Source organism: Novosphingobium sp. (genome assembly GCF_030696665.1).
In the GTDB taxonomy this organism is placed as follows: Bacteria; Pseudomonadota; Alphaproteobacteria; order Sphingomonadales; family Sphingomonadaceae; genus Novosphingobium.
The window spans coordinates 1-54,254 of record NZ_JAUYRV010000022.1 but is presented as its reverse complement, the minus strand read 5'-3'; the positions used below and the strand labels follow the sequence as shown (position 1 = coordinate 54,254).

Sequence of the window (54,254 nt, the reverse complement as noted above, 5' to 3'; positions counted from 1 at the left end):
CCGACGCCGCCGGTGGCATGGTGGATTGCGCGGCGACAAAACTTGGTGCCGAAGCAACGGCAAGCGCCAGCACACTGGCGGCAAAAAGGTTACGCATGATGGACTCCTTCGGTCGAAATTCTGAAGCTGAAGCATCAGGACATAGGGCCAAGCCGCAGACACACGCCGGGTTCCGCCAATTGCGGCAGTCCGCCACAATTGATGCGACGAACCGACAATCTTCAAATGAAATTAACCGTGCCGCCGTAAATCTCGGGATGAATATAGGGGGCTTCGATGTCGGATCTTTTGCGTTCGGTGATGATGGGTCTTGGGTGCCTGTCACTTCTCTGGATCAGTTCATGTGCGATCATGGGGGCCACCACCGTGGCAGTGGTTGGCAAGGCCTCGGAAAAGGCTGGCAACTTCTATGAAAAGGAAGAGCTGAAATGGCATAATGACCGCGACAACAACGCGGACGCTTACCATGAGCACTCCGACTATCAAGCGGACTACTACGAGAACTACGAGGACTGAGGTCCGGACTCAGGCAGGCCACGCGCCCTTGCCGCACTGAGGAATGTTCTCTAACCGTTCCCGTGTGTCTCAAATTGCGAATCAAGAACAAAGCTGGCTCGATGGCCTGAACCCGCCCCAGCGTGAGGCGGTGTTGACCACCGAAGGTCCGGTGCTGATGCTGGCGGGCGCGGGCACCGGAAAGACTGCTGCGCTAACTGCGCGCCTCGCCAATCTGCTGCGCCAGCGGCTTGCGTGGCCAAGCGAGATCCTGTGCGTTACCTTCACCAACAAGGCCGCAAGCGAAATGCGCGAGCGGGTTGGTGCGCTGATCGGCCCGGCGGTGGAAGGGATGCCGTGGCTCGGCACATTCCATTCCATCGCGGCCAAGATGCTCCGCCGCCACGCCGAACTTGTCGGCCTGCAAAGCAACTTCACGATCATCGATACCGACGACCAATTGCGCCTGCTCAAGCAACTGATCGTGGCCGAAGGTGTGGACGACAAGCGCTGGCCAGCCAAGCTGCTTGCGGGACTGATCGACCGCTGGAAAAACCGCGGGTACAACCCGGCCGATCTCGATGCGCTGGAAAATGAGGCCTATGCCAACGGCAAAGGTCAACGCTTTTATGCGCTCTACCAGAACCGGCTGCGCGAGCTGAACGCCTGCGATTTCGGCGATCTGACGCTGCACATGCTCAATATCTTCCGCCGCGAACGTGACATTCTCGAAAGCTGGCAGCAGCGCTTCAAATACGTGATGGTGGACGAGTATCAGGACACCAACGCTGTCCAGTACCTGTGGCTGCGGCTGCTCGCCCAGAACCGCAAGAACATCTGCGTGGTGGGTGACGATGACCAGTCGATCTATTCATGGCGAGGCGCAGAGGTCGCCAATATCCTGCGGTTTGAAAAGGATTTTCCGGGCGCGAAGGTCATCAAGCTGGAGCAAAACTACCGCTCCACCCCGCACATCCTTGGCGCGGCATCCGGCCTGATCGCGGAGAATTCCGAACGCCTCGGCAAGACGTTGTGGACCGAGGTCGATGGCGGCGACAAGGTGCGCGTCATCGGCGTGTGGGACGCGCCTGAAGAAGCACGGCGGATCGGTGACGAGATCGAGCGACTGGAACGCGAAGGTGCCGCGCTTGATCGGGTGGCGATCCTTGTGCGCGCGCAGTTCCAGACCCGCGCCATCGAAGACCGCTTCATCCAGATTGGGATGGGCTATCGTATAATTGGCGGCTTCCGCTTTTACGAGCGCGCCGAAATCCGCGATGCGCTGGCCTATCTGCGGCAGATCGCCAGCCCGCAGGACGACTTGGCGTTCGAGCGCATCTATAATACCCCCAAGCGCGGCCTTGGCGACAAGACGCTGGAGAAGCTGCACCGTCACGCGAGGGCACGCGGCATTCCCTTGGCTCTGGCCTCGGTCGAAATTCTCGACACAGACGAACTTCCCGCCCGCGCACGCGGCACCCTGACCGCCCTGATGCGCGATTTTGCACGCTGGCGCGATGAGGCCAAAACGCTTGCCCCCGCCGAACTCGCCCGCACGATGCTCGACGAAAGCGGCTACACAGCCGCCTTGCAGGCCGAAAAGACCGCCGAAGCCGCCGGCCGCCTCGAAAACCTCACCGAACTCGCCCGCGCGATGGAAGAGTATGAAACGCTGGGTGATTTCCTCGAACACGTCAGCCTTGTGATGGACAACGAGGCGACTGCCGACGAGGAAAAGGTCACGATCATGACCATCCACGCAGCCAAAGGACTGGAATTCGAGAACCTGTTCCTCCCCGGTTGGGAAGAGGGCGTATTCCCCTCGCAACGCTCGCTCGACGAAGGCGGTCTTGCCTCGCTGGAGGAAGAACGCCGCCTGGCCTATGTGGCGATCACGCGTGCGCGGCGGCGCTGCACGATCCTGCACGCCGCCAATCGCCAGATCTATGGCCAGTGGACCAGTTCCATCCCCTCGCGCTTCATCGGCGAACTGCCAGCCGACCACATCGAGGAGGAAACCACGCTGTCGGGCGGGGCATCAATGTGGCGCGCCAACTGGAGCGAGCGGGACGATCCTTTCGCGCATGTGGCACAGGCCAGCGCCAATCGCGGTGCATCGCGCGGTCCGGGCTGGCAACGCGCCGCCGCCCAGCCCTTCGATCCAAAGCCGCGCCGCATCGCCGAAAGCACCCGCAGCGCCGCCAGCTTCGCTGCTAAACCACGCAACGACATCGCGGTGGGTGCGCGCGTGTTCCACGAAAAGTTCGGCTATGGCACTGTGGCTGAGCAGGAAGGCAACAAGCTTGAGATCGATTTTGACGGCACAGGCCGCAAACGCGTGATCGACAGCTTTGTGAAGCTTGCTGGATAAAAGACAGCCCCCTCAACCTGTTGTGGTTGAGGGGGCTGTCTTTTCGGCATCGGTGCTGCGTTAGAGCGCCGAAACGCCCAGAAACTCTGGCACCGGACCATTCCATTCGCCCGGCTTGCTCATCGGCTCAGCCTGATCGCGATATGTCCGCTCACCACGCGGCGGGCGGACGGGACGTGGCTCACGTGCCGGTTTTGCTTCACGCTCCACCGGAGCCGCACGCTCAGGAGTCGCCTCGCGCTCTGGCTGAACCTCACGCTCGGCACGCGGCTTGCGCTCTTCACGCGCTGGACGTTCGCTGCGGCGCCCGCGCTTTGGTTCTTCCGAAGCTTCGACCTCGGTCTTAACTGCGCGCGGCTTGCGCTCTGCTTTCTCGGCGACCTCAATCTTGAATTCAGGGATCTTGGTGCCCTGCAACTTCTCGACGTTCTCGATCGATTCCAGGTCTTCGTCCGCAACCAGCGTAAATGCCCGCCCCGTTGCCCCGCCGCGACCGGTGCGGCCGATGCGATGGACGTAGTCATCCGGGTGCCACGGCGTGTCAAAGTTGAAGACGTGACTCACACCCTTCACGTCAAGCCCGCGCGCGGCGACGTCGGACGCGCACAGGATCGTGATGTCGCCGTCCTTGAACTTCTGCAATTCGGCATTGCGCGAGTTCTGATCCATGTCACCGTGGATTTCACCGGCGGCAAAACCGTGGCTCTGCAAAGACTTGGCCAGTTCACGCACGGTCGTCTTGCGATTGGCAAAGATGATCGCGGTGGTGACGTTATCGGTTTTCAGCAGATGACGCAGCACTTCACGCTTTTGGCGCGTGGTGCAGCGGACCTTGTGCTGAACAATGCTGGTGTTGGTCGAAGCCGGACGCGCCACTTCGATCATCTTCGGGTTCGACAGGAACTTGTCGGCCAGCTTCTTGATCGGCGGCGGCATCGTGGCCGAGAACAGCAAAGTCTGGCGCTGGGCCGGAAGCTTGGTGCAGATATTCTCGATATCGGGGATGAACCCCATGTCGAGCATGCGATCAGCCTCGTCGATCACCAGCAGGTCGCAGCCCGTCAGCAGAATTTTGCCGCGTTCGAACAAGTCCATCAACCGGCCCGGCGTGGCGATCAGCACGTCAACGCCGTCCTGCAGCGCCTTGATCTGGTCACCCATCTGCACGCCGCCAATCAGCAGCGCCATCTTCAGGTCGTGATTCTTGCCGTACTTCTCGAAGTTTTCGGCAACCTGTGCGGCCAGTTCACGCGTCGGCTCAAGAATCAGCGAGCGTGGCATCAGTGCACGGCGACGGCCATGGGCCAGAATATCGATCATCGGCAGCACGAACCCGGCGGTCTTTCCGGTACCCGTCTGGGCAATACCGATGATGTCCTTCATCATGAGGACGGCGGGGATAGCCTGCGCCTGAATCGGGGTCGGCTCATCGTAGCCGGCATCAAGCACCGACTTGAGCAATTCATCCGAGAGGCCGAGGTCGGCAAACTTCATGCAGGCTATTTTCCGAAAACAAGAGACGGCGCATCATCTGCGCCAGCTGGACGGCAAGCTCTTGGCTAAGCTGCCAGCACTACCGGGGCGCTATGACGACATGCGCCGAAAAGTCAAGAATTCCACACCGGTGTGGCAGTTTCAGTCATCATCGGGCACGAGTTCGCGCATTTTGGTGATGGCGCAATTGGCCCCGGCGCGCGAATGGATCGTATCGCGGCCAGCACAAAGCCGCCCGTCTTCGCTGCGATCCACGTAAAAGCCCGAATAGAAGTCCCGCGCCCGGCACGATTTATCGAGGCTCGCGCCGATCATCTTGCGGTTGCGGGTGATCAGCAGCAGCCGGTCCTGCGATTCGATCTGGACCCCAGCGATGCTCGCAATCGGCAGGCATTTGTCGGCCTTGCGTTCAAAAAACCGCGGCGGCTGTGGCGGTCCGGAAAAACGTGGATCGGGCGGAGGCGCGAGCATCGAACCCGGCATACGCGGGGCGATGCGCACGATCATGCGCTGTTCGATGCGCACCTGATCCCAGGTCTGATCGCCCAGTCCTTCAGCAATGAATGCGTCAAACGCACCGGATGCCGGAGATTTTTCAAACAGTGGCGACCCGATGGGAGTGCTCGCCGCCGCCCACGCCTTGTCTACGTCCAGGCCCACGTCCACCTGCGCCGCCGGTTCACTCGCGCCGAACGAAAGCAGCATCCCGAGCGGGACCAGAAGATTGGCAAGACTGGACATTTGTGTAGCGAGAACTCTCGTTGACCCCTCTTGAGCGGTGCGGCCCTGTGCCGCCACCGTCCTGCCAGCACCCCTAGCCGGAACGCTTGAACCTTTGCTTAACCCGTCAGCAATCAAAAATGAATTGCCCTCGCGCGCACCTCGCAATAGCCGGATGCAGATGAGCGACACGTTTCTGAACGAAGCGGCCCGCCTGCTCGGGCCAAAAGGGCTGACGACCGAGACAGCCGACCTCGAACCGTGGCTGACCGACTGGCGCGGCCGCTACACCGGCAAGGCGCTGGCCCTGGCGTCGCCTGCCGATACCGGCGAGCTTTCGGCACTGGTAAAGCTTTGTGCCCGGCACAGCGTGCCAATCGTGCCACAAGGTGGCAACAGCGGCATGTCAGGCGGAGCAACGCCGTTCGACAGCGGGCACGAGCTGATCATCTCGCTGCGCCGGATGAACCACATTATTGATGTCGATAGCGCAGCGCGGACCGCGACGTGCGAGGCTGGCGTCATCCTGCAGGTGCTGCACGAAGCGGCTGAGGCGCAAGACTTGCGATTCCCGCTCACATTGGGCGGCAAGGGTTCGGCGACGATCGGCGGCCTGATCGCCACCAACGCTGGCGGTACGCAAGTGCTGCGCCACGGATCGATGCGCGCGCTGGTGCTTGGCGTCGAAGCTGTGATGGCCGATGGCTCGGTGCTCGATCTGCTTACCCCGTTGAAAAAGGATAATCGCGGGTTCGACCTGAAGCAGGTGCTCATCGGATCTGAAGGCACGCTTGGCATTGTTACTGCCGCCACGCTTAAGCTCGCGCCGGCGATTGCAGGGCGCACCGTGATGTGGGCGGGCACAGCCTCACTGCATGATGCACGCAGCCTCCTGCTGCTGGCGCAGGACATGGCCGAGGACCAGTTGGAAGGCTTCGAAGTGCTGCCCCAGCACAGCCTCGAAGCCGTGCTCGATTACCTGCCTGACGCGCGCGCGCCGCTGGCCGATCCGCACGCATGGCACGCGCTGATCGAACTCGTCGCCGGAGATGCCGATACCGCTGCGCGCCTGCCCGCAATCGCCGAAAACCTGCTGTCCACCGCATTCGAACGCGGATTGATTGCCGATGCCACCATAGCCGCCAGCGAGGATCAGGCAGAGCGGCTCTGGCTGATCCGCGAGACGATCTCGCCGGCAGAGCGCGCGATTGGACCGGCGATGCAGCACGATATATCCGTGCCGGTGGAAAAGATGCCTGCCTTTGTCGAAGCGGCGGTGCCGCGCCTCGAAACCGACTGGCCCGGGACGCGCGCAGTCTGCTTCGGCCACCTTGGAGATGGCAATGTCCACTTCCACGTCATTGCGCCGCCGGGGCGCGAACGGACGGAATGGGAAGCCGCAGACGGCAAGGCCATCAGCGCGCAAGTGCATGATATGGTTGCCGCATGGGGTGGCTCGATCTCAGCCGAACATGGCATCGGGCGGCTGAAGCGCGACGAACTGGCGCGCCTGTCCGACCCGGCAACTCTGGCGGCGATGCGTGCGATCAAGCAGGCGCTTGACCCGCACGGACTGCTGAACCCGGGAAAGCTGCTGTAACGTTGCTTGCACGCTCCTGCGTCAGTCCCTAATAACCGCCGTTCCCGCGTGGTGCGGCCAGCGCCGTTATTTTGCCGTGCGTTGTGTGTTGCTTATTGGAGAGATGCAAAATGGCCAGCGCGCCGCAAGCCAACCTGCCGATGTTCTACAACGATCTGATGCCGCTCAACAGCCGTGACCACGCTACGTGGAAGGCAAAGAATGCGGATGCAGCGCCCTGGCTCATTGGCCAGCACGCTATCCCTTTGACGGCAGAAGAATTTCCGCAGGCTGCTCGCCACTACCCGATCCTCTTGGCATCGGCCGACAATCCGGTGCCGCTCGCGCTGATGGGCCTCAACGAAGGTGTGAACGTCTTTGTTGACGAGACCGGCAAGGTCACCCAGCCGATCTACATTCCTGCGTATGTGCGCCGCTATCCGTTCCTGCTCGCCAAGCTGAATCCCAGCAGCGAAGAACTGTCGCTGTGCTTCGATCCGTCGTCGGGCCTTTTGGGCGATTCGCACGAAGGGCAGGATTTGTTCACCGATGGTCAGCCGTCGGAAGCGACCAAGGCCGCGCTCGGTTTCTGCGAACAGTTCGAACAGGCCGGCCAGCGCACGCAGGCCTTTATCGACGAGCTGAAGAAGCATGACCTGCTGATGGAAGGCGAAGTGGCCATTCAGCAGGAAGGCAACGAACAGCCGTTCATCTATCGCGGCTTCCAGATGATCAATCAGGAAAAGCTGCGGGAAATCCGTGGCGATGTGTTGCGTGGCTGGGCGCAGAGCGGGCTTCTGCCGCTGCTCTATGCGCACCTGTTCTCGCTTGAACTGATCAGCCAGATTTTTGGTGCGCAAGTTCAACTGGGCAAGGGTCCGGTTCCTGCGGTGCCCGCTCCGGTGGCCTGATTCGCGCAAAAGCGCAATCAGGCAACAGTCCGAAAGAAAAACGCGGCGACCTCACGGTTCGTCGCGTTTTTTCTTGGAGTGTTGCAAAAATCCCTCGAAAACCCTTGCAGCCCCCCAACACCTCACCTATCTTGAAGATGTTGCGTTGCGGCTCCCCTCATGGCCCAGCGCAATTGGTACACTTCGGTGTACCTCCTCCCTGAACCTTGGCCACCTGGAGCTTGCTCCAGGTGGTTTTTTCTTGGGTAGTACTGATTCCGGGGTTGGTTTGCGTTATTCCGCTGCGGCGCGCCAACGGGTGCGATCGGAAGTGCGGCCAAGGTCCGCCACGTCCACCGCCAGCCGCCTGACCAGGCCAATGACAAGTTCCACCGTCGCGTCAAAACCCGGTCCTGGTTCGGCCATGCGCGAATCGAGGTAGCAGGTGCGGTCGATCTCCAATTGCAGGCAATGCAGCCCCTCATGCCTGCGCGCATGCCGTTCCAGCACGTAACCGCCCGCATAGGGCCGATTGTGCGAAACCCTGCGTGCCGCTTCGGCAAATACGCTGAAGGCCGAGGCCACAACGCCGCCGTCACAAGACGCGCCGAACCGATCACCGATCACGAATTCCGGCGCAGCCTCACCGGGCGACCGTGCAGCCAGCGGCGGCATCGAGTGCAAATCGATCAGTAGCGCCGCGCCCCAGCGATCACGGATCGTCTCCAAGGTGTCGGCCAGCGCACGATGGTATGGCTCGTGAATGGCAGAAATCCGCTCATTCAACTCTCCGTGATCCAGCCGTCTCTTCCACAGCTCTCCCAAACCCGGCAGGCGTCGCGGCACAAGGCCGAGGCCACTGCGTGCGCGCCTACCAAATCCGCTGGGCGAAGCAGACGCATCGGGAGGCCTTCCCCCCAGCATTTCCCAATCGACATCATCGCTCGCGCGGTTGAGATCGAGCATCGCACGCGGCGCACGCGCTATCAGCAGCGCCGCGCCAAGCTCCTGCGCTACCGCCTCGCCCAGCAGATCGGCGTAACGGTCCTCAAGGCGTGGTGCGGAAAAGGCGGGATGGCGCATCCGGTCCAGCAGCGATTTGGCATAGGCCCGCCCCGCATGCGGCACCGCGATCATGACCGGAATCGGCGAGGGATTCGGCAGCATGAGCGTGAACGCCGGGACGCCGGGGTTGCCTGGCACCGACCCGCCTTGGATCAGTGCCGAATCAGCAGTTTGCTCGCCGGGATGCCGCATGACACAACCGTGCAACCGATTCGTGATGAAGTCAAAATCCTGTCTGGCTCTTCCAAAGATTGTGCATGATAGTTTTTGTGCCTCATGGCGCGATTGGCAGGGTAGGCAGCGCAAGAATGTTAACCTCGCACGCCTATATGTGCTGTCCCGGCGCACCCCGTTGCGTCTCCGCCCGTACCGAAGCCCATAACAGATACAGGTTGGCCATGATCCGCATTTTGCTCGCCGAAGACGAAGAGGCGATGCGCACTTACCTCACGCGCGCACTTGAAAACGCGGGCTTTTCCGTGGCCGCTGTTGATCGCGGAACCGAAGCGATCCCGCTGCTTGAGCGTGAACACTTCGACCTTCTGCTGTCCGACATCGTCATGCCCGAAATGGACGGGATCGAACTCGCGCAGCGCTGTGCCGAGATCAGCCCTGCCACCAAAGTCATGTTCATCACCGGATTCGCCGCCGTTACGCTGAAGGCGAATCGCGAGGCCCCGCAGGCACGCGTGCTGTCCAAACCCTTTCACCTCAAGGATCTGGTGCTCGAAGTGGAGCGCGTGTTTGAAGACGCACCCTTTGCCGGAACACGCCAACCGTGAACCTTGGCGACCTAAGCAAATTCCCCCTTGCCTTGCCCATGCCCCAAGGCTAATGGGCCGCTTCCCGACAGCGCGACGGTCTATCTGAACGCTTGAAGGTTGCACGATGGTGCGGGCGTATAGCTCAGTGGTAGAGCACTATGTTGACATCGTAGGGGTCGCAAGTTCAATCCTTGCTACGCCCACCATCGCATGAAAAACCCCGCCGCTGGCGGGGTTTTTTCTTGTCCAAAGCGCAGGGTGCGGAGCGACTGAACCACCCCGCCCCCGATTGGCTTATTTGCCCTGCCAGTTCGGCTTGCGCTTCTCGGCAAAGGCCGCCGCACCTTCGCGCGCGTCGCTCGACGTGAAGACGGGCGCAATATAAGCCTGCTGCTTGCCCCACATCTCCGCTTCGGTCCATTCGTGCGAATCGCGGATGATGCCCTTCGAAGCGATCAACGCCAGCGGTCCATTCTCGGCAATGCGCGCCGCCAGCGCCTTGGCCGCATCAAGCGACGGTCCTTCAACGATCTGGTTGACGAAGCCCAACTCGTAGGCTCGCTGCGCCGTGATGAAATCGCCAGTGAGGGCAAGTTCCATCGCGATGCGCGGCGGAATCTGGCGTGGCAACTTGATCAGTCCTCCCGCCGCTGCGGCCAACCCGCGCTTGGCCTCGGGAATGCCGAACTTGGCTGATGCGCTGGCAACAATCAGATCGCACGAAAGCGCCATTTCCATGCCGCCAGCCAGAGCATAACCATCAACCGCCGCGATGATGGGCTTCTTGGGCGTCCATTGCGACAACCCGCCAAAGCCGCGCCCCGGCACTGACGGCGATTCGCCGCGCAGGAAACCTTTCAGGTCCATGCCTGAACAGAATGTCCCGCCCGCCCCGGTCAGGATCGCGCAGCGCAAGTCTGCCTCTGCATCCAGCCGGTCCATCGCCGCCGAGATACCTTCGGCCGCCGCCTTGTTCATCGCGTTCTTGGCGTCGGGCCGGTTGATCGTGACGATCAGCACATTGCCATCGACTTCGGTAAGGACTTCGGCCTCGCTCATTGCATCTCTCCGCATGAAATCTTGCCCGGCTTTAACCGGTCACTTAAAACATTGCCCGGCCATGCCTGCCATGTCCAGTGCCCCACCCTAATTATTGCGCGAATTGCCCACCTGCCTTGCGCGAAGCAAAGCCTCTGCTAAGGGAAAACGCAAATTCTCTCCCCAGCTTGAAAGACAGGATGGTTATGGCGAAGATCAAGGTGAAGAACCCGGTCGTTGAACTCGACGGCGACGAAATGACCCGGATCATCTGGGAATGGATCCGCGAACGCCTGATCCTCCCCTATCTCGACATTGATCTGAAGTACTACGATCTCTCCGTGCAAAAGCGTGACGAGACCGACGACCAAATCACCATCGATTCCGCCAATGCGATCAAGCAGTACGGCGTTGGCGTAAAGTGCGCCACGATCACGCCTGACGAGCAGCGCGTCGAGGAATTCAACCTCAAATCAATGTGGAAGTCGCCCAACGGCACGATCCGCAACATCCTTGGCGGCGTCGTGTTCCGCGAACCCATCGTGATCCAGAACGTGCCCCGCCTCGTCCCGGGCTGGACCGACCCCATCGTGGTCGGCCGTCACGCCTTTGGTGACCAGTATCGCGCCACCGATTTCCTCGTTCCCGGCCCCGGCAAGCTGCGCCTCGTCTGGGAAGGCGATAACGGCGAAACGATCGATCGCGAAGTCTTCAAGTACCCATCCGCCGGCGTCGCCATGGCGATGTACAACCTTGATGATTCGATCCGCGATTTCGCACGCGCCTCGTTCAACTATGGTCTGAACCTCGGTTGGCCGGTATATCTGTCGACCAAGAACACCATCCTCAAGGCCTATGACGGCCGCTTCAAGGATCTGTTCCAGGAAGTGTTCGACGCCGAAGGCTTCAAGGAAAAGTTCGCCGCTGCCGGCATCGTCTACGAACACCGCCTGATCGACGACATGGTCGCATCGGCGCTCAAGTGGTCGGGCAAGTTCGTCTGGGCCTGCAAGAACTATGATGGTGACGTGCAGTCCGATACGGTCGCACAGGGCTTCGGCTCGCTCGGCCTGATGACTTCGGTGCTGATGACGCCAGACGGCAAGACGGTGGAAGCCGAAGCCGCCCACGGCACGGTGACCCGTCACTATCGCCAGCACCAGCAGGGCAAGCAGACCTCGATCAACCCGATCGCCTCGATCTTCGCGTGGACGCGCGGGCTGATGTATCGCGGCAAGTTCGACGAAACGCCCGATGTTGTGCGCTTTGCCGAAACCATCGAACGCATCTGCATCGAAACCGTCGAAAGCGGCAAGATGACCAAGGATCTTGCTCTGCTCATCGGCCCCGATCAGGCATGGATGACCACCGAGAAGTTCTTCGAAGCCATCGTCGAGAACCTCGAAGCGGAAATGAAGAACTGGGCGTAAGCGCCCGGCATTCATCGCCAGAAATCAAGAGGCCCCGGTTCACGCCGGGGCCTTTTTCGTTGGCAAGCCACAATTCAACCGCAACGGTAGACGTTACCGGGTGACTTAGGCTGCCCCCTCCCCTAACCTCATGTCATGGCAGGCAATCTCGAACCGACAACCGCGTTATCCGACGTACTCGTAGTCCTTGGCGCTGCCGGGATCGTAATTCCAGCCTTTGCACGGTTGCGCATCACGCCGATTATCGGCTTCATTCTCGTCGGCCTTGCCGTTGGCCCGTTCGGCCTCGGATCGCTCGTGGGCCAGTATCCGTGGCTCTACCACATAACCATCACCGACCCGGCCGCGATCACACCCTTCGCCGAATTCGGGATCATTCTGCTGCTGTTCGAAATCGGTCTGGAACTTTCCTTCAACCGGTTGTGGGACATGCGCCGCCTCGTCTTCGGTTTGGGCGCGATGGAACTGGGCGTTTCAGCGTTCCTCCTTTCGGGCGTATTGATGGCAACAGGTTTGCCGATCAGTGGCGCCTTTGGCCTTGGCCTTGCCCTCGCACTGTCCTCCACGGCATTGGTCCTGCCCATCTCGGGCACGCAAGGCCCGGTCGGCCGCGCCGCGCTTGCCATGTTGCTGTTTGAAGATATTGCGCTGGTCCCAATCATCTTCCTGCTCGGCGCATTTGCTCCCTACGCGGCACAGGATGCTGGGCCTAGCATTGGCGAAACCCTGATCTATGGCGGCATTGTTGTTGCGGTTCTGCTGGTCGGTGGACGCCTGCTCCTGCCCCGCCTGTTCGCACAGGCAGCGCACACCAAAAGCCCGGAACTGTTCCTTGCCGCCACCATGCTGGTCGTCATTGCCTCGGCGCTTGCCACGTCGATGGTCGGCCTCTCCCCGATCATGGGCGCATTGTTGGCCGGACTTTTGATCGCCGAGACCGAATACCATTCCGAAGTGGAATCGATCACCAAGCCGTTCAAGGGCCTCGCCCTCGGCGTGTTCCTTATCACCATCGGCATGGGCATCGATTTGCGCGTCGTCTGGGCGGAAATCGGGCCACTGACGATTGCTGTGCTGGGTGTCGTCATTCTGAAGGCCGTTGTGACGGGGTTCGCCTTGCGCGCGATGGGCAAAAACCGCGCGACCGCGCTGCAGACCGGCATCCTCATGGCCAGCCCTTCGGAAACCACCTTGATCGTGCTGACCGCAGCTGCCGAAGCCTCTCTGATTGACCGCGAGACTGCGCAGTTCTGGCAAATCGTCACCGCCATCGGGCTGACAATTACGCCCATGCTGGCAAAGCTCGGAGAATACTGGGCCGGTCGACTCGACAAGGACACAGCCGACGCTGGCCAGAGCACCGCGGTAGCAGAACCTGAGGGCGAGCGCGTAGTGGTGATGGGATTTGGCCGCGTCGGCCATCTGATCGCAGATATGTTGACAGTCCACGGTGCCAAATGGCTCGGGATCGATAGCAACCCCACCATCGTAAAGGCCGCGCGCAAGGCAGGCTTGCCCGTCCTGTTCGGCAATGTCGACAGCGAGAACGCCGTTCACCGCCTTGGCCTCGACGATGCTCGCGCGATGATCCTGACAATGGACGAACCCGTGCTGATCTTGCGCATGGTCAAGCGGCTGCGCGCCATGCATGCAGACCTGCCAATCATCGTCCGCGCCCGCGATGCGGCCCATGCGGCCGAACTCTACCGGGCAGGTGCCAGCCATGCAGTGCCAGAAACGCTCGAAAGCTCGCTGCAACTGTCTGAAGCTGTACTCGTCGATCTCGGCTTCCCGATGGGACCGGTCATCGCCTCGATCCACGAAAAGCGCGACGAATTCCGCCGGAAGATCAAGGAAGAAGGCGAGCTGAATTCACTACCGAAACTGAAATCAGCCTCGTTGCGCGAACGCGGTTAACGCAGGCGCGGCTCGAACACGCTCCATCCGGTGCGCTGTACGAGCCGCTCAAGCGCCAGCGTGCCCAATTGGGAATTGCCGCTGGCATTCAGGCCTGGCGACCACACCGCGATGCTCGCCACCCCCGGCACAACTGAAAGGATGCCGCCGCCTACACCGGATTTGCCGGGCAAACCGACACGGAACGCAAAGTCTCCAGAATTGTCATAATGCCCGCACGACATCATCAGCGCATTGATGCGCCGCGCGCGGTTGGCGGTAACAATGGAATGGCCATCCACCCGGCCGCCGTCCATCAGGTATCGCCCCGCCATTGCCAGTTCGCGGCAGGTCATCGCCAAGGCGCAGAAATGGAAGTATACCCCCAGCACCCGCTCCACCGGCGCGCGGATATTGCTGAATGCGCGCATGTAATTGGCCAGCGCCATGTTGCGAAAGCCGGTGTCCTGCTCGGCCAGCGCCACCGTCTCGTCAATCTTGATCGTTCCGGCATCATCGCCCGCCAGCATCCGCACGAAGCGCAGCATCTGCCCGATTGCCTCGCGCGGTTCGCACCGCCCCAACAGCACATCGCACAGCACGATCGCCCCTGCATTGATGAACGGATTGCGCGGGATGCCCTGCTCGCTCTCAAGCTGGACGATGGAATTGAACGCGCTGCCCGAAGGTTCACGTCCCACGCGCTGCCACAACTGATCGCCCACCGCACCCAACGCCTGGGTCAACGCAAAGACCTTGGAAATCGACTGGATCGAAAACGCCGCGTCCGCATCGCCCGCCACATGGGCCGCGCCATCGGCCATGACCACGGCGATGCCGAACTTGTCCGGCGAGACTTGCGCCAGCGGCGGGATGTAGCTGGCCACCGCTCCACGGTCGGAAATGCCGCGCATCTCCTCCGCAATGTCAGATACTATTCGGGCAATATCGAGTGTTGCGATGGTGTCCATATGGCGCACCATCGCACGAAGCCGGTTACCCTGCCACTACGCCCTTTGCCGCAGCCACGGCATCGGCCGCCTTCGAACCATCCGGCCCGCCGCCCTGCGCCATGTCCGGACGGCCGCCGCCGCCCTTGCCGCCAAGCGCTTCCACGCCTGCACGCACCAGATCGACCGCGCTGACCTTGCCGACCAGATCCTCGGTCACCGCCGCCGCGATCGAGGCTTTGCCCTCGTTCACTGCCACGATCACGGCCACGCCAGAACCCATGCGCTGCTTGGCCTGATCAAGCAGGCCGCGCAGGTCTTTCGGGTCCAGCCCTTCAAGCACCTGGCCAGAGAATTTCACGCCACCAACGTCTTCGTCAGCACTTTCAGCCTTGGCCCCGCCGCCGCCAAGCGCCAGCGCCTTCTTGGCCTCGGCCAGTTCACGCTCCAGCTTTTTGCGCTCGTCCATCAGCGCCGCCACGCGCGCCTCGACGTCCTCAGGCGTCGTGCGCAGAATTGAAGCCGTGTTCTTCAGCGCATCCTCGCGCGCCACAAACCACTGCCGCGCACCTTCGCCGGTCAGCGCCTCGATGCGCCGCACGCCTGAAGACACCGCGCTCTCGCTCACAATGCGGAACACGCCGATGTCACCCAGCGCACGCACATGGGTGCCGCCGCACAGTTCAACCGAGAAATGCTTGTCCACAGCACGGCCCATGCTCAGCACGCGCACTTCGTCGCCATATTTTTCACCGAACAGCGCCATTGCGCCGGCTTCAATCGCCTCGTCCGGACTCATCAGCCTCGTCGTCACCGCCTCGTTCGCGCGGATTTCAGCGTTCACTTCCGCCTCGATCGCCGCGATATCGTCTGCCGTCAGTGCGGTCGGCTGCGAAAAGTCGAAGCGCAGACGATCTGCTGCCACGAGCGACCCCTTCTGCGTCACGTGCCCGCCCAAACGGTTGCGCAAAGCGGCGTGCAGCAAGTGCGTGGCCGAATGGTTCGCCCGGATCGCATCGCGCCGCGCCACATCGATGTCGAGCTTGACGACATCGCCTACTCTGATCGTGCCCGATTCAACTATCGCATTGTGCGCATGAAGGCGGCCGAGCGGCTTGGCCGTGTCGGCAACCGTCAGCACAAGCCCGCCGGTTCCGGTGATAGTTCCAGCATCGCCCATCTGGCCGCCGCTCTCACCATAGAACGGCGTCTGGTTGACCAGCACCGTAACGGTATCACCGGCCGCAACTGATTCGACTTCCTTGCCGTCCCTCACCAGCGCAACGACCTGCGCCTCACCGGTGGTGGACGAGTAGCCGGTAAACTCGGTCGCACCGACGCGCTCGGCAATGTCGAACCACACTTCGCCATCAGCCGCTTGGCCCGAACCCTTCCATGCCGCGCGTGCAGCCGCCTTCTGCTGCGCCATCGCGGCGTCAAAGCCCTCGCGGTCCACTGAAATGCCACGCGCGCGCAGTGCATCCTCAGTCAGGTCGTAGGGAAAACCAAACGTGTCATACAGCTTGAACGCGGTTTCACCCGGCAGCTTGTCGCCCTCGCCCAGTGCGCCGGTGGTTTCGTCCAGCAGACGAAGTCCGTTTGATAATGTACGGCGGAACTGCACTTCCTCGCGCAGCAGCGTTTCCTCGATAAGTGGCTGCGCGCGGCCCAGTTCCGGGTACGCAGCGCCCATTTCCGCAACCAGCGCAGGCACCAGACGATGCATCAACGGGTCGCGCGCACCCAACAAGTGCGCATGGCGCATCGCACGGCGCATGATCCGGCGCAGTACATAGCCGCGCCCTTCGTTCGAAGGCAGCACGCCATCGGCCAGCAGAAAGCTGGTCGAGCGCAAGTGATCGGCAATTACACGATGGCTCGCGCGCTGCTCGCCCTCAGCCTTGACCGACGTCAGGCTCTCGGACGCAGCGATCAGCGCCTTGAATGTATCGGTGTCATAGTTGTCATGCTCACCCTGCAACACCGCGGCAATGCGCTCCAGCCCCATGCCGGTGTCGATGCTGGGCTTGGGCAGGTTGCCGGTGATCTCGCCCGCAGTCTGTTCGAACTGCATGAACACGAGGTTCCAGATCTCGATGAACCGGTCCCCGTCCTCTTCCGCCGATCCCGGAGGCCCGCCCCAGATGTGATCGCCATGATCGAAGAAGATTTCCGAACACGGCCCGCACGGGCCATCATCGCCCATCGCCCAGAAATTGTCCTTCGTAGCGATGCGGATGATGCGGTCCTCGGGCAGCCCCGCAATCTTCTTCCACAGCTCGAACGCTTCGTCGTCGGTATGATAGACCGTCGCCAGCAGCTTATCCTTGGGCAGGCCCCATTCTTTCGTCAGCAGCGTCCACGCATGGGTGATCGCCTGCTCCTTGAAATAGTCACCGAACGAGAAATTGCCGAGCATCTCGAAGAACGTGTGATGCCGCGCGGTGTAACCCACGTTGTCCAGATCGTTGTGCTTGCCGCCCGCCCGCACACACTTCTGCGAAGACGTCGCACGCGGCGTCGCACGCGTTTCAAACCCGGTGAACACGTTTTTGAACGGCACCATACCCGCGTTGACGAACATCAGCGTGGGATCGTTGTAAGGCACAAGCGGCGCGGACTGCACCACATCGTGGCCTGCGGAGCCGAAGTAGTCGAGGAAGGACCGGCGGATTTCGTTCGTGGAAGTCATGACTTGCCGATTAGGCGAGCACTCGGCGCGCTACAAGCACGTTTCATCCATTACGGTGATCGGATGAAGCACTTACCAGCCACGCCGCTGCGGGAAAAGTGACGCGTCCGTCCACCAGATGCGCTTTGACCAGTTCCAGCAACCGCTCCTCGACCTCTTGCCGCTCCGCATCAACCAGGTTCCGCAACGCCGCTGCGGCAGGACCGATTCGCCGGAACAGCGCCATGGCTTCCCCGACCGGATCGTCCCCTGCCCCGGCGACATAGGCAAAATCCACCGGCGTGAAGGCAAGATCGCGCCACCCGGCCATGCACAGTCGCACATGGTCCGGATCGGCAAAGGCAAAGGGCCCCGGCGAAAATCGCTGCGGCGCTGAAGGCTCTGTCGCTGGCAGCAAGCCCGCAAGACTTGCCGCCCAGGCATTCTCTGAAGGTTTGCGGAAACAGGAGAAGACGATGCGCGCGCCCGGTGCTGCAATCTGCGCGAGATGCGCAAAGGCCTCTGGCGGATCCGGGAAGAACATCACCCCATGGCGTGAGACATAGAGATCGGGACGGCCCCCCTCAGGCTGCCAGTGTGACGCATCGGCCTCGAGAAAGCGCACGTTCGGTATGTCCGACCGCGCTGTGGCCGCTGCGACAAGGTCGCCCGAGATGTCGATACCTGTCACCGACGCGTGGAGTCGGGCCTGCCCGACCGCAATGGACAGTTGTCCCGCGCCGCACCCCACATCGACGACCGTGTCACCCGGCTCGGCCGCGATGGCGGCCAGCAGACGCGGCGTCAGCTCGCCGAAGCTGATGTCGGTGCGCATCCATTCCTGCGCCCAGCTCTTGCCGACCGTACCGCGCCAATCGCTCGCATTGGTCATCGCACCTGCTCCCTCACGTGCCGAAGTAGTCACCGCCCTTTTCGCGCGCGCGCTGCCAGGCCGGACGAGCATGGATTGCGGCCACGAATGCAGCAAGCTTGGGGAAATGTGCGCCTGCCCCCTGCATCACAGCAATCTCGGCCGGGAAGCTCATCATCACATCCGCGCCCGTCCAGTCATCACCGATGAAGTGGCCAGAAGGGCGCAGAATCTGCTCCATATAGCCGAAGTGCGACGCCAGTTGCTCATCAATGCGCGGTTTGAGCGGCGCGGCGGCGTCGCCAAGCCGCGAGGTGTAAAGCTGCATCAGGATCGGCGTCATCGCCGAACCTTCGGCAAAATGCATCAGTTCAAGATGGCGGATCGCATCGTCTGTGCCAGCGTCGGGGCACCAGGCACCATTGCCATAGCGGTCGCACAGCACTTGCACGATCGCTCCCGATTCCTCGATGATCCGCCCATCGATTTCCAGCAGGGGCGATTTGCCCAAGGGATGGACAGCCTTCAATTCCGGCGGAGCAAGATTGGTCACACCATCGCGCTGATAGTGCCGGATTTCGTAATCGACACCGAGTTCCTCCAGCAACCAGAGCACACGCTGCGAGCGGCTGTTGTTGAGATGGTGGACGACAATGCTCACAACGATTCTCCCGGTGATTTAACCGCTAGGTTAAACGCCAAGCTTCGGAACGCAAACAAAAAGCCCGCGCGATCCTGCCGGGGAACACGCGGGCCTTTTGGTATGGCGGTAAATTTCCGGTTCTGCTTTCCGGGCCTGCCGCCTTGAAAGATCAGATGTCGTCGTCCGCGTCCGGGCCAGCCATCAGTCCTTCGGCAACCTGATCGGTGCGGCCACGGATCGCGGCTTCGATGCGGTTGCAGATTTCGGGGTTCTCGCGCAGGAAATTCTTCGAGTTTTCACGCCCCTGCCCGATGCGAATGGAGTCATAACTGAACCAGGCGCCCGACTTCTCGACCACGCCGGCCTTCACGCCAAGATCAAGAATTTCGCCGATCTTGGAAATGCCCTCACCGTACATGATGTCGAATTCGACCTGCTTGAACGGCGGAGCAACCTTATTCTTGACGACCTTCACGCGCGTGGCGTTGCCGACGATTTCGTCACGGTCCTTGATCTGTCCGGTGCGGCGGATGTCGAGACGGACCGAGGCATAGAACTTGAGCGCGTTGCCGCCCGTCGTCGTCTCGGGATTGCCGTACATCACGCCGATCTTCATGCGCAGCTGGTTGATGAAGATAACCATGCAGCGCGACCGGCTGATCGAACCGGTCAACTTGCGCAGCGACTGGCTCATCAGGCGGGCTTGCAGGCCCACGTGGCTGTCGCCCATTTCGCCTTCGATTTCGGCGCGGGGCACCAGTGCGGCGACCGAATCCACCACCAGCACATCAATCGCGTTCGAGCGAACCAGCGTATCGACGATCTCCAGCGCCTGTTCACCCGTATCGGGCTGCGAGACGATCAGTTCGTCGATGTTGACCCCAAGCTTGCGGGCATAAACGGGATCGAGCGCATGCTCGGCATCGATAAACGCCGCCGTCCCACCGCCTTTCTGCGCCTCGGCAATTACGTGCAGTGCAAGTGTGGTTTTACCCGAACTTTCCGGTCCGTAAATTTCGATCACGCGTCCGCGCGGCAGGCCACCTACACCAAGAGCAATATCCAGGCCCAGCGATCCGGTGGAAATTGCCTCCACCTGCATCGTTTCCTTGGACCCCAGCTTCATCGCCGAACCCTTACCGAACGCACGGTCAATCTGTGCAAGCGCTGCGTCGAGCGCCTTCTGACGATCCAAGTCCTTGATCTTACCCTCCTCAATGAGCTTGAGCTGCGCCGCCATGGCTTCGTATCCCTTGCTAGAGTTGGCTCACATGAACCGTCAACAAGGGTTGTGTACCCCTTGTGTTCCGTTGGAACAAGTAGGGAACGAAAATATTTCTCCGTTGCGGATGCAACATCTGCCAAACGTCTATCCCGGAAAGCAATTCTCGTCACGCCAGACGCGGCCATGCCTGTGGGAAAGCCACAGATGGGGGCATTGGAGCCGCACGGAGATGCTTCGGGAATGAAAGAACCGGCCGTAGCACTGGCGCTCGATTCGCCCTGCTGCAGCCGGTCCTGATAAACCGCCGTTAAAGCGCGGTCAGACTCACACCACGCCAAACGCCAACATTGCGTCAGCCACCTTCTTGAAGCCTGCGATGTTCGCGCCCTTTACGTAGTCGATGTAACCGCCACCTTGATCTCCATAGGCAAGACACGATTTGTGAATGCCTGCCATGATGTCTTTCAACATCTGCTGCAGTTCATCTTCCCGCCATGAACGCCGCTCTGAATTCTGGCTCATCTCGAGGCCTGAAACAGCCACACCGCCCGCATTCGAGGCCTTGCCAGGCGCGTAGAGTATCTTTGCCGCCTTGAAGACGTGTACGCCGTCAAGATCGGTGGGCATGTTCGCGCCTTCCGCCACGGCCTTGCAGCCATTGGCAATCAGTGCGCGCGCGTCATCGCCCAGCAGTTCGTTCTGCGTTGCACACGGCAGCGCCACGTCGCACGGCACGTGCCACGGCGTCTTGCCCGCCACGAAAGTCGCTTTGGGGAACGCCTCGACATATTCCTCGATGCGCCCACGCCGATGTGTCTTATGGGTTTTCACCCAGTTGATCTTTTCCTGATCGATGCCGTCCGGGTCATGGATGTAACCGCCCGAATCCGAGAGCGTCAGCACCTTACCGCCCAGCTGGACGATCTTTTCGGCCGCATGTGTCGCCACGTTGCCCGAGCCTGAAATGACCGCCGTCTTGCCTACCAGATCCTCGCCCTTGTGCGCCATCATGTTGGCAAGGAAATAGACCGCGCCATAGCCGGTCGCCTCGGTGCGGATCAGCGAACCACCCCATTCGAGGCCCTTGCCCGTCAGCACGCCGGTGAAGTTGTTGGTGATGCGCTTGTACTGCCCGAACATGAAGCCGATCTCGCGCCCGCCCACGCCGATGTCTCCTGCAGGAACATCAACGTCTGCGCCAATGTGGCGGTACAGTTCGGTCATGAAGCTCTGGCAGAAGCGCATGATCTCGCGCACGCTCTTGCCCTTGGGGTTGAAGTTCGATCCACCCTTGCCGCCGCCCATCGGCAGGCCCGTCAGCGCATTTTTGAACGTTTGTTCAAACGCGAGGAACTTCAGCACCGATTCAGTTACTGACGGGTGAAAGCGAATGCCGCCCTTGTAGGGGCCGATGGCGTTGTTGTTTTGCACGCGCCAACCGCGCTGCACACGGACATTGCCGTTATCATCCTCCCAGCACACGCGAAAAGATACCACCCGGTCAGGCTCGGCAATGCGGCGCAGAATCTGCTGCGCGTGGTATTCTTCCTTGTCTTCCATGAATTCGAAGATGTCTTCGGCCACTTCCTGAACGGCCTGGACGAATTCGGGCTGGTGTGGATTGCGCTTGTTCACGCCTTCCATGAACGTTGGCAAATCGACATGATCGGATACGGCCACGGTGCTCTCCCCCTCTATGGAGTCGTGATGACTCCTGTTGCGGTATGGTGCGCCCCGTATCGAGTGACTTCGGAATGTATTCCGAGTCGCAATCTTTTGGTCGATGCAGACTAGCGTGTTTTAAGCCATGCGATAGCCGTGTCTGGCGCCCTCACCTGTCGTCGGGCGCGGCGCTACCGCTGCCTGGAAACAGTTTGTCGAGCGCTGACTTGACCGATTTACCGGCAGCTTCCTCGTCCCGCCCCGGATCGGGTGTATAGCTCGGCACTTCCTCCGCAGCCGGAGCCTCGGCGTTGACGGCTTCGGTAGCGATGACCGGTGCTGAAGCCTCCACAGGCTGAACAGGCCCCAGAAGCTTCACAAGCCCTTCAAGCTGACCGTCCAGCACCTTGTCGACCGCGCCAGCGATCGTGTCAGCCTTGTAGCGCATGTAACCACCGACGACATATTCCCACAGGATCCGAGTCCTCTTGCCACCGCTGCCATCCACTGGCTTGAACGTTACCGTCATCGTGCCGTTCACAGCCTCGGATTGCAGCGGCCCTAAGCCGCCGACCATTCGCAGCGCGCGATAAGGCTCTGCATAGACAACGCGCATGTGCATGACAGAGCCAGGTTTTTGGCCCGCTGGGGCGTCCTTTGGCACAGGAAGCTTTTCGCAGAAGCAGCCGTTCGCGTTTGGCTCAAGTGTCAGATTGGCCGCATCGCCCGAAAAGGTGTGCTGCGCGTTCCACCACAGCGACGGGCTGACCAGAGCTTTCCACGCCTCTGCTGGGCTGACCGCCACTTCACCGGCTATGCGCGATACAAAGCCCGCCTCGCTCTTCTGCGTGACTTCGGCAGACGCGGGAACGGCGGAGCCGACCAGCCCCGCCGCAAAAAGTATCGTCATGGTGCGCATTGCCGGAGCCTCCCCCTGCCCCAATCAGGCAGGCACCCCTGCCTGTTAGCGCTTGAGCAGGATCGCCTCAATGGCTGCTGTCACCTCGTCCATGTCAGCCATGCCGTTCACGCGGGCAACAATGCCTTGCGCTTCATAGATCGGCAGGATCGGCGCGGTCTTGGCCCGGTATTCGGCCATGCGCGTGCGCACGGTTTCCTCATTGTCGTCTGGACGACGCTTGAATTCGTGAGAGCCGCACTTGTCGCAAGTGCCTTCAATCGCCGGCTTCTCGAACGTGTCGTGATAGCCCTTGCCACAGCTTGCGCAGGTGTAGCGACCGGTGATGCGATCAACCAGCGCGTCTTCGTCCACCTCCAGCTCGATCACATGATCCAGGGCCTTGCCACGAGCAGCCAGAATTTCGTCAAGCGATTCAGCTTGCGGTGCCGTGCGCGGATAACCGTCGAAGATCGCACCCTGCCCCTCGGGCAGCGCATCAAGTTCATCGCCGATCAGCGCTGAAACGATCTCGTCCGAAACCAGCTCGCCTGCTTCCATCACAGCCTTGGCCTTGAGGCCTACCGGCGTCCCGGCCTTCACCGCAGCGCGCAGCATGTCGCCGGTTGAAAGCTGCTTCATGCCGTGACGTTCGACCAGACGATGTGCCTGGGTGCCCTTACCCGCGCCCGGAGGCCCCAACAGAATGATGTTCACGTAAGCTACCCCCTCTAGCGGCTGCTGCTCTCAGCGCAGCCTGCCCTTTAACTTCGCCTTCTTGATCAGGTCGCCATACTGGTGCGCCAGCAGGTGCGACTGGATCTGGGTGATTGTATCGACCGTCACGTTGACCACGATCAGCAGGCTGGTGCCACCAAAGAACACTGCCCCCATGCCGGTCTCGGCCATGATGAATTCCGGCACCACGCACACTACAGTGATATAGGCAGCGCCCAGCACGGTGATGCGGGTCAGCACATAATCGAGGTAGTTCATGGTATTCTTGCCCGGACGGATGCCCGGGATGAACCCACCGTTCTTCTTCAGGTTCTCGGCGGTTTCCTCCGGGTTGAACACCACGGCGGTATAAAAGAACGCGAAGAAGATGATCCCCAGCGCGTACAGCAGCATATACAGCGGCTTGCCGTGCCCAAGGTATTGGTTCAGCGTGACGATCGCCTGACCCATCGTGGTGTCTGGCGAGATCGAATTGCCGGCAAACTGCGTGATCGTCAGCGGCAGCAGCAACAGCGAACTGGCAAAGATCGGCGGAATGACGCCTGCGGTGTTGAGCTTCAGCGGCAGATGGCTGCTGTCAGCCTGCATCATGCCGCGCTGCGTTGCCCGCTTCGGATACTGGATCAACAATCGCCGCGTTGCGCGTTCGAAGAAACAGATCGCCAGCACCAGCGCGACGAGCATGATAACGATGCCCACGATCAGGAACGGAGAAATCGATCCGGTGCGCCCACCTTCAAACAGATTGCCGAAGAACTTGGGCAGTTGCGCCACGATCCCGGCCATGATGATCAGCGAAACGCCGTTGCCGATCCCGCGTGAAGTGATCTGTTCACCCAGCCACAGCAGGAACATCGTGCCGCCGATCAGCGAGATCACCGCACCCACGCGGAACAGCAAGCCGGGGTTGACCACCGCCTGCAGCCCGCTCGACGCGCCGTATGCTTCAAGCCCGGAGGCGAGCACCCAGCCCTGAATCGCGGTCAAAAGCACAGCGCCGTAGCGGGTGTACTGGTTGAGCTTCTTGCGCCCGCTCTCGCCTTCCTTCTTCATCGCCGCAAGGGTCGGATGAAGCGAGGCGGCCAACTGCACCACGATCGAAGCCGTGATATAGGGCATCACGCCCAGCGCGATCAGGCTCATGCGCTCCAGCGAACCGCCGGAAAACGCGTTAAAAATGTCGAGAACGCCACCCCGGGTCTGGTCGTAGAGCGTCTCCATAATCAGCGGGTTCACACCCGGCAGCGGCACAAAGCTGAGGAAACGGAAAACGATGAGCGCGCCCACCGTGAACCAGATCCGCTTTTTCAGCTCGGTCGCTTTGGAGAAGTTGGCCAGATTCAGGTTGCTGGCGATGTTATCGGCGCGTGATGCCATTTCGGGGTTCTAAGCCTTGCTGCGAAACCGGGCCATTGGCCTCAGGGATCGGACGTCTTGAGCTAGCCCATATAGTGCGGGATGACGAAAGTCGAACCCCTGCAATGCCGAAATCCCCGCCCGATGGCGGGCGGGGATCGGAAAGTGCTTACTTGGCCTGCTTGTTCGCCTCGCGGCGAGCGGTCTTCTTTTCATGCTCGCTCGGGCGGGCTTCGGGCAGTTCGACCGAACCGCCAGCCTTCTGCACAGCTTCAAGTGCGCCCTTGCTCACGCCGTCAACCTTGAAGGCGACCTTGGCAGTGAGTTCACCCTTGGCGAGCAGACGCACGCCGTCCTTGCCGCCACGGGCAAGGCCAGCAGCCTTCAGCACAGCGTGATCGACCGGAGCCGAAACATCGATCTTGCCGGCATCGATGAACTTCTGGACCATGCCCAGGTTCACTTCTGCAAAATCCTTGGCGAAGATGTTGTTGAAGCCACGCTTCGGGATGCGCATGTGAAGCGGCATCTGGCCGCCTTCGAAGCCATTGATGCTGACGCCCGAACGCGCCTTGGCGCCCTTCTGGCCACGGCCAGCGGTCTTGCCCTTGCCCGAGCCGATGCCACGGCCAACGCGCATGCGACCCTTGCGGGCACCATTGTTGTCGGAAATTTCGTTCAGTTTCATTTCGTGCACTCGCTTTCGCTTTTGTCGCGCTGAATGGAAGGGGCGCCCATAGGACAAAGCCTGCGGTCTGTCACCCCTATATGAAACGGCCAAACCATTGGATGTCCGCATCAAACGGAAAACCCCGGCACTTGGCCGGGGCGTCCCTTATTCCCACGTGGGAAGCAATGGTCAGTCGACCACGGCCACCATGTGAGGAAGCTTGGCAATGGCACCACGTACTTCGGCTGTATCTTCCAGCTCGACCACGCGGTTCATCTTGCCCAGGCCCAGGCCGATCAGAATCTTCTTCTGATGTTCCGGGCGACGGATCGGCGAACCGATCTGCTTGATCTTGATCGTAGCCATGACCGATTACTCCGTGATGGCGTCGGCAGCGGCTTCGGCTTCGACTACCGAAGCGCCACCACGGCCGAGCAGATCGGCAACCTTCTTGCCACGACGCTGAGCAACCGACTTCGGCGAAGTCTGGCTGACGAGCGCGTCGAAGGTTGCGCGGATCATGTTGTAGGGGTTCGAAGTGCCGACCGACTTGGTCACCACGTCAGCAACGCCAAGGCTTTCGAACACAGCGCGCATCGGGCCACCGGCGATGATGCCGGTACCAGCAGGTGCTGTGCGAACGTTGACCTTGCCTGCACCGAAACGGCCCTTGCCGTCGTGATGCAGCGTGCGGCCTTCCTTCAGCGGCACGCGGACCATCGCACGCTTTGCAGCGGCAGTAGCCTTGGTGATCGCTTCAGGCACTTCGCGCGCCTTGCCCTTGCCGAAGCCTGCACGGCCCTTGCCGTCACCGACCACGACCAGTGCTGCAAAGCCGAAGCGCTTGCCGCCCTTGACGGTCTTCGACACGCGGTTGATGTGAACCAGCTTTTCGATCAGCTCTTCACCACCGTCATCGTCACCGCCACGGCCACCGCCACGACGATCATCACGACGGCCACGGTTGTTTCCACCGCGATCATTGTTGCCACCGCGATCGTTGCCACCACGGCCGCGACCACGACCACGACCTTCACGCTGCTGCGGCTCGGCGCTGGTCGCTTCGACCGGTGCGACGCCTTCCAGGTTGGTTTCGTCAGCCATTGTCAGAACTCCAACCCGCCAGCGCGGGCAGCATCAGCCAACGCCTTGACGCGGCCATGAAACAGGAACCCGCCGCGATCGAACACGACAGTGGTAATACCGGCAGCCTTGGCCTTTTCGGCGATTTCGGTGCCAACCTTGACGGCAGCATCGACATTCGCGCCGATTGACTTCTCGCCCTTGACCAAGGTCGAAGCGGCAGCAAGCGTCTTGCCTTGCGCATCGTCGATGATCTGGACGTAGATGTGGCGGCCGGAGCGATGCACCGACAGACGGGGACGCCCGCCCGAACGCGCCTTCAGCGCCGTGCGGACGCGACGGCGGCGGCGTGCGAAGAGAGACAGCTTTGCCATTACTTCTTCTTCCCTTCCTTGCGGAAGATAAACTCGCCGCGGTACTTGATGCCCTTGCCCTTGTAAGGCTCGGGCTTGCGCCAGCGACGGATCTCGGCGGCGACCTGGCCAACCTTCTGCTTGTCGATACCCGAGATTTCCACCGTGGTGTTGTCCGGGGTCTTGATCTCGATGCCTTCCGGGATCGAAAAATCGACGTCATGGCTGTAGCCAAGCTGCAGCTTCAGGTTCTTGCCCTGCGAATTCGCGCGGTAACCAACACCGGTGATCTCAAGGACCTTGGTGTAGCCTTGCGTAACGCCGGTCACGAGGTTGTCGACGAGGGTGCGCTGCATGCCCCAGAAAGCGCGGGCCGACTTGGTGTCATTGGCCGGCTTTACGAGGATGGTATCGCCATCGACGATGTAGCTGATTTCGTCACGGAGCGTGAGCGTCAGGGTGCCCTTGGGCCCCTTTACGGTCAGCACGCCGTCAGCGATGTTCGCAGTGACGCCACCGGGGATCGCCACCGGCTTCTTGCCGATGCGGCTCATCAGAACACCTCCGCAAGCACTTCGCCACCGACGTTGGCAGCGCGCGCTTCGGCATCCGAAAGCACGCCGCGTGGCGTCGAGACGATGGTGATGCCAAGGCCGTTGCGGATTACCGGAAGTTCCTTGGAACCCGAATAGACGCGGCGGCCAGGCTTGGAGACACGGGCAACATGCTTGATCGCAGGCTGTCCTTCGAAATACTTGAGCTCGATGCGCAGCTGCGGGTGGGCACCGGTGGTGTCCTCCGAGAAGCCACGAATGTAACCTTCACGCTGAAGGACTTCGAGCACGTGCGCACGCAACTTGGACGCGGGCGAAAGGACGGTGTCCTTCTTTGCCTGCTGGCCGTTGCGGATGCGGGTGAGCATATCACCCAAGGGGTCGGTCATTGCCATCGGATGATCCTTACCAGCTCGACTTGGTCAGGCCGGGGATAAGGCCCTTGTTGCCTTTGTCCCGCAGCTCGATCCGGCAAAGGCCGAACTTGCGATAATAGCCACGAGGGCGGCCGGTTGTTGCACAACGGTTGCGAACCCGGGTCGGGTTTGCGTTGCGCGGAAGTTCGGCCATCTTCAGGCGGGCAATCAGACGCTCGGTTTCTTCGAGCGACTCATCGTCAGCAATGGCTTTCAGGGCGGCAAACTTTGCCGCGTACTTCACAACGAGCTTCTTGCGCTTCTCGTTCTTGTTGATGGAACTCAGTTTCGCCATGGACTTAAGCTCTCTTCTTCAATTCTGGTGAGCCAACAACGTTCAGGCAGCCTGCTGCTCTTCAGCAACTTCCTGCGGGAACGGGAAACCGAACAGGCGGAGCAGCTCGCGCGCTTCGTCGTCGGTCTTGGCGGTGGTGGTGACGATGATGTCCATGCCACGCACCTTCTCGATCTGGTCGTAGCTGATCTCTGGGAAGATGATCTGCTCTTTCAGACCCATCGCATAGTTGCCGCGGCCGTCGAACGACTTCGGGTTCAACCCACGGAAGTCGCGGATGCGGGGCATTGCGATGGTGATGAGACGGTCGAGGAATTCATACATGCGTTCACGGCGCAGGGTAACCTTGCAACCGATCGGCATGCCCTCGCGCAGCTTGAACTGCGCGATGGACTTCTTCGCCTTGGTGATGACGGGCTTCTGGCCAGCGATCAGCTCCATTTCGGCAGCTGCGATCGTGACCTTCTTCTTGTCCTGGCTCGCTTCGCCCACGCCCATGTTGAGCGTGATCTTTTCGATGCGCGGGATTTCCATTGCGTTCTTGTAGCCGAACTTGGCCTGCATCGCGGCTGCGATTTCGGCGTCATACTTCGACCGCATACGCGGGGTGTATTTGTCAGACATCGATGGCCTCCCCGGACTTGACGGCCACACGGACCTTCTTGCCGTCGCGCTCTTCGAAGCGGACGCGGGTGGGCTTGCCATCCTTGTCGGCTACCGAAACCTTCGAAATGTGCATCGCCGCTTCAAAGCGATCGATGCCACCCTGAGGGTTGGTCTGGCTGGGCTTGCGGTGACGTGCGGCGATGTTCACGCCCTGCACGATAACCTTCTCGTCCTTGGGAAGAACCTGCAGGACAGTGCCGGTACGGCCCTTGTCCTTGCCTGAACGAACGACGACAGTGTCGCCCTTCTTGATCTTAGCGGAAGCCATTACAGCACCTCCGGCGCAAGGCTGATGATCTTCATGAAGCCCTTGGCGCGCAGTTCACGCACCACAGGTCCGAAGATACGCGTGCCGATCGGCTCTTCGTTCTTGCCGACGAGCACGGCAGCATTGCCGTCAAAGCGGATGACCGAACCGTCTGCACGGCGGACATCCTTGCGGGTACGCACGATGACGGCGCGATGAACGTCGCCCTTCTTGACGCGCGCACGCGGCTGCGCTTCCTTGACCGACACCACGATGATGTCGCCGACGCTTGCGAACCGACGCTTGGAGCCACCCAGTACCTTGATGCACTGGACGCGCTTTGCGCCGCTGTTGTCCGCCACGTCGAGATTGGATTGCATCTGGATCATTGATCCGGTTCCTTCTCACTGGCTTGCCGGAACCAGTCCGGCAGTTCCAAAAACTGGTTGGGGTCCGCTATACGACTTCCGCCGCAAAGCAACCCCAAACTGCTCAGACGTCCGCTTCGAGAGCGGTGCCCTTGCCGGCTGTGACGCGGTCGATGACCTTCCACGTCTTCAGCTTCGAGATCGGCGCAGTCTCTTCGATGCGCACAGTCTCGCCGGTCTTGAAGGCATTCGCCTCGTCATGGGCGTGATACTTCTTCGAGCGGCGGATGATCTTCCCGTACAACGGGTGCTTCACCTTGCGCTCGACCTTCACGACCACGGTCTTGTCGGTCTTGTCGGAAACAATGGTTCCGACCAGAATACGCTTGGGCATAGTAGCTTCCTTACGCCTGGGCCGACTGAGAACGCTCAGTCTGCAGCGTCTTGATGCGCGCGATGTCGCGACGGACTTCCTTGATGCGCGCCGGGCGCTCAAGCTGGTTCGTCGCGCCTTGGAAACGCAGGTTGAACTGCTCGCGCTTCAGCTCGGCGAGGTCAGCTGACAGCTGGTCGTCGCTCTTGGCGCGAATGTCTTCGATCTTGGCCATCATTCGACTCCCAATCACTCGCCACCAAGGTGCGAAGTATCACCCAGGCGGGCGACGACCTTCGTCTTGATCGGCAGCTTCATCGCGGCGCGGCTGAAAGCCTCGGCTGCGAGCGGACCAGGGACGCCGTCCAGTTCGAACAGGATGCGACCCGGCTTCACGCGGGCTGCCCAGTATTCAATCGAACCCTTGCCCTTGCCCTGACGGACTTCAGCAGGCTTCTTCGAAACCGGCACGTCGGGGAAAATGCGGATCCACAGACGGCCCTGACGGCGAATGTGGCGCGTGATCGCACGACGGGCAGCTTCGATCTGACGAGCGGTAACCCGCTCCGGTTCCATGGCCTTGAGGCCGTAGGAGCCGAAGTTCAGGTCCGTACCGCCCTTGGCCAGACCGTGGATACGGCCCTTGAAGGTCTTGCGGAACTTGGTTTTCTTCGGTTGCAGCATGGTGCTTCTCTACCCTCGAGGCTCAGCGTGCCGGACGGACGCCGGAAGTCTGTGCTTCCATCATCAGTCGGTCCTGCGCCATCGGATCATGACCCAGAATCTCACCCTTGAAGATCCAGGTCTTGATGCCGATGATGCCATAGGCGGTCAGCGCTTCGGCTTCAGCATAGTCGATGTTCGCGCGCAGCGTATGTGCTGGCACGCGACCTTCGCGGTATGATTCCACGCGGGCGATTTCTGCGCCACCGAGACGGCCACCGCAGGTGATCTTGATACCCTCGGCGCCGAGACGCATGGCCGACTGCATCGCGCGCTTCATGGCACGACGGAAAGCCACGCGGCGGATCAGCTGGTCGGCAATGCCCTGAGCGACAAGCTTGCTGTCGATTTCCGGCTTGCGGATTTCGACAATGTTCAGCTTCACTTCGCTGTTGGTCATCGCGGCCAGCTTCGAGCGCAGCTTTTCAATGTCTGCACCCTTCTTGCCGATGATCACGCCAGGACGCGCCGCATAGATCGACACGCGGCACAGCTTGGCCGGGCGCTCGATCACCACCTTCGAGATCGCTGCCTGCGGCAGGGTCTCGACGATGAATTTGCGGATCGCAAGGTCTTCCTTGAGCATCTGCGCATAGTTGCGCCCTTCGGCGTACCAGCGGCTGTCCCAGGTGCGGTTGATCTGCAGGCGCAGACCGATGGGGTTTGATTTATGACCCATGATCAGGCCTCCTCAACTTCGCGAACCACAATCCGCAGCCGGCTGAACGGCTTCAGGATGCGGGTCGACTTGCCGCGACCACGGGTGTGGAAGCGCTTCATCGTGATCGACTTGCCAACCGAGGCTTCCGCCACGACCAGTGCATCGACGTCGAGGTTGTGGTTGTTTTCCGCATTGGCAATCGCCGAGGCGAGAACCTTGCGGGCATCAACCGCCATCCCCTTCTTCGAGAAGGAAAGGATGTTCATGGCCTCTTCGGCCTTCAGACCACGGATCAGCGCAGCCACGAGGTTCAGCTTCTGGGCCGAACCACGGATCTGCGTGCCAACCGACAGCGCTTCCTTGTCGCCAACGCGACGGGGTGCTTTAGGCTTGCTCATCAGCGCTTGCCCTTCTTGTCAGCAGCATGGCCGGGGAACGTGCGCGTGGGTGCAAATTCGCCGAGCTTGTGGCCGACCATCTCTTCCGAGACGGCGACCGGGATGAACTTGTGCCCGTTGTAGACGCTGAAGGTCAGCCCAACGAACTGCGGAATAATGGTCGAACGACGCGACCATGTCTTGATGGGGGCCGCGCGCGAACCAGCACCGTGAGAGGCTTCCGCCTTCTTCAGCAGGTGCAGGTCGACGAAGGGGCCCTTCCAGACGGAACGTGCCATGGTTGTTACCTCTTCTTCTTCGCGTGGCGCGAACGAATGATCATCTTGTCCGTCGACTTGTTGTGACGGGTGCGGGCGCCCTTGGTAGGCTTGCCCCACGGAGTCACAGGATGACGGCCACCCGAAGTACGGCCTTCACCACCACCATGCGGGTGATCGACCGGGTTCTTGGCGACGCCACGTGTCAGCGGACGCTTGCCCAGCCAGCGGTTACGACCGGCCTTCGCAAGGTTCTGGTTGGCGTTGTCGGGGTTCGACACGGCACCAACGGTGCCCATGCAGTCACCGCGCAGGTAACGCTGCTCGCCCGAGTTCAGGCGAACAATGACCATGCCGCGGTCACGACCGACGAGCTGGACATAGGTGCCTGCCGAACGTGCGATCTGAGCGCCCTTGCCCGGCTTCATCTCCACGTTGTGGATGATCGTGCCAACCGGCATCTGCGACAGCAGCATGGCATTGCCAGGCTTCACGTCGGTCTTTTCGCCAGCGACGACCGAGTCACCAACCGCAAGACGCTGCGGTGCGATGATGTAGGTCTGTTCGCCGTCCTCATACTTGATGAGAGCGATGAACGCCGTGCGGTTGGGGTCATATTCCAGACGCTCGACAGTTGCCGGCATGTCCCACTTGCGACGCTTGAAGTCGATGAAGCGGTACTTCTGCTTGTGACCACCGGCGATGCCGCGCGATGTCACATGACCCTTGTTGTTGCGGCCGCCGGTCTTCGACTTGCCTTCGGTCAGCGCCTTGAGCGGCTTGCCCTTCCACAGCGACGATTTGTCGACGAGGATCAGGCCGCGCCGTGCGGGGCTGGTCGGATTATAGCTCTTGAGTGCCATGGTCTAGCCTCAGATCCCGCTGGTGACGTCGATCGACTGGCCTGCGGCCAGGGTCACGACAGCCTTCTTGACGTCGGAGCGCTTGTAGGGCTTGCCCTTCCAGCGCTTGGTCTTGCCCTTCTGCGTCAGGGTGTTCACCTTGGTGACCTTGACGTTGAACAGGGCTTCGACCGCTGCCTTGATCTCCGGCTTGGTTGCCTTTTCGGCAACCTTGAAGACCACGGCGTTGTGCTCGCTGAGAAGCGTCGCCTTTTCAGTGATGTGGGGAGCCACGATCACGTCATAGTGACGCGTGTCGATTGCGTTAGCCATTGAAACGCGCCTCCAGCTGTTCGACAGCAGAGCGCGTCAGCACCAGCGTGTCATGCTTCAGGATGTCGTAAACGTTGGCACCGATCGCGGGCAGGACGTTCACGCCGATGATGTTGCGCGCAGCCTTGGCGAAGTTGTCGTTCACCGCATCGCCATCGATCACCAGAACCTTGCGGCCCCAGTTGGCCTTGCCGAGTTCTGCAACCAGAGCCTTGGTCTTGGCTTCGATGTCGAGCGAGTCGACAACCACCAGACCGGCCTTGGCCTTGGAAGACAGCGCCATCTTCAGACCGAGCGCACGAACCTTCTTGTTCAGCGAAGGGTTGAAGTCACGAACGCGAGGTCCGTGAGCCTTGCCGCCACCGATGAAGATTGGAGCTGCACGATCACCGTGACGAGCCGTACCGCCGCCCTTCTGGTTGCCGAACTTCTTGCCAGTGCGGGCAACGTCCGAACGCTCACGCGCCTTGCGGGCAGTGCCGCGACGCTTTTCGAGCTGCCAGGTGACAACGCGGTGCAGGATGTCTGCGCGGGGTTCGATGCCGAACACGTCTTCCGACAGTTCAACTTCGCCCGTGCCGACAGAGCCGTCGAGATTGAGGATCTGAACCTTCACGACTTAGCCCTCCTGACCTTCGGTGGCTTCGACAGCCGCGACGTTATCCGCCGGGGTGTCGGCAGCTGCCGAGTCATTGCTGTTGGCGGCCTGCTTGAGGCCAGCGGGATAGGGCGCTTCAGCGTGGCGCGAGACCTTGACGGCATCACGAACCAGCAGCCAGGCGTTCTTCGAACCGGGCACGGAACCCTTCACGAAAATCAACCCACGCTCATCATCCGTGCGGACGACTTCGAGGTTCTGCTGGGTGCGCTGGCGATCGCCCATGTGGCCGGCCATCTTCTTGTTCTTGAAGACGCGACCTGGATCCTGACGGTTACCGGTCGAACCGTGGGCACGGTGCGAGATCGAAACACCGTGGGTGGCGCGCATGCCTCCGAAACCCCAACGCTTCATCGCACCGGCAAAACCCTTGCCCTGCGTGTTGCCCGAGATGTCGACATACTGGCCGTTGGCGAAGTGCGAAGCAGCAATGGTCGAGCCGACTTCGAGCAGCGCGTCTTCTGCGACGCGGAACTCGGCGACTTCCATCTTCAGCGGAACTTCTGCCTTGGCAAAATGCTCGCGCTGCGGCTTGGCAACGTTCTTTTGTTTGGCTTGGCCTGCACCGAGTTGAACCGCAACGTAACCGTCACGATCTTCAGTGCGAACCGAAACCACCTGGCAATTTTCTAGCGACAGGACAGTGACCGGCACGTGCCGTCCATCTTCCTGGAAAAGGCGAGTCATCCCCACCTTCTTCGCGATCACGCCGGTGCGCATGATCCATACTCCATAACAGAGGCATGCCAGGCCCATCCCGACATGCGTGTTCAGCCCGTATGTGAAGCGCGCCCCCGACCGGGCTGAATACTTCCACTAGACGCAGAAGCAATCGGGGGACGCTTGCCCGGCTATGCTCACCCGGTTTCCCGGAAATGGCGCGGCGCCGGAGGTATCCCATTGTCAACGAGGCTTTTGTTACCCCGGAAACTCTGGCCCTTCACTCGGCATGAAACCGGGGTGAAGGTCTTGAGTTGGCTTCCACCAGCTCTTGTCTTTGCTTCCCCGCGAAGGCGGGGATTTCAGGCAGTCCGAAAACCACCTGTAAATTCCGGGACTGATACGGTCAGCCCAACCGGTCAAGACCCCCGACTACGCGGGGGTAAACTCGCTTAAGCGAGCTTGATCTCAACGTTCACGCCAGCGGCAAGGTCCAGCTTCATCAGCGCATCCACAGTGGCAGCATTGGGCTGCACAATGTCGAGGAGGCGCTTGTAGGTGCGGACTTCGAACTGCTCGCGCGACTTCTTGTCGATGTGCGGGCCACGGTTGACCGTGAACTTTTCGATGCGCGTCGGAAGCGGGATTGGACCCCGGATCAGCGCGCCGGTGCGGCGGGCGGTATCTGCAATTTCTCCAGTGGCCTGGTCGAGCACACGATGATCAAAGGCCTTAAGGCGAATGCGGATATTCTGGGCGTCCATGTCCGTTTACCGATGCGAAAGAGCGAAACAAAAAAGTCAGCTAACCTGCCCTCTACCCCACCCCATTATCTGAAGCTCGGGGAGAGCGGGCCAACTGCCAAAAAGCGATCAGTCGTAAAAAACCGACCGGCGGGAAGAGCGAATCTCCCCGCCGGTGCGCGGCCTATATTACTTCGAGATCGTGCTGACAACCCCAGAACCGACGGTACGGCCACCTTCGCGAATTGCGAAGCGCAGACCTGGATCCATCGCGATCGGAGCGATCAGCTTGACCGAGAGCGACAGGTTGTCGCCTGGCATGACCATTTCGGTGCCCTCAGGAAGGACAACTTCACCGGTCACGTCGGTGGTGCGGAAGTAGAACTGCGGGCGGTAGTTGGCGAAGAACGGCGTGTGACGGCCACCTTCATCCTTCGACAGCACGTAGACTTCTGCCGAAAACTCGGTGTGCGGCGTAACCGAACCGGGCTTGCAGAGAACCTGACCACGCTCAACGTCTTCACGCTTCACGCCGCGCACCAGTGCGCCGATGTTGTCGCCAGCTTCACCCTGATCGAGCAGCTTGCGGAACATTTCAACGCCGGTGACAACAGTCTTCTGCGTGTCCTTGAGGCCCACGATTTCGACTTCTTCACCAACCTTGACGATACCGGTCTCGACGCGACCGGTCACAACGGTGCCACGACCCGAGATCGAGAACACGTCTTCCACAGGCATCAGGAACGGCTTGTCGGTCGGACGCGGCGGCTGCGGGATCCACTCGTCAACGGCCTTCATCAGGGCGTTGATCGAATCGCGACCGATGGCATCGTCGCGGCCTTCGAGAGCGGCCAGAGCCGAACCCTTGACGAAGGGAATGTCGTCGCCTTCAAAGCCATACGAGCTGAGCAGTTCGCGCATTTCCAGCTCGACGAGCTCGAGGATTTCCTCGTCGTCGACCTGATCGACCTTGTTCATGTACACGACCAGAGCAGGCACGCCGACCTGGCGGGCAAGCAGGATGTGCTCGCGGGTCTGCGGCATCGGGCCGTCAGCCGAGTTCACGACGAGGATCGCGCCGTCCATCTGGGCAGCACCGGTGATCATGTTCTTCACATAGTCAGCGTGGCCTGGGCAGTCGACGTGTGCGTAGTGACGGTTGGCGGTTTCGTACTCGACGTGTGCGGTCGAGATGGTGATGCCGCGCTCGCGCTCTTCAGGAGCCTTGTCGATGTTCGCGTAGTCCGTGAACGTCGCGCCACCGGTCTCAGCGAGAACCTTGGTGATTGCGGCGGTCAGCGTGGTCTTGCCGTGGTCAACGTGACCGATGGTGCCGATGTTGCAGTGCGGCTTGGTCCGCTCAAACTTAGCCTTGGCCATTGTTCAAACCTTCTTTTTCAATGTGTGCAGATACTGCGGGAAATGGACGGCACCCGCTGAATCGAGCGCCGCCCCTAATGCTATCCGTGCGCTTATGCAAGCTTCGCCTTGAGCTCGGTTGCGACGTTTGCCGGAACCTCGTCGTAGTGGTCGAAGAACATGGAGTAGTTTGCACGGCCCTGGGTGAACGAGCGAAGCTGGTTCACGTAACCGAACATGTTTGCCAGCGGCACCATTGCGGTGACAGCCTGGGCGTTACCACGCGAATCGGTGCCCTGAATCTGGCCACGACGCGAGTTGATGTCACCGATAACGTCACCGAGGTATTCGTCGGGCGTTATCACTTCCACCTTCATGATCGGCTCGAGCAGCTTGATGCCGGCCTTCTGGGCGGTTTCACGCATCGCACCACGGGCGCAGATTTCGAAGGCCAGAGCCGACGAGTCGACGTCGTGATAGGCGCCGTCGTAAAGCAGCACTTCGAAGTCGATGATCGGGAAGCCGATCAGCGAACCGGTCAATGCGGTTTCACGGAAACCCTTTTCGATCGCGGGGATATATTCCTTCGGAATGTTACCGCCCTTGATTTCGTCCTTGAAGCTGAAGCCCGAACCGCGCTCGCCCGGCGTGACCTTCACCTTGATGCGGCCGAACTGGCCAGTGCCGCCCGACTGCTTCTTGTGGGTGTGGTCAAGCTCGATCGGCTTGGCCAGGTATTCGCGATAGGCCACCTGCGGCGCACCGACGTTCGCCTCGACCTTGAACTCGCGCTTCATGCGGTCGACAAGAATTTCGAGGTGAAGTTCGCCCATGCCCTTGATGATGGTCTGGCCGGATTCGTGATCGGTCGAAACGCGGAACGAAGGATCTTCGGCTGAGAGGCGATTGAGCGCAATGCCCATCTTTTCCTGGTCGGCCTTGGTCTTCGGCTCCACCGACAGTTCGATCACCGGCTCGGGGAATTCCATGCGCTCGAGGATGATCGGCTGCTTTTCCGAACACAGGGTATCACCCGTGGTCGTTTCCTTCAGACCGGCCAGCGCCACGATGTCGCCAGCGAAGGCTTCATCGATGTCTTCACGGCTGTTGGCATGCATCAGCAGCATGCGGCCAACCTTTTCCTTCTTGCCCTTCACCGAATTCAGGTAGCCGCCCTTGTTGAGCGTGCCCGAATAGATGCGGGTGAAGGTGAGCGAGCCGACAAACGGGTCGTTCATGATCTTGAACGCCAGCGCCGAGAACGGTGCATCGTCCGCCGTAGCGCGGCTGTCCGGCTCGTTCGTGTCAGGGTGGACACCCTGCACGTCCTCGATGTCGAGCGGCGAAGGCAGGTAATCCACAACGGCGTCGAGCAGGGGCTGAACGCCCTTGTTCTTGAACGCCGAGCCGCAGATCACCGGAACGAACGACTGGTTCAGCGTGCCCTTGCGGATCAACGCCTTGAGCGTCGCCACATCAGGCTCGTTGCCATCAAGGTACGCTTCCATCGCGTCATCGTCCTGCTCAACGGCAAGTTCGATCAACTGGTTGCGATAATCAGCGGCCTTGTCGGCCATGTCGGCAGGGATTTCCTCGTAGAAGAATTCAGCGCCCAGCGCCTCGTCCTTCCAGATGATCGCACGGTTCTCGACGAGATCAACGAGTCCCTTGAAATCAGCTTCCGCGCCAATCGGGAGATAAAGCACCGCTGGCTTCGCGCCGAGGCGATCGATGATCGTCTGCACGCAGTAGTAGAAGTTGGCGCCGGTGCGGTCCAACTTATTGATGAAGCACATGCGGGGGACTTTGTATTTGTCCGCCTGGCGCCATACGGTTTCCGACTGCGGTTCGACGCCGGCGACGCCATCGAAGGCGGCGACAGCGCCGTCCAACACGCGCAAGCTACGTTCGACTTCGATGGTGAAGTCCACGTGGCCGGGGGTGTCGATGATGTTGAGGCGGTGGTCGTTCCAGATGCAGGTGGTGGCGGCCGACGTGATCGTGATGCCGCGTTCCTGCTCCTGCTCCATCCAGTCCATCGTGGCGGCGCCGTCATGGACTTCGCCGATCTTGTAGGACTTGCCGGTGTAATAGAGGATGCGCTCGGTCGTCGTCGTCTTGCCGGCGTCGATGTGCGCCATGATGCCGAAGTTGCGATAACGCTCAAGCGGATGGCTGCGTGCCATGATGCTTTTCCTTGGAAATATGGGGGAGCCTGCGAGGCTCCGCCCATATGGTTACGGATGTGACCGTTTAAAGACTTACCAACGGTAATGGCTGAACGCGCGGTTCGCGTCGGCCATACGGTGGGTGTCTTCACGCTTCTTCACAGCGTTGCCACGGTTGTTCGCAGCATCGAGCAGTTCGGCCGAGAGGCGCGCGGCCATCGTGGTTTCGCTGCGGTTGCGCGCTGCGGTGATCAGCCAGCGGATGGCGAGCGCCTGGGCACGTTCGGGGCGAACTTCGACCGGAACCTGATAGGTAGCACCACCGACGCGGCGCGAGCGCACTTCGATCTGCGGGCGGACATTGTTCAGCGCATCGTGGAAGAGCTGGACCGGGTCCGCCTTCGCACGGGTCTGCATGGTTTCGAGCGCACCGTAGACGATGCTTTCTGCAACCGACTTCTTACCATCGAGCATGAGATTGTTCATGAACTTCGACAGGGTCTGATCACCGAACTTGGGATCGGGCAGGATGACCCGCTTTTCCGGACGACGACGACGTGACATACTTTTAACTCCTTCGGAGTGCGGCCCGCCCATCCGGGCGTGCCTTCCGGTTCCGGCCCGCTCCCCCACCCGGCCACCCATATTCTACCCTTGGTAGGGTAGCCGGGTGGGGGAGCGGGCCGGAACCGGACCTGACCAATTGGCTTACTTCGGGCGCTTGGCGCCGTACTTCGAGCGGGACTTCTTGCGATCCTTGACACCCTGCGTATCGAGCACGCCGCGCAGGACGTGGTAGCGAACGCCGGGAAGATCGCGGACGCGGCCGCCGCGGATGAGCACGACCGAGTGCTCCTGCAGGTTGTGGCCTTCACCCGGGATGTACGAAATGACTTCGCGGCTGTTGGTCAGGCGGATCTTGGCGACCTTGCGGAGAGCCGAGTTCGGCTTCTTCGGGGTGGTCGTGTAAACGCGCGTGCAAACACCACGCTTCTGCGGGTTCTGCTCCATCGCAGGGACCTTGGACTTGGCCTTCTGCGGTTCGCGGCCCTTGCGGACCAGCTGATTGATTGTGGGCATGAAGTACTCTTCACCTGTGTTGGTGGCGCTGGTGCCAAAGGTGAAGGATCGCGGATGCCGCAAAAGCGTGTGCGCGGGGACATAAGGCCCCGCCCTCAAGCGATCACGAACCGAAACGCTCCACCCGCAACATTCGTCGCCGGGTTACTTTGACGGATTATCTTCGGCCCTTCGACAAGCTCAGGGTGAGCGGAGACGCACCGGCAATGTTCAGCTCAAGCCACGAGGTTTGGACAAGCCGCACCTGTGGAAGGACGGGCGCTTAGGCGGGTTTGTGGGCGGGGTCAAGGGATTCGAAGTGGCCGAAGCTACTTCTGCGATGGAGTTCCGCAATCAAGCCGGTAAGTGTTTGAACATTCATGCGCACGGCGTCCGGAAACGTGGCGACCATTCCGGATGACCCTCGCATTTCCTCTCCCTGCGGCCCCTTTCCCTATATCAATGCACTGGCGACCGGCCTTCGGGGGCTTTGTCTTTGCGCTGACCCCACTGCCAAGGCCAGCAGCCTTCAATTCAGGCATCAAGGGCGAAGCTGAGAAGGTGGAGATCGGGAGGATGCGGGATGCGGGATGCGTGCGCATGGAGCTTTCCTTAAACCGGCTGAAGGCCTCACCTGCGCGGGGGTGCGGGTGGGGGTGCGGTTTGCTCCCATTTCCAGAAGCGTGAGGGCGATGGCCGTCGCATTTTTCTTGTTTTCTGCCTCTGTCGGGTTTGGCGTGGTGGCGGTTGTCGCCGAGGCGCGGGGGTTCGGTGTGCGCGAGGTCACCGCAGCGCATTGCGGGCGGCGCTATTATTGGCACTATAGTTTAAGGCTTTCGGGCGATTCGTCCGTGCAGGAAGGCGAGTGGGAGGGCATGCTCGAAATTTCCAGCGCCACCTTTGAGCGCATCGGCAAGGCTCATGGCGATGCGTTTGCCTACCATGTTGCGAAGACGTTGTGGGAAGAAATGCCGCAGGATGCGCAGGCTCTTGGGTGGGAGGGTTTGTGCGGTCTGGTGCGGCAGACGATGGCTTTGGCGCAATCGTGGGACGTCGACGATGAGGAGGCGCTCGGCCTGCTATGTGCGATGGCATTATGCTTTGGCCCTGATACGCTGACATATCCATCGGTGAGGGACTATGTGCAGGGCGGCGATGACACCGTCCAGCGCATCCACGACCTGCTCGATGCGTCAGTTGACGCGGCCTAGCGACGGATAGCCGATCATGGTCTTGCCACTTATCGTGGGCGCCGCAGCGAGGCTGGCCCTGATGTACGCTGCGAAGAAAGTGGTGCAGCATGCAGCCAAGAAGGCGGCGACCGCAGCGATCAAGAAGGTTGGCAAACAGGCCGCTACCAAAACTGCAAAGTCGATAGCCAAATGCCCGAAGGCAAAAGCTACCATTCCGAAGCCCAAGCCCGCCTCGAAGCCGGCTCCCAAGCCTGCAAGGAAAGTTCCCAAAACCTATGATCGGCCATCCGGCTTTCGCAAGGGTGTGCGCGACAAGGCCTGGGACGCAGCCAAGGGCAAGGACGGCAAGGTTCGAGATCCGAAGACCAAGCAGCCGATGAAAAAGACCGACGAATGGGACATGGGCCACAAGCCGGGTTATGAGTTCAAGAAGCACCAGCAAGATGCAATGAAGCGCGGCATCAAGCGCAAGCAGTTTCTTGACGAGCACAACAACCCCAAGCATTATCGTCCGGAGTTGCCTTCCACCAATCGCGGCCACTCGCTGGAGGCGCCAACGGGGGCATGGAAAGGCAGCAAACCGAAGTGACCACGACACCCAGCAACGACAGCCTGAAAGTCTTTGCCTATCTTGAGGCCAAGCTTGGAGAATCTTCGGAGATCATCGGGGTTGGCGACAGTAAAGAGGTAAGCAAGGTTGACATCATGGCCGTGCACGATCGGCCAGAGCAGGGCGTAAAGACATATGCTACGCTCGATTTCGCCACACATGACATCGGTCTGGAGGCGAATGGCAAGGATTTGCGGGTCGAACTGGTGATGGCTTGCGGAGCGGGCTACCAGCACGGCGCGCATATCTTGGCAAGTTGCGCTTTCGAAGCCATGAACGACGGCGCAAACATCGGTCCCGGTGAAATACTGGAAGATGTCGTGGCGCTGTATCATCCGGATTTTGTGATGCAGCACGCCATGCTGGTCGATCCATTTCTTTGGGATATGGAATCACAGCAGCTTGAAACTCGGACTGTGGCGTTTCTGCAAATTATTCCGATATCGACCGCAGAGGCAGACTATGCCGAAGCGAACGGACCCGATGCACTTCAGGACCGCTTCGTTGCTGAACAGATCGATGTCTACGATCTTGAACGCTCGTCCGTTATCTGACGATTGTTAAACATGGCTCGGCCGAACGGCGCTGATTGATGCCAGTCAGGCCTGTCGCCAAGTCACGTGCTTCAAGCGGCAGGCTCAGCCCGGGGAAGTTTTCCCTTTCCTACATTTAACCAAATAGGTTATTTGCACTGCATGGCAAGGCAGAACAGGCGGACATCGCGCGTGGTGCGTTCAGACGAGGTGGCGGCGGACGACGAGGTGCTGGATTTTGCACCCTATATCCACGCCGCTCCCCGGCGCAATTCCATCACGCCTGACAAACAGCGGCGGTTCATCGCGACATTGGCGGCTACGGGGATCGTCACTCAGGCGGCGCGGTCTATCGGGGCGTCGATGGAGGCGCTTTACAAGTTGCGGCATCGGGAGGGGGCGGAGGGCTTTGCACACGCCTGGGATGCGGCGGTGGAGCGGGGGTATTCGCGGCTGGAGGATTGTGCGCTGGAGCGGGCGATTGCGGGCGAAGAGCGACCGGTGGTCTCACGCGGGAAGGTCGTTACCCACTGGACGCACCACAATACGGCGCTGCTGATGTTCCTGCTGCGATCGCGGCGGCCGGAGAAGTATGGCGCGGTGAAGCTGGCCGATCTGCGCGAGGGGCATCCGGTGTACGAGGCTCTGAAAGCCAAGTGGGCGGCGGAGCGGGAGGCGGAGGACTTTGCGCGGGCGGAGGTGGTGCGGGAATCGCTGCATGCGCGGTTGCTGGCGATGCGGGATGAAGTGCTTCGGGGGCGGGCTTTGGATTCAGGCGACTTCCGGGATGTGGATGGGCGTGGGCGTGGCGAGGCGCAGGGCGTCGGCGATTTCAATGACGTCGGCCACGGTGCGGGCCTCGTCAGGCGTGAGGCCTTCGAAGCCGGGGAGGAAGGCGCGGCAGGCCTGGATGAGGTTGGCGGGCGAGCGTTCAAGCTCTGAACGGTACTGGCCGAGCGTCTGGCAGCCATCAATCGCGGCCCATGAGACGCCGCCGGGACCGGGCCGTTCATGATAGGCCCACAGTGCCTGGATGGCCCGCTCTACCGCTATGCGGACTTGCTCCACCACGTTCGCGCCGGAGGCCTTCGCTTTCAAGCGCTGGCGATAGCGGCGCTGGCGGTCGGCGTTGGTGAGCGGCATGACGTTGGGTTACGTCATTGCTGGGGGTGGGGAAATTCCGTTACGTTACCTATGGGGTGGTTAAGGAATGTGGCGTGCGCGACATGCCCTCCCCCAACCCCTCCCGCCTGCGGGAGGGGAGTGTGTTGAGCGCCCCTCCCGCCTGCGGGAGGGGCGCAACGGTCAGTGGTCTGCTTTGATCTGGGTCAAGGCGGGATTGTATGTGTTGCATATGAATTGTCCCCATCAGGCATTTTCGGCCAGCCTTGGGAGGGCGATTCGATGACTTTCGATCCTGTGAGCGAAGATAACGAGCGGCGGCGCGCAATTCCGCTGTTCGATGGCGGGTTGGCGACGCGCGGCTTTGCGCTGAACGCGATGTGCTTTTCGTTCAATGACAAGGCGAACCGTGAGGCTTTTGTGGCCGACGAGGAGGCCTATTGCGCGAAGTTCGGCCTGACGCCCGAGCAGCGCGATGCGGTGGCGCGGCGCGATGTGCTGGCGATGCTGGAGGCGGGCGGGAACGTCTATTACCTCGCCAAGCTGGCGGGGATCTTTGGCCTTGGCGTGCAGGATCTGGGCGCGGTGCAGACCGGCATGTCGGTTGACGAATTCAAGGCGATGCTGGTGCGCTGGGCGGACAAGGTTCCGGTGGGCGCGCATGTGAAGGAGAACGTGTGATGGCGAAGATCATCGGGGGGTATTTCACCAGCCACGTGCCGGGCATTGGCGGCGCGATTGTGCGGGGGGATCAGGAGACGCCCTATTGGAAGCCGTTCTTCGCAGGCTTTCCGCCGATCCGCGAATGGCTGGCTGAGGCGAAGCCTGACGTGGCGGTGGTGTTTTCCAACGACCACGGGCTGAACTTCTTTCTCGACACGATGCCGACCTTTGCGGTGGGTGCCGCGCCGCAGTATGACAATGCCGACGAAGGTTGGGGGCTGCCGGTCTACAAGAGCTTTGAAGGGCATCCGGCGCTATCGTGGCATGTGATCGATGCGCTGGTGCGTGACGAGTTCGACATCACGACATGCCAGAAGATGCTGGTGGACCATGCGGTGTCGATCCCGTTCGAGCTGGTCTATCCGGGGGTGGAAAGCTGGCCGATCAAGCTGGTGCCGATCTCGATAAACACGGTGCAGTACCCGCTGCCCAGCCCGAAGCGGTGTCTGGCGCTGGGGCGGGCGGTGCATCGGGCGCTGCAATCGTGGGCGGGCGATGAACGCGTGCTGATCTGCGGGACTGGGGGGCTTTCGCACCAGTTGGACGGGGCACGCGCGGGGTTCATGAACCCGGACTATGACCTGTTCTGCCTGGACAACCTTGCCGCCAATCCCGATGCGCTGACCGGGCATTCGGCCGAGCAGGTGGCCGAGCTGGCAGGGACGCAGGGGGTGGAAATCCTCAACTGGATTGCCGCGCGCGGAGCGATGGGCGATGCGGCGATGACCGAGGTGAGCCGGAACTACCACATCCCGATCAGCAATACGGCAGCGGCGAGTGTGCTGCTGGAACCGGCCTAGCGGCGCTTTTTGCGGGGTTTGGGTTTAGGCTTGGGTTTCGGTTTGGCGGGCTGGAGCTTTGGCCACTCCGCCACGATGGCGGCGCGGATGACTTCGCGGCCCTGCAGCGCGCGCTTTTCGGGGTGATCGGCGAGGTAGCGGGCAACGATGCTGCGCACCTCGCCCGCGCTGGCTTCGGGCGGGGTCACAGGCGGGCGGTCGAGATCGCGGAAACCATCGAGCACGCCCATCACGTAAGTGACGCACATGGCGCGGTCTACCGGCGTGGGTGCGGCGCAGGTTTCGTGGAGCTGTTCGCCGCTCATCCATTCAGCGTGGGCAGGCGTGGCGGCGAGCAGGAGCAGCGCGAACGGAAGAGTGCGGGCGATCATGCCGGGGCTAACGCCTGAACGGGGAGAATTGATCCCCCCTCACCCGTCCTGTTCATTCACCGCCATCAGCGCGAGTTCGGTGCGATTTTCGATGCCGAGCTTCTGGTAGATGGTGTGGAGGTAGACCTTCACCGTCCCCTCCCCGATGCCGAGTTCGGCACCGATATCGCGGTTGCGCATTCCGCGAGCGACGAGCGCGGTGATCTTGCGTTCGCGCGGGTTCAGTTTGGACAGCGGGCCCTGGATGCTGGGCTTGAGCGAGAGATCGAGCGCACGCTGCAGAAAATCGGACTGGATCGCCTTCTGACCGGAATGAACTTTTTCCAGCACGTCAATCAAGCCATCTTCGCCACCGTCTTTCGAGACGATGCCTTCGACACCTGCACGCATGACGGAAATAAGCTGCCGGTCATTGATCCCGGCAGTGAGCAGGACCACTGGCCGCTTGTCACCACGCTCACGCAGGGCTTCGAGTGCCTGAACGCCGTTCATGCCCGGCATATTGATATCGAGCAGGACAATTGCCGGGTCGTGCGTCTTGATCGCATCGAGCGTCTCCTCGCCGCTGGCAGTGGCCGCGACGATCGAGAAGCGAGTGCCCCGCAGGACGGCCTCGACACCGGCGCGGATAAAGCCGTGATCGTCGGCCACGAGGACAGGTATCATGCGAGTTCTCCGGTATTCAGAGCGATTTCGAGACGAGCACCGCCCGCGCCCGTGTGGAGTTCAAAATGTCCGCCGAGCGCTTCAACCCGCTCACTGATGGACCGTGGGCGCTGAGGCGCAACAGAAGAATCGCCAAAACCCGACCCATCATCAATGATGCTGAGCCGCAATTGCCCTTTGGTATGTGTTATCGCGACGCTCACCTTGCCGCAATTGCCGTGACGGGCGGCATTGGCAATGGCCTCGCGCACGATCTGACGGATTTCGTAGGAGAGTTCCACCGGGACGAGCAGAGGTTGTGGCGGCGCGAGCAGTTCGGTCGCGATTGACCAATGTGCCCCGGCCTCTGTCAGCAGGGCTTGAAGTTCATCGGCAATCTCGGTGCGACGATCGCCTTCCTGGCCGCGCCGCAACCGCTCTATCAGGACGCGCAGCTGGGCCTGTTCGCGGCGCAGCGCGTTCTTGATCGAGTTGATCTCTCCATCGGGATCGTTGCCTTCGTGAATCCAGCGGCGCAACGCTTCGAGCCGGAAAAGCGTACCCGCCAGAAACTGGGCGACACTGTCATGCAGATCGCGCGCCACCGCCTGCCGGACCCCGGTTTCAACCCCGACCCGCGCCAGCCGCGCCATCTCTTCCCGATCAAGCGCGCGTGCGAGTTCATCGCCAAATGCCGCGAGCAACCGAATATCGTCAAAGCTCAGGCTTTCGGCATCCCACACAAGGATCTGCCCCGAGCCGGTGGCGCACTGGACCGGCACGATCAATCCTTCATCGATGCCAAGTTGAAGCGCCAGTCGTGGACTTGCCGTACCGGCATTCGTCCCGGACTTCGCCACCAGCAGACCGCTGTCATCGGCTTCGACGAGTTCGCGTTGCCTGACCATATCGAAAAGTGCGGTGCGCTGCGGCGCAAGCAGTTCGTCGGCGAACTGCTCGGGTTCTAGCCGACGCGACGCAACGCCTTGCGGGCCAAATTCGCGCAGTTCGATCCACGGCTCTTCGCTGCTGGCAAAGGCAAAGGCAGCCCTGCGTGCGCCAAGCAATGAAGCGATAAACGCAAGCGCGCCATCAACCACGACATCGCGCCGCTCTCCTGGAATACCCTGCGGCTCTGGCATGGCGGCCATCCGCCCTCCCCCACGCGACATGCTGAGCCAGATCAGCATGGTCGACAGCAGCACGATGTAGAGGGTGCGCCGGGAGAGCCGGAGCAGATCGATGTCGAACCCGGTTTGATACATGACCAGACCGAACAGTATGTTGGTCAGCAGCAACGTGGCTGCGGTAAGGGCCGTCGCCCTCCAGTTCCAGCGGACCATCGCCGCGATCAGGAGAAAGGCCGCGAAAGCAAGAAAGGGACTCTGGAATTCGCTGTTCCGGCTTTCGGCAAGAAAAACAGCGCCGACGAACATGGCGATATCGATGCCTTGCGCGCCCGGTGCCAGCACATAATCGAACCACCAACTACGCCAGGCGACGACCATGAGGCCCGCTGCCCAGCAGAGATAGACGCTCAACAACAGCAGACTGGCACTTGATTCGCGCAGTATCGGTTGCGGCTCCAGCCCCGACGCCAGAAGAAACGCGAGCGCCAGCACGGCCCGACCAGTGGCCACCACCCGTCCAGAACTGCGACGTTGCGATTTCCCGAACTGCAAGCGCTTCCCCTAATGGTTCCTGGCCCTGATAGTTCCTGGCCCTGACGGTTCCCGGAGCTCATGCTGCGCCGAATGCCCCCTTCGAGGCGCTATCCGATTCCCTATCTTATGCAAGGTGGGAAGCGGTAGGCGATTCGCGGCCCAGCACCCGTGGGGCCACGTCATTTCGAGCCGCCTCACGCCTTGTAGACAGCGCTGAACATATTCCGGTTGGCCGACATCGGCCTGAGTGCCGCAGAAACCCGTGGTGACTCATCCAGAAGGGTTCAGTTAACGAAAGAAGCATTGGAATATCAGGGTTACTCGGGCATTATAGAATGGTTGTTCATTTACCCTTGTAAGGGTGAAGGCCTCCAAGGGTGCGATATAATGATGACAGTGGGTGGTGAGCTGTTCGAGAATCCTCTGGTCGAGTTGACTTCCAAACAGCGGGAGGTGCTTGACCTCCTGATCCAGCACAAGACTTCGAAGGAAATCTCGCGCATCCTCGGCATATCGCCGCATACGGTGGATCAGCGCATCATGTTTGCGCGTTCAAAGCTGGGTGTGGCCACCCGTGGCGAAGTGGCGCAGGCCTATCGGCGGCTCGTCGAGGTATACGAACAACCCGTATATGAACATTCCCATGTAGGCTTTCCGCCGCTTCCCGGTGCAATACCGGTTCAGGAGAACGCGACTGACGACGAGTTTCCGGCGGAGTTTCCGGTTCAGGTGCCAACAACACCCGAGACCGAGTTCGGAAACAATGTCGGCCTTATACCAGCGCTTTCAGCGACGGTTGGGGACAACGACATTGTCTATCACCGCGTTCTCCCGGAAATGTTTGAAGGGCCACACGGCACCCTCATGCGGCTGGGATTTATCGGCGGCCTGACGGTGTTCATGATCCTGATTTTGCTGGGAGGGCTGAGCATGTACGCGCAGCTTTCAACCCTGCTGGATCGCTGACTGATCGAAGTGGATCGGGCAGTTTCGCGCCGATAGGATAGACCGCCCGATGACCGGGCAGGAATATCCGCAGGCCGATTGGATAGCAGCCCTGCACGACATTTCCCTTCTGGAACCGGATGACCGGCGCGGGGGCGCTGCCATCCTTTTTTGTTAGGGACCTGACGCATCGCAAGATCGGCAGGTGGGAGCCACCATGAAAACTGTCACTGCAATCGCCGCCAACACCACATCCACCGGTACATCGCCGAGCACTCGGGCGTCCAACGCCGTTGCCATTCACGGCTTGCGCATCACCCGCGATCTGCATGAAGCGGAAGCCGCGCTGGATGAAGCCCTGATCCGTCAGGCCAACCTGCTTGCCACGATGGTGCGCGCCCGCCGCGAAACCGCCGTAGGGCCGTTTACCGGACAGGAGGCGCTGCTTCGGCTTGCAGCAAGCCAGAAGGCTATTCTCGACGCCAGCGGCGAAATGGCACGTGTTCACGGCAAGCTGCTCGATGTGGGCCGCGAAATGGGATCTGGCCTTGCCGACGATTGCCCGCCCGCAGGCTCTGCTGGCGACGCCGGACATACCATCGGACTCGTGCGCGCTGCGTGACCGGTTCGGATTGGCACATGTCTTGCGATAGGTTCCGCCGATGGAAGTGATTTGGTCTTACAAGTTGGTGGTTGCCGGCATTCTCTTCTTCGCTCTTCTAAAGGGCGAAGAACCGGAACGGTTGGTGGCGACGATCATGATTGCTGCAACAGGGCTGGACATAGTCAATCACGCCCTGTTCGGCGATCCGGGGTTTTTCTCGATAAATCCCGGACATCTGGTCATCGACGCTTGGGTGATGATTGCGCTGATGTGGGTTGCCTTGCGGGCAAACCGTGGATGGCCGATGATCGCCTGTGCCGCCCAGATCATCGTGATGGTATCGCATGCAGCGAAAATCATTGATCTGTCGCTCGTCCGATATGGCTATTTTGCGATGACCCAGCTTCCGGTCGGCATACAAGGCCTCACGCTCTTCGCAGGCACGATGGCGCACCTGCGGCGGATCGGGCGAATTGGCCAATACCACGCCTGGCGCCTGACATGAGCGAATCCGCCTTACATTTCGCCTGATTGCATCAATGACCTTGGGGAAGGTCAATGCAATCACCCTCAACATACTGGACTGCCGGATCGGCGGGGCGTGCCCCTTCGTGATCGGAAGACCTGTAGCCAACTGATTTCAACAATCCGGCCTTAATCAACTGGGGAGCACTTCAATGACCGTCCGTTCCATGCGCGCCACGATTGGCAGCGCTGACCTCTCGACCAGCGGCCGTCGCGGGCATGCCCGTCTTGTCGAAACCGTTGCGTCGCCCGATCTGGTCGATGCCGAAGCGCAAGCGCGGCACACCGCGATTGCACGCGAGATCTATGCCGTGCGTCGCCGCCGCCACAAGGCGCTGCCAGCCGACCTGTTTGGCGAGCCGACGTGGGACATCCTGCTCGATCTCTACATCGCCGCGCGTGAAGATCGGCGGGTTCCCACCACAAGCGCCTGTATCGGCGCGCATGTTCCGCCAACCACAGCACTGCGCTGGCTGCGCATTCTGGAGGCGCGCGGCCTGGTGGAACGCGAGGATGACGGCCGTGACGGTCGGCGCACGTTCGTGTGCCTGACCTTTCGCGGGCTGGCAGCGATGGACCAGACGCTGGAGATGCTTGGCCGTTCGATCGTCAATGTCGCTGAAAGCACATCCGCATCACGCAAGGGCGTAGGCGAGGCCTGACTTTTAGCCAGCGATCAGCACAGTTTACCGGTTCCCCGGAAGGCCGGGCGGAATTGCACCCCCCGCCCGGCCAACCGTGGCCTGATGATGATGCCACCTGTTGCAGGTCTTCTTTACCGAAAGATGCTGCATTGCACTGTCTCGGCCAGCCAAAATAACCGCAATCGTGGCGCGGGCCGCGTGAGCGAAGCCACGGAAATGGCGAAGAATTTCAGTAATAATTCTTGAATTCGGGTCGAAGGGCGGCTTACAAGGTCCGAAACGGACAAATGACGATGTCGGGTCGATATCGCGCGCCCTGGAGACGGTTTTTGCAAGGTAAGCAACTGTCGAGCGGCGCACTTATGCGCGCGCTGGTTGAACGGGATCGCTCGTTTGCGGAATCGCTGCTGTGGTGCGCAGGCCTGCTGGTCGTGCCGATTGCGCTGCGGTCGAGCGTCGATGGTGGCGCGTTGGGGCTGCCGTTCCTCACCTTCTGGCCGAGCCTGGTGATCGCCTCGCTGGCGCTGCGCGCGCGCTATGCGGCGATATTCGCGCTGATCGCGGCGATGGTTTCGCAGCGGCTGTTTGGCGGCGGCGCGTGGTTCAGGGATATAAGCACAGTGCGGATCGTGTTTTTCGGTCTGTTTGCAATGTCGGCAGCGCTGATCATAACCACAGGCGCCCTGCTGCGTCGGTCGGTGCGGGCGCTGGCTGCGCTGAACGCGCAGCAGGAGGTCTACAACCGCGAACTGCGCCATAGGGTGCGCAACATGCTGACACTGATTCAGGCCATCGCGTCGCGCGGGCCGAAGGCGGCGTCACCGGTGGATTTCTTCAAGGAGTTCAGCCAGCGGATCGAGGGACTGGCCGCTGCAAGTGACCTGTTGCAGATCGGCGCCGAGGCAGAAGGGCGATTGCCGCAACTGGCGCAGCAGACCTTGGCACCGTTTGACCGAGACGGGCGGATCAAGATGGCCGGAGAGCAGTGTCTTCTGCCGACAGAAAGCTGCATTCCGCTGATCATGGGGTTGCATGAACTGTGCACCAATGCGGTCAAGCATGGTGCGCTTTCGACCGAGCGAGGGCGCGTGGACCTATCGTGGTTTATCGGGCCGGACGGGTCGACGCTTTATCTGCTCTGGGCCGAAAAGGACGGGCCGCGGGTCATCCCGCCCGCGCGTGATGGCCTGGGAACGCGGCTGCTGATGCCCCAGCCCGGGATAGCAGGGGTGGACCTGAACTTCGATCCCGGTGGGGCGTGGTGCGAGTTTCGGATCGAGGGTGCAAAAGCGGTGCCCGGCTGACGGTTCAGAAGCCCGCTTCAATGGCCACGCGGATGGCATCGGCGCTGGTCTTTACGTCCAAGCCCTTTAGCACGGCGGAGCGGTGCATCTTGACCGTGCGTTCGCTGAGCGAAAGCTCATAAGCGATCTGCTTGTTGAGCTTGCCAGCGGCCATGAGGATCAGAATTTCCTTCTGGCGGCGGCTGAGGCGGTCGACACGATCAGTGGCATCATTGCGGCGCAAGTCATTGGCCTGACCCTGATCTTCGGCGATTTCCACCTGCGAGCCGAGGTAGTATTCCACTTCGCCTTCAGCATCGAAAATGGGGGCGACCATGACGGCGTTGCGGAAGCGCGTGCCGTCCTTCTTGTAGTTCACGATCTCGACCATGACGGGCTGCTTGCGCCAGATGCCGTCGCGCAAAATGCGGGCCTTGTCATCCTCTGTGCCCGAGCCGCGCAGGAAGCGGCAGTTGCGACCGATGATCTCGTCCCGGCTGTAGCCTGTCAGTTCGACGAACGCGTCATTGCAGGCAATGATCGGGTTGTCCGGCAAGCGCGGATTGCTGATGACGGCGGCCGTCGGGCTGGAACTGATCATCTCTGAAATAGACATGAGGCTCTTATACGCACTTTGCGGCAGGTTTCCAATCCGTGCCCTTTGGTCCGGGTTGTCCGCATGCGGGCAGAAGCGCATCCGGACAGCCTTCCGACACATACCATCTCGCCGGAGCGGAGCTGCCGATGAACGTCTATTCCCCTTCCATTGCCGCATCCACCGGCATGGCCGATGTCACCGGCGAAGATGGCAAGCTGATCGTGCCTGACGATGTGCAGGAGGCAATCCGCACGCTTCTGCGCTGGTCGGGCGACGAGCCAACCCGCGAAGGCCTGATCGATACGCCAAAGCGCGTGGCGCGGGCGTGGCGGGAATATTGTCGCGGCTATGCGGAAGATCCCGGTGCACATCTGTCGCGCACGTTCGAGGAAGTGGGCGGGTATGACGAGGTCGTGCTGCTGAAGGACATTCCGTTCCAGAGCCATTGCGAACACCACATGGCGCCGATCACCGGCACCGCTTCCATCGCCTATCTGCCCAAGGACCGGGTCGTGGGCATTTCGAAGCTGGCGCGTGTGCTCCACGGCTTTGCCAGCCGGTTGCAGGTGCAGGAGCGGCTGACCGCCGAAGTGGCGCATTGCATTCAGGAACACCTGCAGCCGCATGGCGTGGCCGTGGTGATCGAAGCGCAGCATGGCTGCATGACCGGGCGCGGCGTGCGCACGCACGGCGTGGGCATGGTGACGAGCCGGATGCTGGGCTGCTTCCTGACCGATGCCAGCAGCCGCAAAGAAGTTCTGGCGCTTATGGGACGTGGCTGACGCCCCGCAAGAACCCCCGAAAGAACCCAAGAAAATGCATGTTGCCATTGTTGGCGCGGGGATGTCCGGTCTCTCGTGCGCAGCCCAACTCGTTCGCTCCGGACATACGGTTGCCCTGTTCGACAAGTCGCGCGGCCCCGGTGGGCGCATGTCCACCCGGCGCATGGTGACGCCATTGGGCGAAGCGCATTTCGATCATGGCGCGCAATACTTCACGGTGCGCGACCCGGCTTTCATGGCGCAAGTGGCGCGCTGGTCTGCCAGCGGCGTGGCTTCGCCGTGGCCCGCTGCCGGGACCGGCGCGTGGGTTGGCGTGCCGACGATGAACGCCGTGGTCAAGGAAATGGCCGATCAGCACGACGTGACGTTTGGCTGGCACGTGCGCGGGCTGGTGCGGCGCGAGGGCGGCTGGCATCTGGCGGGTGAGCAAGCCGACGGCGAACGCTCGCAGAAGGGGCCTTTCGATGCCGTGGTGGTCTCGCTCCCGCCAGAACAGGCAGCGGCGATCGTGGCGCTACATGACCTTTCGCTGGCATCAACCGCACTTGCCGCACGATCACAGCCGTGCTGGACCGGCATGTTCGCCTTTGAAGACCGGATCCCGTGCAAGGCTGACACAGTGCGCGAGGCGGGGCTGATCAGCTGGGCGGCGCGCAACGGGGCAAAGCCTGGTCGCAAGGGGCCGGAAACATGGGTGGTCCAAGCCAGTCCGCATTGGTCCACACAGCATATCGAAGACAATGCCGATGCCGTGGCGCAGGCGTTGTTGGGAGCGCTGGGAGAAGCGCTGGGGATGGTGATGCCCACGCCGGTTGTGGCTTCGGCGCATCGCTGGCGCTATGCCATGTCGACCGGAAGCAATCTGGGCGCGTTGTGGAGTGCCAATTCGAAGATCGGCATTTGCGGCGACTGGCTGCTTGGGCCGCGCGTGGAGAACGCCTGGATTTCAGGCCGTACACTGGCCACACAGATGATGGCGCGAACACCGCAGGAAGTGGCCTAGACAGCCCTTCAACTGTCCGCTTAAAGCGGATCAATGAACAAAAGCGACGAGGCTCCGATCCGGGGCGGGTTTGAACGGGTGGCCGATGGGCCTTGGGCCGGATGGTGGAAGTGGTCTGGCCACGATCCGTTCGAGGATGGCGTAGGCCCATTCTTTGTGAAGCGCGATGAGCGCGGGATCGTCACCGGCTTTCGGCCCGAGACCAAGAACCTCAACGGGCACGGCATCGTCCACGGCGGTTCGCTGATGACCTTTGCAGACTTTTCTCTGTTCATGGTAGCGGCATCGGGCGGCGAGGAAGTGTCCGGCGTGACCGTGACGATGAATTCCGAATTCGTGAGTGGGGCGCAGGCCGGTGACCTGCTGACCGCGCGAGGCGAGTGCGTGCGGGCGGGCGGGAGCCTGGTATTCGCGCGCGGCACGATCCTGCGTGTGGGTGCAGATGGAACCGAGGAAGCGGTGCTGAGCTTTTCAGGGACGATCAAGCGGGCGAAGCGGACTTCGCATTGAATTGACCCCGCCATCCGTTCGTGTCGAGCGAAGTCGAGACACACGAGCCGAAGCGCT

Annotated in this window: 64 protein-coding genes and 1 tRNA gene (1 of these 65 running past the window's edge); 22 read left to right on the top strand and 43 right to left on the bottom strand. The window is 61.1% G+C overall.

Annotation, left to right across the window (positions count from 1 at the left end; all coding sequences use genetic code 11):
* Positions 1-97, bottom strand: partial view of a hypothetical protein gene (locus Q8R81_RS05200; RefSeq protein WP_305616381.1) — the start only. It extends 566 nt beyond the left edge of the window; the window shows 97 of its 663 coding nt (coding positions 1-97); its start codon is at positions 95-97; its stop codon lies beyond the left edge, outside the window.
* 179 nt (positions 98-276) lie between these two features.
* Here Q8R81_RS05200 and Q8R81_RS05195 point away from each other — a divergent pair, with 179 nt between their 5' ends.
* Together Q8R81_RS05195 and Q8R81_RS05190 are read left to right on the top strand one after the other, a co-directional pair.
* Positions 277-516, top strand: a complete 240-nt coding sequence (locus Q8R81_RS05195; RefSeq protein WP_305616380.1) for a hypothetical protein — start codon at positions 277-279, stop codon at positions 514-516.
* A gap of 64 nt (positions 517-580) precedes the next feature.
* Complete coding sequence (locus Q8R81_RS05190) at positions 581-2,866, top strand: ATP-dependent helicase (RefSeq protein WP_305616379.1); 2,286 nt, start codon at positions 581-583, stop codon at positions 2,864-2,866.
* Between the two features lie 60 nt (positions 2,867-2,926).
* On the opposite strand, the gene Q8R81_RS05185 is transcribed toward Q8R81_RS05190, so the two are convergent.
* Entirely contained in the window at positions 2,927-4,360 is a 1,434-nt protein-coding gene (locus Q8R81_RS05185) for a DEAD/DEAH box helicase (RefSeq protein WP_305616378.1), read from the bottom strand.
* 141 nt (positions 4,361-4,501) lie between these two features.
* Positions 4,502-5,065, bottom strand: a complete 564-nt coding sequence (locus Q8R81_RS05180; protein WP_305616377.1) for a hypothetical protein — start codon at positions 5,063-5,065, stop codon at positions 4,502-4,504.
* A gap of 190 nt (positions 5,066-5,255) precedes the next feature.
* Between Q8R81_RS05180 and Q8R81_RS05175 the strand changes: the two genes are divergently transcribed.
* Positions 5,256-6,680 (top strand): FAD-binding oxidoreductase, encoded by a 1,425-nt coding sequence (locus tag Q8R81_RS05175; RefSeq protein ID WP_305616376.1) that lies wholly within the window; start codon positions 5,256-5,258, stop codon positions 6,678-6,680.
* Between the two features lie 110 nt (positions 6,681-6,790).
* Positions 6,791-7,570 (top strand): SapC family protein, encoded by a 780-nt coding sequence (locus Q8R81_RS05170; protein ID WP_305616375.1) that lies wholly within the window; start codon positions 6,791-6,793, stop codon positions 7,568-7,570.
* 273 nt (positions 7,571-7,843) lie between these two features.
* On the opposite strand, the gene Q8R81_RS05165 is transcribed toward Q8R81_RS05170, so the two are convergent.
* Complete coding sequence (locus Q8R81_RS05165; protein ID WP_305616374.1) at positions 7,844-8,716, bottom strand: N-formylglutamate amidohydrolase; 873 nt, start codon at positions 8,714-8,716, stop codon at positions 7,844-7,846.
* A gap of 296 nt (positions 8,717-9,012) precedes the next feature.
* Between Q8R81_RS05165 and cpdR the strand changes: the two genes are divergently transcribed.
* Together cpdR and Q8R81_RS05155 are read left to right on the top strand one after the other, a co-directional pair.
* Positions 9,013-9,396 carry a cell cycle two-component system response regulator CpdR gene (cpdR, locus tag Q8R81_RS05160; RefSeq protein WP_292626123.1) on the top strand — a complete coding sequence of 128 codons (384 nt, stop codon included), beginning with the start codon at positions 9,013-9,015 and terminating at the stop codon, positions 9,394-9,396.
* A gap of 113 nt (positions 9,397-9,509) precedes the next feature.
* Positions 9,510-9,584: transfer RNA gene (locus Q8R81_RS05155), tRNA-Val, on the top strand.
* Between the two features lie 88 nt (positions 9,585-9,672).
* On the opposite strand, the gene Q8R81_RS05150 is transcribed toward Q8R81_RS05155, so the two are convergent.
* A complete protein-coding gene (locus tag Q8R81_RS05150; RefSeq protein WP_305616373.1) occupies positions 9,673-10,437 on the bottom strand; it encodes a crotonase/enoyl-CoA hydratase family protein in 765 nt (254 codons plus the stop codon).
* 185 nt (positions 10,438-10,622) lie between these two features.
* Here Q8R81_RS05150 and Q8R81_RS05145 point away from each other — a divergent pair, with 185 nt between their 5' ends.
* Both Q8R81_RS05145 and Q8R81_RS05140 read left to right on the top strand, forming a co-directional pair.
* The gene (locus Q8R81_RS05145) at positions 10,623-11,846 is read left to right on the top strand and encodes an NADP-dependent isocitrate dehydrogenase (RefSeq protein ID WP_305616372.1); all 1,224 of its coding nucleotides are present in this window, start codon (positions 10,623-10,625) and stop codon (positions 11,844-11,846) included.
* Between the two features lie 135 nt (positions 11,847-11,981).
* Positions 11,982-13,763 carry a cation:proton antiporter gene (locus Q8R81_RS05140; RefSeq protein WP_305616371.1) on the top strand — a complete coding sequence of 594 codons (1,782 nt, stop codon included), beginning with the start codon at positions 11,982-11,984 and terminating at the stop codon, positions 13,761-13,763.
* Here the strand turns inward: Q8R81_RS05140 and Q8R81_RS05135 are convergent.
* The 34 genes from Q8R81_RS05135 to rpsL form a co-directional block, all read right to left on the bottom strand.
* Positions 13,760-14,713, bottom strand: a complete 954-nt coding sequence (locus Q8R81_RS05135) for a glutaminase (RefSeq protein WP_305616370.1) — start codon at positions 14,711-14,713, stop codon at positions 13,760-13,762. The two genes, Q8R81_RS05140 and Q8R81_RS05135, sit on opposite strands and share 4 nt — an antisense overlap.
* A gap of 25 nt (positions 14,714-14,738) precedes the next feature.
* Positions 14,739-17,384 (bottom strand): alanine--tRNA ligase, encoded by a 2,646-nt coding sequence (alaS, locus tag Q8R81_RS05130; RefSeq protein WP_305616369.1) that lies wholly within the window; start codon positions 17,382-17,384, stop codon positions 14,739-14,741.
* Positions 17,385-17,427: 43 nt separating this feature from the next.
* On the bottom strand, positions 17,428-18,255 hold the full coding sequence (locus Q8R81_RS05125) for a class I SAM-dependent methyltransferase (RefSeq protein WP_305616368.1): 828 nt from the start codon (positions 18,253-18,255) through the stop codon (positions 17,428-17,430).
* Positions 18,256-18,268: 13 nt separating this feature from the next.
* Positions 18,269-18,895: a glutathione S-transferase family protein gene (locus Q8R81_RS05120; protein WP_305616367.1), complete on the bottom strand. Its 627-nt coding sequence runs from the start codon at positions 18,893-18,895 to the stop codon at positions 18,269-18,271.
* A gap of 151 nt (positions 18,896-19,046) precedes the next feature.
* Positions 19,047-20,117, bottom strand: a complete 1,071-nt coding sequence (gene recA, locus Q8R81_RS05115) for a recombinase RecA (protein WP_305616366.1) — start codon at positions 20,115-20,117, stop codon at positions 19,047-19,049.
* A gap of 309 nt (positions 20,118-20,426) precedes the next feature.
* Positions 20,427-21,782 carry an NADP-specific glutamate dehydrogenase gene (gdhA, locus tag Q8R81_RS05110; RefSeq protein WP_371135309.1) on the bottom strand — a complete coding sequence of 452 codons (1,356 nt, stop codon included), beginning with the start codon at positions 21,780-21,782 and terminating at the stop codon, positions 20,427-20,429.
* Positions 21,783-21,933: 151 nt separating this feature from the next.
* Complete coding sequence (locus Q8R81_RS05105; RefSeq protein WP_305616365.1) at positions 21,934-22,683, bottom strand: SRPBCC family protein; 750 nt, start codon at positions 22,681-22,683, stop codon at positions 21,934-21,936.
* A gap of 45 nt (positions 22,684-22,728) precedes the next feature.
* Complete coding sequence (locus tag Q8R81_RS05100; RefSeq protein ID WP_305616364.1) at positions 22,729-23,379, bottom strand: adenylate kinase; 651 nt, start codon at positions 23,377-23,379, stop codon at positions 22,729-22,731.
* Positions 23,380-23,409: 30 nt separating this feature from the next.
* Positions 23,410-24,777: a preprotein translocase subunit SecY gene (secY, locus tag Q8R81_RS05095; RefSeq protein ID WP_305616363.1), complete on the bottom strand. Its 1,368-nt coding sequence runs from the start codon at positions 24,775-24,777 to the stop codon at positions 23,410-23,412.
* Between the two features lie 148 nt (positions 24,778-24,925).
* Complete coding sequence (rplO, locus tag Q8R81_RS05090; RefSeq protein WP_305616362.1) at positions 24,926-25,444, bottom strand: 50S ribosomal protein L15; 519 nt, start codon at positions 25,442-25,444, stop codon at positions 24,926-24,928.
* Between the two features lie 171 nt (positions 25,445-25,615).
* On the bottom strand, positions 25,616-25,792 hold the full coding sequence (gene rpmD / locus Q8R81_RS05085; RefSeq protein WP_054107573.1) for a 50S ribosomal protein L30: 177 nt from the start codon (positions 25,790-25,792) through the stop codon (positions 25,616-25,618).
* Between the two features lie 6 nt (positions 25,793-25,798).
* The gene (gene rpsE / locus Q8R81_RS05080) at positions 25,799-26,530 is read right to left on the bottom strand and encodes a 30S ribosomal protein S5 (RefSeq protein ID WP_305616361.1); all 732 of its coding nucleotides are present in this window, start codon (positions 26,528-26,530) and stop codon (positions 25,799-25,801) included.
* A 2-nt stretch (positions 26,531-26,532) separates the two neighbouring features.
* The gene (rplR, locus tag Q8R81_RS05075) at positions 26,533-26,883 is read right to left on the bottom strand and encodes a 50S ribosomal protein L18 (protein ID WP_305616360.1); all 351 of its coding nucleotides are present in this window, start codon (positions 26,881-26,883) and stop codon (positions 26,533-26,535) included.
* On the bottom strand, positions 26,883-27,416 hold the full coding sequence (rplF, locus tag Q8R81_RS05070; RefSeq protein ID WP_305616359.1) for a 50S ribosomal protein L6: 534 nt from the start codon (positions 27,414-27,416) through the stop codon (positions 26,883-26,885). Before rplF ends, rplR begins: the two co-directional genes overlap by 1 nt.
* Positions 27,416-27,811, bottom strand: a complete 396-nt coding sequence (rpsH, locus tag Q8R81_RS05065; protein WP_305616358.1) for a 30S ribosomal protein S8 — start codon at positions 27,809-27,811, stop codon at positions 27,416-27,418. The genes rplF and rpsH overlap by 1 nt, the downstream gene beginning before the upstream one ends.
* Positions 27,812-27,821: 10 nt before the next feature.
* The gene (rpsN, locus tag Q8R81_RS05060; RefSeq protein ID WP_305616357.1) at positions 27,822-28,127 is read right to left on the bottom strand and encodes a 30S ribosomal protein S14; all 306 of its coding nucleotides are present in this window, start codon (positions 28,125-28,127) and stop codon (positions 27,822-27,824) included.
* Positions 28,128-28,169: 42 nt separating this feature from the next.
* Positions 28,170-28,751, bottom strand: coding sequence for a 50S ribosomal protein L5 (gene rplE, locus Q8R81_RS05055; RefSeq protein WP_305616356.1), 582 nt, complete (start codon positions 28,749-28,751; stop codon positions 28,170-28,172).
* Positions 28,744-29,061, bottom strand: a complete 318-nt coding sequence (rplX, locus tag Q8R81_RS05050; RefSeq protein ID WP_305616355.1) for a 50S ribosomal protein L24 — start codon at positions 29,059-29,061, stop codon at positions 28,744-28,746. The genes rplE and rplX overlap by 8 nt, the downstream gene beginning before the upstream one ends.
* On the bottom strand, positions 29,061-29,429 hold the full coding sequence (gene rplN, locus Q8R81_RS05045) for a 50S ribosomal protein L14 (protein ID WP_305616354.1): 369 nt from the start codon (positions 29,427-29,429) through the stop codon (positions 29,061-29,063). The genes rplX and rplN overlap by 1 nt, the downstream gene beginning before the upstream one ends.
* A gap of 103 nt (positions 29,430-29,532) precedes the next feature.
* Positions 29,533-29,802, bottom strand: coding sequence for a 30S ribosomal protein S17 (gene rpsQ / locus Q8R81_RS05040; protein WP_305616353.1), 270 nt, complete (start codon positions 29,800-29,802; stop codon positions 29,533-29,535).
* Between the two features lie 10 nt (positions 29,803-29,812).
* A complete protein-coding gene (gene rpmC, locus Q8R81_RS05035) occupies positions 29,813-30,019 on the bottom strand; it encodes a 50S ribosomal protein L29 (RefSeq protein WP_305616352.1) in 207 nt (68 codons plus the stop codon).
* 11 nt (positions 30,020-30,030) lie between these two features.
* A complete protein-coding gene (gene rplP / locus Q8R81_RS05030) occupies positions 30,031-30,465 on the bottom strand; it encodes a 50S ribosomal protein L16 (protein WP_305616351.1) in 435 nt (144 codons plus the stop codon).
* A gap of 22 nt (positions 30,466-30,487) precedes the next feature.
* Positions 30,488-31,183, bottom strand: coding sequence for a 30S ribosomal protein S3 (rpsC, locus tag Q8R81_RS05025; RefSeq protein WP_305616350.1), 696 nt, complete (start codon positions 31,181-31,183; stop codon positions 30,488-30,490).
* 2 nt (positions 31,184-31,185) lie between these two features.
* Positions 31,186-31,563, bottom strand: coding sequence for a 50S ribosomal protein L22 (rplV, locus tag Q8R81_RS05020; RefSeq protein WP_305616349.1), 378 nt, complete (start codon positions 31,561-31,563; stop codon positions 31,186-31,188).
* A complete protein-coding gene (rpsS, locus tag Q8R81_RS05015; protein WP_305616348.1) occupies positions 31,563-31,841 on the bottom strand; it encodes a 30S ribosomal protein S19 in 279 nt (92 codons plus the stop codon). Before rpsS ends, rplV begins: the two co-directional genes overlap by 1 nt.
* Before the next feature lie 5 nt (positions 31,842-31,846).
* Positions 31,847-32,683 carry a 50S ribosomal protein L2 gene (gene rplB / locus Q8R81_RS05010; RefSeq protein ID WP_305616347.1) on the bottom strand — a complete coding sequence of 279 codons (837 nt, stop codon included), beginning with the start codon at positions 32,681-32,683 and terminating at the stop codon, positions 31,847-31,849.
* Between the two features lie 9 nt (positions 32,684-32,692).
* Entirely contained in the window at positions 32,693-32,995 is a 303-nt protein-coding gene (locus Q8R81_RS05005) for a 50S ribosomal protein L23 (protein WP_305616346.1), read from the bottom strand.
* Positions 32,988-33,611, bottom strand: a complete 624-nt coding sequence (gene rplD, locus Q8R81_RS05000; RefSeq protein WP_305616344.1) for a 50S ribosomal protein L4 — start codon at positions 33,609-33,611, stop codon at positions 32,988-32,990. The genes Q8R81_RS05005 and rplD overlap by 8 nt, the downstream gene beginning before the upstream one ends.
* Before the next feature lie 3 nt (positions 33,612-33,614).
* Positions 33,615-34,373 carry a 50S ribosomal protein L3 gene (gene rplC / locus Q8R81_RS04995; protein ID WP_305616343.1) on the bottom strand — a complete coding sequence of 253 codons (759 nt, stop codon included), beginning with the start codon at positions 34,371-34,373 and terminating at the stop codon, positions 33,615-33,617.
* A gap of 392 nt (positions 34,374-34,765) precedes the next feature.
* Complete coding sequence (gene rpsJ / locus Q8R81_RS04990) at positions 34,766-35,077, bottom strand: 30S ribosomal protein S10 (RefSeq protein ID WP_039334374.1); 312 nt, start codon at positions 35,075-35,077, stop codon at positions 34,766-34,768.
* A gap of 168 nt (positions 35,078-35,245) precedes the next feature.
* Positions 35,246-36,436, bottom strand: coding sequence for an elongation factor Tu (gene tuf, locus Q8R81_RS04985; RefSeq protein WP_305616342.1), 1,191 nt, complete (start codon positions 36,434-36,436; stop codon positions 35,246-35,248).
* 92 nt (positions 36,437-36,528) lie between these two features.
* Complete coding sequence (fusA, locus tag Q8R81_RS04980; RefSeq protein ID WP_305616341.1) at positions 36,529-38,601, bottom strand: elongation factor G; 2,073 nt, start codon at positions 38,599-38,601, stop codon at positions 36,529-36,531.
* 75 nt (positions 38,602-38,676) lie between these two features.
* Complete coding sequence (rpsG, locus tag Q8R81_RS04975; protein WP_292632077.1) at positions 38,677-39,147, bottom strand: 30S ribosomal protein S7; 471 nt, start codon at positions 39,145-39,147, stop codon at positions 38,677-38,679.
* Between the two features lie 144 nt (positions 39,148-39,291).
* On the bottom strand, positions 39,292-39,663 hold the full coding sequence (gene rpsL / locus Q8R81_RS04970; protein WP_305616340.1) for a 30S ribosomal protein S12: 372 nt from the start codon (positions 39,661-39,663) through the stop codon (positions 39,292-39,294).
* A 689-nt stretch (positions 39,664-40,352) separates the two neighbouring features.
* On the opposite strand from rpsL, the gene Q8R81_RS04965 reads away from it, so the two are divergent.
* The 6 genes from Q8R81_RS04965 (at position 40,353) to Q8R81_RS04940 (ending at position 44,623) form a co-directional block, all read left to right on the top strand.
* Positions 40,353-40,853: a hypothetical protein gene (locus Q8R81_RS04965; protein ID WP_305616339.1), complete on the top strand. Its 501-nt coding sequence runs from the start codon at positions 40,353-40,355 to the stop codon at positions 40,851-40,853.
* 61 nt (positions 40,854-40,914) lie between these two features.
* Complete coding sequence (locus Q8R81_RS04960) at positions 40,915-41,424, top strand: HNH/ENDO VII family nuclease (RefSeq protein WP_305616338.1); 510 nt, start codon at positions 40,915-40,917, stop codon at positions 41,422-41,424.
* A complete protein-coding gene (locus Q8R81_RS04955; RefSeq protein ID WP_305616337.1) occupies positions 41,421-41,999 on the top strand; it encodes a suppressor of fused domain protein in 579 nt (192 codons plus the stop codon). The genes Q8R81_RS04960 and Q8R81_RS04955 overlap by 4 nt, the downstream gene beginning before the upstream one ends.
* Positions 42,000-42,140: 141 nt before the next feature.
* The gene (locus Q8R81_RS04950; RefSeq protein WP_305616336.1) at positions 42,141-42,920 is read left to right on the top strand and encodes a hypothetical protein; all 780 of its coding nucleotides are present in this window, start codon (positions 42,141-42,143) and stop codon (positions 42,918-42,920) included.
* A gap of 462 nt (positions 42,921-43,382) precedes the next feature.
* Positions 43,383-43,781 carry a protocatechuate 4,5-dioxygenase subunit alpha gene (locus Q8R81_RS04945; protein ID WP_305616335.1) on the top strand — a complete coding sequence of 133 codons (399 nt, stop codon included), beginning with the start codon at positions 43,383-43,385 and terminating at the stop codon, positions 43,779-43,781.
* Positions 43,781-44,623: a class III extradiol dioxygenase family protein gene (locus Q8R81_RS04940; protein ID WP_305616334.1), complete on the top strand. Its 843-nt coding sequence runs from the start codon at positions 43,781-43,783 to the stop codon at positions 44,621-44,623. Before Q8R81_RS04945 ends, Q8R81_RS04940 begins: the two co-directional genes overlap by 1 nt.
* Here Q8R81_RS04940 and Q8R81_RS04935 read toward each other — a convergent pair.
* From Q8R81_RS04935 to Q8R81_RS04925, 3 genes are read right to left on the bottom strand one after another with little or no spacing between them, the layout of a single operon-like run.
* On the bottom strand, positions 44,620-44,994 hold the full coding sequence (locus tag Q8R81_RS04935; RefSeq protein WP_305616333.1) for a Rap1a/Tai family immunity protein: 375 nt from the start codon (positions 44,992-44,994) through the stop codon (positions 44,620-44,622). The genes Q8R81_RS04940 and Q8R81_RS04935 overlap by 4 nt on opposite strands.
* Positions 44,995-45,033: 39 nt before the next feature.
* Positions 45,034-45,645, bottom strand: a complete 612-nt coding sequence (locus tag Q8R81_RS04930; protein WP_305616332.1) for a response regulator transcription factor — start codon at positions 45,643-45,645, stop codon at positions 45,034-45,036.
* An 11-nt stretch (positions 45,646-45,656) separates the two neighbouring features.
* The gene (locus Q8R81_RS04925; RefSeq protein WP_305616331.1) at positions 45,657-47,279 is read right to left on the bottom strand and encodes a sensor histidine kinase; all 1,623 of its coding nucleotides are present in this window, start codon (positions 47,277-47,279) and stop codon (positions 45,657-45,659) included.
* Positions 47,280-47,531: 252 nt separating this feature from the next.
* Between Q8R81_RS04925 and Q8R81_RS04920 the strand changes: the two genes are divergently transcribed.
* The 5 genes from Q8R81_RS04920 (at position 47,532) to Q8R81_RS04900 (ending at position 51,325) form a co-directional block, all read left to right on the top strand.
* The gene (locus tag Q8R81_RS04920) at positions 47,532-48,269 is read left to right on the top strand and encodes a sigma factor-like helix-turn-helix DNA-binding protein (RefSeq protein ID WP_305616330.1); all 738 of its coding nucleotides are present in this window, start codon (positions 47,532-47,534) and stop codon (positions 48,267-48,269) included.
* A gap of 196 nt (positions 48,270-48,465) precedes the next feature.
* Positions 48,466-48,870 carry a hypothetical protein gene (locus Q8R81_RS04915; protein WP_305616329.1) on the top strand — a complete coding sequence of 135 codons (405 nt, stop codon included), beginning with the start codon at positions 48,466-48,468 and terminating at the stop codon, positions 48,868-48,870.
* Between the two features lie 40 nt (positions 48,871-48,910).
* The gene (locus Q8R81_RS04910; protein ID WP_305616328.1) at positions 48,911-49,357 is read left to right on the top strand and encodes a hypothetical protein; all 447 of its coding nucleotides are present in this window, start codon (positions 48,911-48,913) and stop codon (positions 49,355-49,357) included.
* A gap of 172 nt (positions 49,358-49,529) precedes the next feature.
* The gene (locus Q8R81_RS04905) at positions 49,530-50,039 is read left to right on the top strand and encodes a MarR family transcriptional regulator (protein ID WP_305616327.1); all 510 of its coding nucleotides are present in this window, start codon (positions 49,530-49,532) and stop codon (positions 50,037-50,039) included.
* A gap of 344 nt (positions 50,040-50,383) precedes the next feature.
* Positions 50,384-51,325 carry a sensor histidine kinase gene (locus tag Q8R81_RS04900; RefSeq protein WP_305616326.1) on the top strand — a complete coding sequence of 314 codons (942 nt, stop codon included), beginning with the start codon at positions 50,384-50,386 and terminating at the stop codon, positions 51,323-51,325.
* Positions 51,326-51,329: 4 nt separating this feature from the next.
* On the opposite strand, the gene Q8R81_RS04895 is transcribed toward Q8R81_RS04900, so the two are convergent.
* Positions 51,330-51,920 (bottom strand): PAS domain-containing protein, encoded by a 591-nt coding sequence (locus tag Q8R81_RS04895; RefSeq protein WP_305616325.1) that lies wholly within the window; start codon positions 51,918-51,920, stop codon positions 51,330-51,332.
* A gap of 167 nt (positions 51,921-52,087) precedes the next feature.
* Here Q8R81_RS04895 and folE point away from each other — a divergent pair, with 167 nt between their 5' ends.
* Genes folE through Q8R81_RS04880 form a run of 3 tightly spaced genes read left to right on the top strand, consistent with a single transcriptional unit; the run spans position 52,088 to position 54,197 of the window.
* The gene (gene folE / locus Q8R81_RS04890; RefSeq protein ID WP_305616417.1) at positions 52,088-52,684 is read left to right on the top strand and encodes a GTP cyclohydrolase I FolE; all 597 of its coding nucleotides are present in this window, start codon (positions 52,088-52,090) and stop codon (positions 52,682-52,684) included.
* A gap of 34 nt (positions 52,685-52,718) precedes the next feature.
* Positions 52,719-53,687: an NAD(P)/FAD-dependent oxidoreductase gene (locus Q8R81_RS04885; RefSeq protein ID WP_305616324.1), complete on the top strand. Its 969-nt coding sequence runs from the start codon at positions 52,719-52,721 to the stop codon at positions 53,685-53,687.
* Positions 53,688-53,720: 33 nt separating this feature from the next.
* Positions 53,721-54,197: a PaaI family thioesterase gene (locus tag Q8R81_RS04880; protein ID WP_305616323.1), complete on the top strand. Its 477-nt coding sequence runs from the start codon at positions 53,721-53,723 to the stop codon at positions 54,195-54,197.
* The last annotated feature ends 57 nt before the right edge of the window (positions 54,198-54,254 follow it).

Excerpts from the sequence above, each read along its gene's own strand:
- Q8R81_RS05195 (WP_305616380.1), top strand. The coding sequence starts at position 277 with ATGTCGGATCTTTTGCGTTCGGTGATGATGGGTCTTGGGTGCCTGTCA.
- Q8R81_RS05185 (WP_305616378.1), bottom strand. The coding sequence starts at position 4,360 with ATGAAGTTTGCCGACCTCGGCCTCTCGGATGAATTGCTCAAGTCGGTG.
- Q8R81_RS05180 (WP_305616377.1), bottom strand. The coding sequence starts at position 5,065 with ATGCTGCTTTCGTTCGGCGCGAGTGAACCGGCGGCGCAGGTGGACGTG.
- Q8R81_RS05175 (WP_305616376.1), top strand. The coding sequence starts at position 5,256 with ATGCAGATGAGCGACACGTTTCTGAACGAAGCGGCCCGCCTGCTCGGG.
- Q8R81_RS05170 (WP_305616375.1), top strand. The coding sequence starts at position 6,791 with ATGGCCAGCGCGCCGCAAGCCAACCTGCCGATGTTCTACAACGATCTG.
- Q8R81_RS05165 (WP_305616374.1), bottom strand. The coding sequence starts at position 8,716 with ATGCTGCCGAATCCCTCGCCGATTCCGGTCATGATCGCGGTGCCGCAT.
- cpdR (WP_292626123.1), top strand. The coding sequence starts at position 9,013 with ATGATCCGCATTTTGCTCGCCGAAGACGAAGAGGCGATGCGCACTTAC.
- Q8R81_RS05150 (WP_305616373.1), bottom strand. The coding sequence starts at position 10,437 with ATGAGCGAGGCCGAAGTCCTTACCGAAGTCGATGGCAATGTGCTGATC.
- Q8R81_RS05145 (WP_305616372.1), top strand. The coding sequence starts at position 10,623 with ATGGCGAAGATCAAGGTGAAGAACCCGGTCGTTGAACTCGACGGCGAC.
- Q8R81_RS05140 (WP_305616371.1), top strand. The coding sequence starts at position 11,982 with ATGGCAGGCAATCTCGAACCGACAACCGCGTTATCCGACGTACTCGTA.
- Q8R81_RS05135 (WP_305616370.1), bottom strand. The coding sequence starts at position 14,713 with ATGGACACCATCGCAACACTCGATATTGCCCGAATAGTATCTGACATT.
- alaS (WP_305616369.1), bottom strand. The coding sequence starts at position 17,384 with ATGACTTCCACGAACGAAATCCGCCGGTCCTTCCTCGACTACTTCGGC.
- Q8R81_RS05125 (WP_305616368.1), bottom strand. The coding sequence starts at position 18,255 with ATGACCAATGCGAGCGATTGGCGCGGTACGGTCGGCAAGAGCTGGGCG.
- recA (WP_305616366.1), bottom strand. The coding sequence starts at position 20,117 with ATGGCGGCGCAGCTCAAGCTCATTGAGGAGGGTAAGATCAAGGACTTG.
- Q8R81_RS05105 (WP_305616365.1), bottom strand. The coding sequence starts at position 22,683 with ATGCGCACCATGACGATACTTTTTGCGGCGGGGCTGGTCGGCTCCGCC.
- secY (WP_305616363.1), bottom strand. The coding sequence starts at position 24,777 with ATGGCATCACGCGCCGATAACATCGCCAGCAACCTGAATCTGGCCAAC.
- rplO (WP_305616362.1), bottom strand. The coding sequence starts at position 25,444 with ATGAAACTGAACGAAATTTCCGACAACAATGGTGCCCGCAAGGGTCGC.
- rpmD (WP_054107573.1), bottom strand. The coding sequence starts at position 25,792 with ATGGCTACGATCAAGATCAAGCAGATCGGTTCGCCGATCCGTCGCCCG.
- rpsE (WP_305616361.1), bottom strand. The coding sequence starts at position 26,530 with ATGGCTGACGAAACCAACCTGGAAGGCGTCGCACCGGTCGAAGCGACC.
- rplR (WP_305616360.1), bottom strand. The coding sequence starts at position 26,883 with ATGGCAAAGCTGTCTCTCTTCGCACGCCGCCGCCGTCGCGTCCGCACG.
- rplF (WP_305616359.1), bottom strand. The coding sequence starts at position 27,416 with ATGAGCCGCATCGGCAAGAAGCCGGTGGCGATCCCCGGTGGCGTCACT.
- rpsH (WP_305616358.1), bottom strand. The coding sequence starts at position 27,811 with ATGGCAATGACCGACCCCTTGGGTGATATGCTCACCCGCATCCGCAAC.
- rpsN (WP_305616357.1), bottom strand. The coding sequence starts at position 28,127 with ATGGCGAAACTGAGTTCCATCAACAAGAACGAGAAGCGCAAGAAGCTC.
- rplE (WP_305616356.1), bottom strand. The coding sequence starts at position 28,751 with ATGTCTGACAAATACACCCCGCGTATGCGGTCGAAGTATGACGCCGAA.
- rplX (WP_305616355.1), bottom strand. The coding sequence starts at position 29,061 with ATGGCTTCCGCTAAGATCAAGAAGGGCGACACTGTCGTCGTTCGTTCA.
- rplN (WP_305616354.1), bottom strand. The coding sequence starts at position 29,429 with ATGATCCAGATGCAATCCAATCTCGACGTGGCGGACAACAGCGGCGCA.
- rpsQ (WP_305616353.1), bottom strand. The coding sequence starts at position 29,802 with ATGCCCAAGCGTATTCTGGTCGGAACCATTGTTTCCGACAAGACCGAC.
- rpmC (WP_305616352.1), bottom strand. The coding sequence starts at position 30,019 with ATGATGGCCAAGATCGAAGACATTCGCGCCAAGAGCGACGACCAGCTG.
- rplP (WP_305616351.1), bottom strand. The coding sequence starts at position 30,465 with ATGCTGCAACCGAAGAAAACCAAGTTCCGCAAGACCTTCAAGGGCCGT.
- rpsC (WP_305616350.1), bottom strand. The coding sequence starts at position 31,183 with ATGGGTCATAAATCAAACCCCATCGGTCTGCGCCTGCAGATCAACCGC.
- rplV (WP_305616349.1), bottom strand. The coding sequence starts at position 31,563 with ATGAGCAAGCCTAAAGCACCCCGTCGCGTTGGCGACAAGGAAGCGCTG.
- rpsS (WP_305616348.1), bottom strand. The coding sequence starts at position 31,841 with ATGGCACGTTCCGTCTGGAAGGGCCCCTTCGTCGACCTGCACCTGCTG.
- rplB (WP_305616347.1), bottom strand. The coding sequence starts at position 32,683 with ATGGCACTCAAGAGCTATAATCCGACCAGCCCCGCACGGCGCGGCCTG.
- Q8R81_RS05005 (WP_305616346.1), bottom strand. The coding sequence starts at position 32,995 with ATGGCTAACGCAATCGACACGCGTCACTATGACGTGATCGTGGCTCCC.
- rplC (WP_305616343.1), bottom strand. The coding sequence starts at position 34,373 with ATGCGCACCGGCGTGATCGCGAAGAAGGTGGGGATGACTCGCCTTTTC.
- rpsJ (WP_039334374.1), bottom strand. The coding sequence starts at position 35,077 with ATGGACGCCCAGAATATCCGCATTCGCCTTAAGGCCTTTGATCATCGT.
- tuf (WP_305616342.1), bottom strand. The coding sequence starts at position 36,436 with ATGGCCAAGGCTAAGTTTGAGCGGACCAAGCCGCACTGCAACATCGGC.
- fusA (WP_305616341.1), bottom strand. The coding sequence starts at position 38,601 with ATGGCACGCAGCCATCCGCTTGAGCGTTATCGCAACTTCGGCATCATG.
- rpsG (WP_292632077.1), bottom strand. The coding sequence starts at position 39,147 with ATGTCACGTCGTCGTCGTCCGGAAAAGCGGGTCATCCTGCCCGATCCC.
- rpsL (WP_305616340.1), bottom strand. The coding sequence starts at position 39,663 with ATGCCCACAATCAATCAGCTGGTCCGCAAGGGCCGCGAACCGCAGAAG.
- Q8R81_RS04960 (WP_305616338.1), top strand. The coding sequence starts at position 40,915 with ATGTACGCTGCGAAGAAAGTGGTGCAGCATGCAGCCAAGAAGGCGGCG.
- Q8R81_RS04950 (WP_305616336.1), top strand. The coding sequence starts at position 42,141 with ATGGCAAGGCAGAACAGGCGGACATCGCGCGTGGTGCGTTCAGACGAG.
- Q8R81_RS04945 (WP_305616335.1), top strand. The coding sequence starts at position 43,383 with ATGACTTTCGATCCTGTGAGCGAAGATAACGAGCGGCGGCGCGCAATT.
- Q8R81_RS04940 (WP_305616334.1), top strand. The coding sequence starts at position 43,781 with ATGGCGAAGATCATCGGGGGGTATTTCACCAGCCACGTGCCGGGCATT.
- Q8R81_RS04935 (WP_305616333.1), bottom strand. The coding sequence starts at position 44,994 with ATGATCGCCCGCACTCTTCCGTTCGCGCTGCTCCTGCTCGCCGCCACG.
- Q8R81_RS04915 (WP_305616329.1), top strand. The coding sequence starts at position 48,466 with ATGAAAACTGTCACTGCAATCGCCGCCAACACCACATCCACCGGTACA.
- Q8R81_RS04910 (WP_305616328.1), top strand. The coding sequence starts at position 48,911 with ATGGAAGTGATTTGGTCTTACAAGTTGGTGGTTGCCGGCATTCTCTTC.
- Q8R81_RS04905 (WP_305616327.1), top strand. The coding sequence starts at position 49,530 with ATGACCGTCCGTTCCATGCGCGCCACGATTGGCAGCGCTGACCTCTCG.
- Q8R81_RS04900 (WP_305616326.1), top strand. The coding sequence starts at position 50,384 with ATGCGCGCGCTGGTTGAACGGGATCGCTCGTTTGCGGAATCGCTGCTG.
- Q8R81_RS04895 (WP_305616325.1), bottom strand. The coding sequence starts at position 51,920 with ATGTCTATTTCAGAGATGATCAGTTCCAGCCCGACGGCCGCCGTCATC.
- folE (WP_305616417.1), top strand. The coding sequence starts at position 52,088 with ATGGCCGATGTCACCGGCGAAGATGGCAAGCTGATCGTGCCTGACGAT.
- Q8R81_RS04885 (WP_305616324.1), top strand. The coding sequence starts at position 52,719 with ATGCATGTTGCCATTGTTGGCGCGGGGATGTCCGGTCTCTCGTGCGCA.
- Q8R81_RS04880 (WP_305616323.1), top strand. The coding sequence starts at position 53,721 with ATGAACAAAAGCGACGAGGCTCCGATCCGGGGCGGGTTTGAACGGGTG.